The sequence below is a fragment of the Corynebacterium sp. PCR 32 genome, from assembly GCF_037464985.1.
Classification (GTDB): Bacteria; Actinomycetota; Actinomycetes; order Mycobacteriales; family Mycobacteriaceae; genus Corynebacterium; species Corynebacterium kroppenstedtii_D.
The window spans coordinates 1-57,671 of the sequence record NZ_JBAHVL010000004.1 but is presented as its reverse complement, the minus strand read 5'-3'; the positions used below and the strand labels follow the sequence as shown (position 1 = coordinate 57,671).

The 57,671-nt window shown below is 57.8% G+C and carries 57 protein-coding genes and 1 tRNA gene (1 of these 58 running past the window's edge); 37 read left to right on the top strand and 21 right to left on the bottom strand.

The features are described from left to right. From V5S80_RS06480 to V5S80_RS06440, 9 genes are all read left to right on the top strand, one after another. Positions 1 to 400, top strand: partial view of a glycosyltransferase family 87 protein gene (locus V5S80_RS06480; RefSeq protein ID WP_395169950.1) — the 3' portion only. The gene continues 1,100 nt to the left of window position 1, outside the view; 400 of the gene's 1,500 nt are visible here — the last part of the coding sequence; its start codon lies beyond the left edge, outside the window; it ends in the stop codon at positions 398 to 400. Then, a complete protein-coding gene (locus V5S80_RS06475; RefSeq protein ID WP_395169949.1) occupies positions 397 to 588 on the top strand; it encodes a hypothetical protein in 192 nt (63 codons plus the stop codon). Before V5S80_RS06480 ends, V5S80_RS06475 begins: the two co-directional genes overlap by 4 nt. Positions 589 to 734: 146 nt before the next feature. Beyond that, positions 735 to 1,022, top strand: coding sequence for a 30S ribosomal protein S6 (gene rpsF, locus V5S80_RS06470; RefSeq protein ID WP_395170076.1), 288 nt, complete (start codon positions 735 to 737; stop codon positions 1,020 to 1,022). An 82-nt stretch (positions 1,023 to 1,104) separates the two neighbouring features. Continuing rightward, positions 1,105 to 1,680 (top strand): single-stranded DNA-binding protein, encoded by a 576-nt coding sequence (locus V5S80_RS06465; RefSeq protein WP_395169948.1) that lies wholly within the window; start codon positions 1,105 to 1,107, stop codon positions 1,678 to 1,680. Positions 1,681 to 1,708: 28 nt separating this feature from the next. Then, complete coding sequence (rplI, locus tag V5S80_RS06460) at positions 1,709 to 2,161, top strand: 50S ribosomal protein L9 (protein WP_395169947.1); 453 nt, start codon at positions 1,709 to 1,711, stop codon at positions 2,159 to 2,161. A gap of 546 nt (positions 2,162 to 2,707) precedes the next feature. After that, positions 2,708 to 4,198 (top strand): replicative DNA helicase, encoded by a 1,491-nt coding sequence (gene dnaB / locus V5S80_RS06455; RefSeq protein ID WP_395169946.1) that lies wholly within the window; start codon positions 2,708 to 2,710, stop codon positions 4,196 to 4,198. A gap of 175 nt (positions 4,199 to 4,373) precedes the next feature. Next, positions 4,374 to 5,963 carry a cation:proton antiporter gene (locus V5S80_RS06450; protein WP_395169945.1) on the top strand — a complete coding sequence of 530 codons (1,590 nt, stop codon included), beginning with the start codon at positions 4,374 to 4,376 and terminating at the stop codon, positions 5,961 to 5,963. A gap of 34 nt (positions 5,964 to 5,997) precedes the next feature. Further along, positions 5,998 to 6,501, top strand: coding sequence for a fluoride efflux transporter FluC (locus V5S80_RS06445; protein ID WP_395169944.1), 504 nt, complete (start codon positions 5,998 to 6,000; stop codon positions 6,499 to 6,501). After that, positions 6,501 to 6,839 carry a fluoride efflux transporter FluC gene (locus V5S80_RS06440; RefSeq protein WP_395170075.1) on the top strand — a complete coding sequence of 113 codons (339 nt, stop codon included), beginning with the start codon at positions 6,501 to 6,503 and terminating at the stop codon, positions 6,837 to 6,839. Before V5S80_RS06445 ends, V5S80_RS06440 begins: the two co-directional genes overlap by 1 nt. A gap of 22 nt (positions 6,840 to 6,861) precedes the next feature. Here V5S80_RS06440 and V5S80_RS06435 read toward each other — a convergent pair whose 3' ends face one another. Then, entirely contained in the window at positions 6,862 to 7,146 is a 285-nt protein-coding gene (locus V5S80_RS06435; RefSeq protein WP_395169943.1) for a heavy-metal-associated domain-containing protein, read from the bottom strand. Between the two features lie 169 nt (positions 7,147 to 7,315). On the opposite strand from V5S80_RS06435, the gene trxA reads away from it, so the two are divergent. The 3 genes from trxA to V5S80_RS06420 all read left to right on the top strand — a co-directional run bounded on the left by trxA (position 7,316) and on the right by V5S80_RS06420 (position 10,456). Further along, positions 7,316 to 7,690, top strand: a complete 375-nt coding sequence (trxA, locus tag V5S80_RS06430) for a thioredoxin (protein WP_395169942.1) — start codon at positions 7,316 to 7,318, stop codon at positions 7,688 to 7,690. Between the two features lie 135 nt (positions 7,691 to 7,825). Continuing rightward, the gene (locus V5S80_RS06425) at positions 7,826 to 8,698 is read left to right on the top strand and encodes a PspA/IM30 family protein (RefSeq protein WP_395169941.1); all 873 of its coding nucleotides are present in this window, start codon (positions 7,826 to 7,828) and stop codon (positions 8,696 to 8,698) included. Positions 8,699 to 8,800: 102 nt separating this feature from the next. Further along, on the top strand, positions 8,801 to 10,456 hold the full coding sequence (locus V5S80_RS06420; protein ID WP_395169940.1) for an alpha-keto acid decarboxylase family protein: 1,656 nt from the start codon (positions 8,801 to 8,803) through the stop codon (positions 10,454 to 10,456). 56 nt (positions 10,457 to 10,512) lie between these two features. Here V5S80_RS06420 and V5S80_RS06415 read toward each other — a convergent pair whose 3' ends face one another. The 3 genes from V5S80_RS06415 to V5S80_RS06405 form a co-directional block, all read right to left on the bottom strand. Beyond that, on the bottom strand, positions 10,513 to 11,274 hold the full coding sequence (locus V5S80_RS06415; protein WP_395169939.1) for a decaprenylphospho-beta-D-erythro-pentofuranosid-2-ulose 2-reductase: 762 nt from the start codon (positions 11,272 to 11,274) through the stop codon (positions 10,513 to 10,515). A gap of 74 nt (positions 11,275 to 11,348) precedes the next feature. After that, complete coding sequence (locus V5S80_RS06410) at positions 11,349 to 12,782, bottom strand: FAD-binding protein (RefSeq protein WP_395169938.1); 1,434 nt, start codon at positions 12,780 to 12,782, stop codon at positions 11,349 to 11,351. Positions 12,783 to 12,886: 104 nt separating this feature from the next. After that, positions 12,887 to 13,123, bottom strand: a complete 237-nt coding sequence (locus tag V5S80_RS06405; protein WP_395169937.1) for a hypothetical protein — start codon at positions 13,121 to 13,123, stop codon at positions 12,887 to 12,889. A gap of 389 nt (positions 13,124 to 13,512) precedes the next feature. Here V5S80_RS06405 and V5S80_RS06400 point away from each other — a divergent pair, with 389 nt between their 5' ends. From V5S80_RS06400 to V5S80_RS06365, 8 genes are all read left to right on the top strand, one after another. Beyond that, positions 13,513 to 14,289, top strand: coding sequence for a hypothetical protein (locus V5S80_RS06400; RefSeq protein WP_395169936.1), 777 nt, complete (start codon positions 13,513 to 13,515; stop codon positions 14,287 to 14,289). 73 nt (positions 14,290 to 14,362) lie between these two features. Continuing rightward, a complete protein-coding gene (locus tag V5S80_RS06395; protein WP_395169935.1) occupies positions 14,363 to 15,382 on the top strand; it encodes a hypothetical protein in 1,020 nt (339 codons plus the stop codon). A gap of 11 nt (positions 15,383 to 15,393) precedes the next feature. Then, on the top strand, positions 15,394 to 16,044 hold the full coding sequence (locus tag V5S80_RS06390; protein ID WP_395169934.1) for a GtrA family protein: 651 nt from the start codon (positions 15,394 to 15,396) through the stop codon (positions 16,042 to 16,044). Between the two features lie 82 nt (positions 16,045 to 16,126). Next, positions 16,127 to 16,495, top strand: coding sequence for a VOC family protein (locus V5S80_RS06385; protein WP_395169933.1), 369 nt, complete (start codon positions 16,127 to 16,129; stop codon positions 16,493 to 16,495). A 171-nt stretch (positions 16,496 to 16,666) separates the two neighbouring features. After that, positions 16,667 to 17,281, top strand: a complete 615-nt coding sequence (locus V5S80_RS06380) for a hypothetical protein (protein WP_395169932.1) — start codon at positions 16,667 to 16,669, stop codon at positions 17,279 to 17,281. A gap of 339 nt (positions 17,282 to 17,620) precedes the next feature. Next, complete coding sequence (locus tag V5S80_RS06375) at positions 17,621 to 17,911, top strand: heavy-metal-associated domain-containing protein (RefSeq protein WP_395169931.1); 291 nt, start codon at positions 17,621 to 17,623, stop codon at positions 17,909 to 17,911. Then, positions 17,912 to 20,218 (top strand): heavy metal translocating P-type ATPase, encoded by a 2,307-nt coding sequence (locus V5S80_RS06370; protein WP_395169930.1) that lies wholly within the window; start codon positions 17,912 to 17,914, stop codon positions 20,216 to 20,218. A 170-nt stretch (positions 20,219 to 20,388) separates the two neighbouring features. After that, complete coding sequence (locus tag V5S80_RS06365) at positions 20,389 to 20,658, top strand: metal-sensitive transcriptional regulator (RefSeq protein ID WP_395170074.1); 270 nt, start codon at positions 20,389 to 20,391, stop codon at positions 20,656 to 20,658. Positions 20,659 to 20,730: 72 nt separating this feature from the next. Here the strand turns inward: V5S80_RS06365 and V5S80_RS06360 are convergent, their stop codons facing one another. The 3 genes from V5S80_RS06360 to V5S80_RS06350 all read right to left on the bottom strand — a co-directional run bounded on the left by V5S80_RS06360 (position 20,731) and on the right by V5S80_RS06350 (position 23,463). Next, positions 20,731 to 21,663: a glycosyltransferase gene (locus tag V5S80_RS06360; RefSeq protein WP_395169929.1), complete on the bottom strand. Its 933-nt coding sequence runs from the start codon at positions 21,661 to 21,663 to the stop codon at positions 20,731 to 20,733. Positions 21,664 to 21,732: 69 nt separating this feature from the next. Beyond that, the gene (locus V5S80_RS06355) at positions 21,733 to 22,557 is read right to left on the bottom strand and encodes an ABC transporter ATP-binding protein (RefSeq protein WP_395169928.1); all 825 of its coding nucleotides are present in this window, start codon (positions 22,555 to 22,557) and stop codon (positions 21,733 to 21,735) included. A 57-nt stretch (positions 22,558 to 22,614) separates the two neighbouring features. Next, on the bottom strand, positions 22,615 to 23,463 hold the full coding sequence (locus V5S80_RS06350) for an ABC transporter permease (protein WP_395170073.1): 849 nt from the start codon (positions 23,461 to 23,463) through the stop codon (positions 22,615 to 22,617). A 335-nt stretch (positions 23,464 to 23,798) separates the two neighbouring features. Between V5S80_RS06350 and V5S80_RS06345 the strand changes: the two genes are divergently transcribed. Continuing rightward, positions 23,799 to 25,046, top strand: coding sequence for an aminotransferase class V-fold PLP-dependent enzyme (locus V5S80_RS06345; RefSeq protein WP_395169927.1), 1,248 nt, complete (start codon positions 23,799 to 23,801; stop codon positions 25,044 to 25,046). Between the two features lie 100 nt (positions 25,047 to 25,146). Here V5S80_RS06345 and V5S80_RS06340 read toward each other — a convergent pair whose 3' ends face one another. Next, positions 25,147 to 26,142, bottom strand: a complete 996-nt coding sequence (locus tag V5S80_RS06340) for an NAD(P)H-quinone oxidoreductase (RefSeq protein WP_395169926.1) — start codon at positions 26,140 to 26,142, stop codon at positions 25,147 to 25,149. Positions 26,143 to 26,320: 178 nt separating this feature from the next. Between V5S80_RS06340 and V5S80_RS06335 the strand changes: the two genes are divergently transcribed. After that, the gene (locus V5S80_RS06335; RefSeq protein WP_395169925.1) at positions 26,321 to 27,133 is read left to right on the top strand and encodes a hypothetical protein; all 813 of its coding nucleotides are present in this window, start codon (positions 26,321 to 26,323) and stop codon (positions 27,131 to 27,133) included. 11 nt (positions 27,134 to 27,144) lie between these two features. Here V5S80_RS06335 and V5S80_RS06330 read toward each other — a convergent pair whose 3' ends face one another. After that, positions 27,145 to 27,360, bottom strand: a complete 216-nt coding sequence (locus V5S80_RS06330; protein WP_395169924.1) for a hypothetical protein — start codon at positions 27,358 to 27,360, stop codon at positions 27,145 to 27,147. Between the two features lie 3 nt (positions 27,361 to 27,363). Between V5S80_RS06330 and V5S80_RS06325 the strand changes: the two genes are divergently transcribed. Together V5S80_RS06325 and V5S80_RS06320 are read left to right on the top strand one after the other, a co-directional pair. Continuing rightward, positions 27,364 to 28,356 carry a hypothetical protein gene (locus V5S80_RS06325; RefSeq protein ID WP_395169923.1) on the top strand — a complete coding sequence of 331 codons (993 nt, stop codon included), beginning with the start codon at positions 27,364 to 27,366 and terminating at the stop codon, positions 28,354 to 28,356. A 105-nt stretch (positions 28,357 to 28,461) separates the two neighbouring features. Then, positions 28,462 to 28,547 (top strand) — tRNA-Ser (locus V5S80_RS06320). Between the two features lie 99 nt (positions 28,548 to 28,646). On the opposite strand, the gene V5S80_RS06315 is transcribed toward V5S80_RS06320, so the two are convergent. The 9 genes from V5S80_RS06315 to V5S80_RS06275 all read right to left on the bottom strand — a co-directional run bounded on the left by V5S80_RS06315 (position 28,647) and on the right by V5S80_RS06275 (position 37,230). After that, positions 28,647 to 29,633, bottom strand: a complete 987-nt coding sequence (locus tag V5S80_RS06315; protein WP_395169922.1) for a hypothetical protein — start codon at positions 29,631 to 29,633, stop codon at positions 28,647 to 28,649. 49 nt (positions 29,634 to 29,682) lie between these two features. After that, positions 29,683 to 30,306: an ATP-binding cassette domain-containing protein gene (locus V5S80_RS06310; RefSeq protein ID WP_395169921.1), complete on the bottom strand. Its 624-nt coding sequence runs from the start codon at positions 30,304 to 30,306 to the stop codon at positions 29,683 to 29,685. Between the two features lie 19 nt (positions 30,307 to 30,325). Next, positions 30,326 to 30,691, bottom strand: a complete 366-nt coding sequence (locus V5S80_RS06305; RefSeq protein WP_395169920.1) for a hypothetical protein — start codon at positions 30,689 to 30,691, stop codon at positions 30,326 to 30,328. Between the two features lie 123 nt (positions 30,692 to 30,814). Then, entirely contained in the window at positions 30,815 to 31,237 is a 423-nt protein-coding gene (locus V5S80_RS06300; protein ID WP_395169919.1) for a monovalent cation/H(+) antiporter subunit G, read from the bottom strand. Then, the gene (locus V5S80_RS06295) at positions 31,234 to 31,491 is read right to left on the bottom strand and encodes a cation:proton antiporter (protein WP_395169918.1); all 258 of its coding nucleotides are present in this window, start codon (positions 31,489 to 31,491) and stop codon (positions 31,234 to 31,236) included. Before V5S80_RS06295 ends, V5S80_RS06300 begins: the two co-directional genes overlap by 4 nt. After that, positions 31,491 to 32,096, bottom strand: coding sequence for a Na+/H+ antiporter subunit E (locus V5S80_RS06290; protein ID WP_395169917.1), 606 nt, complete (start codon positions 32,094 to 32,096; stop codon positions 31,491 to 31,493). Before V5S80_RS06290 ends, V5S80_RS06295 begins: the two co-directional genes overlap by 1 nt. Then, the gene (locus V5S80_RS06285) at positions 32,093 to 33,775 is read right to left on the bottom strand and encodes a monovalent cation/H+ antiporter subunit D family protein (protein WP_395169916.1); all 1,683 of its coding nucleotides are present in this window, start codon (positions 33,773 to 33,775) and stop codon (positions 32,093 to 32,095) included. Before V5S80_RS06285 ends, V5S80_RS06290 begins: the two co-directional genes overlap by 4 nt. Next, positions 33,776 to 34,234 carry a cation:proton antiporter subunit C gene (locus tag V5S80_RS06280; RefSeq protein ID WP_395169915.1) on the bottom strand — a complete coding sequence of 153 codons (459 nt, stop codon included), beginning with the start codon at positions 34,232 to 34,234 and terminating at the stop codon, positions 33,776 to 33,778. It abuts the gene before it with no gap. After that, positions 34,231 to 37,230: a DUF4040 family protein gene (locus tag V5S80_RS06275; protein WP_395169914.1), complete on the bottom strand. Its 3,000-nt coding sequence runs from the start codon at positions 37,228 to 37,230 to the stop codon at positions 34,231 to 34,233. The genes V5S80_RS06280 and V5S80_RS06275 overlap by 4 nt, the downstream gene beginning before the upstream one ends. Before the next feature lie 258 nt (positions 37,231 to 37,488). Here V5S80_RS06275 and V5S80_RS06270 point away from each other — a divergent pair, with 258 nt between their 5' ends. Further along, on the top strand, positions 37,489 to 38,442 hold the full coding sequence (locus tag V5S80_RS06270; RefSeq protein ID WP_395169913.1) for a cation diffusion facilitator family transporter: 954 nt from the start codon (positions 37,489 to 37,491) through the stop codon (positions 38,440 to 38,442). A gap of 34 nt (positions 38,443 to 38,476) precedes the next feature. Here V5S80_RS06270 and V5S80_RS06265 read toward each other — a convergent pair whose 3' ends face one another. Together V5S80_RS06265 and V5S80_RS06260 are read right to left on the bottom strand one after the other, a co-directional pair. After that, the gene (locus V5S80_RS06265; RefSeq protein ID WP_395169912.1) at positions 38,477 to 38,794 is read right to left on the bottom strand and encodes a hypothetical protein; all 318 of its coding nucleotides are present in this window, start codon (positions 38,792 to 38,794) and stop codon (positions 38,477 to 38,479) included. Between the two features lie 394 nt (positions 38,795 to 39,188). After that, positions 39,189 to 39,371, bottom strand: coding sequence for a hypothetical protein (locus tag V5S80_RS06260; RefSeq protein WP_395169911.1), 183 nt, complete (start codon positions 39,369 to 39,371; stop codon positions 39,189 to 39,191). A gap of 177 nt (positions 39,372 to 39,548) precedes the next feature. Here V5S80_RS06260 and V5S80_RS06255 point away from each other — a divergent pair, with 177 nt between their 5' ends. From V5S80_RS06255 to V5S80_RS06205, 11 genes are all read left to right on the top strand, one after another. Next, the gene (locus tag V5S80_RS06255) at positions 39,549 to 41,852 is read left to right on the top strand and encodes a heavy metal translocating P-type ATPase (RefSeq protein ID WP_395169910.1); all 2,304 of its coding nucleotides are present in this window, start codon (positions 39,549 to 39,551) and stop codon (positions 41,850 to 41,852) included. A gap of 6 nt (positions 41,853 to 41,858) precedes the next feature. Beyond that, the gene (locus tag V5S80_RS06250) at positions 41,859 to 43,913 is read left to right on the top strand and encodes a cytochrome c oxidase assembly protein (RefSeq protein WP_395169909.1); all 2,055 of its coding nucleotides are present in this window, start codon (positions 41,859 to 41,861) and stop codon (positions 43,911 to 43,913) included. Then, the gene (locus V5S80_RS06245; RefSeq protein WP_395169908.1) at positions 43,897 to 44,778 is read left to right on the top strand and encodes a TauD/TfdA dioxygenase family protein; all 882 of its coding nucleotides are present in this window, start codon (positions 43,897 to 43,899) and stop codon (positions 44,776 to 44,778) included. Before V5S80_RS06250 ends, V5S80_RS06245 begins: the two co-directional genes overlap by 17 nt. Further along, on the top strand, positions 44,775 to 45,338 hold the full coding sequence (locus V5S80_RS06240; RefSeq protein WP_395169907.1) for an FcoT family thioesterase: 564 nt from the start codon (positions 44,775 to 44,777) through the stop codon (positions 45,336 to 45,338). Before V5S80_RS06245 ends, V5S80_RS06240 begins: the two co-directional genes overlap by 4 nt. Beyond that, the gene (locus V5S80_RS06235) at positions 45,335 to 46,879 is read left to right on the top strand and encodes an AMP-binding protein (RefSeq protein WP_395169906.1); all 1,545 of its coding nucleotides are present in this window, start codon (positions 45,335 to 45,337) and stop codon (positions 46,877 to 46,879) included. Before V5S80_RS06240 ends, V5S80_RS06235 begins: the two co-directional genes overlap by 4 nt. Positions 46,880 to 46,919: 40 nt before the next feature. After that, entirely contained in the window at positions 46,920 to 47,195 is a 276-nt protein-coding gene (locus V5S80_RS06230; RefSeq protein ID WP_395169905.1) for an acyl carrier protein, read from the top strand. Then, on the top strand, positions 47,188 to 51,357 hold the full coding sequence (locus V5S80_RS06225) for an AMP-binding protein (RefSeq protein WP_395169904.1): 4,170 nt from the start codon (positions 47,188 to 47,190) through the stop codon (positions 51,355 to 51,357). The genes V5S80_RS06230 and V5S80_RS06225 overlap by 8 nt, the downstream gene beginning before the upstream one ends. A gap of 5 nt (positions 51,358 to 51,362) precedes the next feature. After that, entirely contained in the window at positions 51,363 to 52,640 is a 1,278-nt protein-coding gene (locus V5S80_RS06220; RefSeq protein WP_395169903.1) for an MFS transporter, read from the top strand. A gap of 147 nt (positions 52,641 to 52,787) precedes the next feature. Then, positions 52,788 to 53,996, top strand: a complete 1,209-nt coding sequence (locus V5S80_RS06215; protein WP_395169902.1) for an ABC transporter substrate-binding protein — start codon at positions 52,788 to 52,790, stop codon at positions 53,994 to 53,996. After that, on the top strand, positions 53,989 to 55,122 hold the full coding sequence (locus V5S80_RS06210; RefSeq protein ID WP_395169901.1) for a FecCD family ABC transporter permease: 1,134 nt from the start codon (positions 53,989 to 53,991) through the stop codon (positions 55,120 to 55,122). Before V5S80_RS06215 ends, V5S80_RS06210 begins: the two co-directional genes overlap by 8 nt. Next, complete coding sequence (locus tag V5S80_RS06205) at positions 55,119 to 55,955, top strand: ABC transporter ATP-binding protein (protein ID WP_395169900.1); 837 nt, start codon at positions 55,119 to 55,121, stop codon at positions 55,953 to 55,955. Before V5S80_RS06210 ends, V5S80_RS06205 begins: the two co-directional genes overlap by 4 nt. A 29-nt stretch (positions 55,956 to 55,984) precedes the next feature. Here V5S80_RS06205 and V5S80_RS06200 read toward each other — a convergent pair whose 3' ends face one another. Beyond that, on the bottom strand, positions 55,985 to 56,776 hold the full coding sequence (locus tag V5S80_RS06200) for a PaaI family thioesterase (protein ID WP_395169899.1): 792 nt from the start codon (positions 56,774 to 56,776) through the stop codon (positions 55,985 to 55,987). 215 nt (positions 56,777 to 56,991) lie between these two features. On the opposite strand from V5S80_RS06200, the gene V5S80_RS06195 reads away from it, so the two are divergent. Then, the gene (locus tag V5S80_RS06195) at positions 56,992 to 57,354 is read left to right on the top strand and encodes an antibiotic biosynthesis monooxygenase family protein (protein WP_395169898.1); all 363 of its coding nucleotides are present in this window, start codon (positions 56,992 to 56,994) and stop codon (positions 57,352 to 57,354) included. The last annotated feature ends 317 nt before the right edge of the window (positions 57,355 to 57,671 follow it).

Below are 57,671 nucleotides of genomic sequence, written 5' to 3'. Positions count from 1 at the left end.
TGCGTTGTTAATTATTGCTGCGTTTGTGCTGACCAGTAAGGTGTGGAGCCCGCAGTATTCGTTGTGGTTGGTTCCCCTTGTTGCGTTGGCTTTGCCTCGTTGGCGTTTGGTTTTTGCGTGGATGTGGGTGGAGGCGGTGTATTGGTTTGTTCGTATGTGGTGGTTCCTTGGGCCGGAGAATAAGGGTGCGCCTGATTGGCTTTTTAACTTGTTTGTGATCGCGAGGGATGGGTTGGTCGTGGCGATCGTTGTTCTTGTGGTTCAGCAGTTACGTGGTCGTATCCCTGTGGCTCCGATGACGATGGGTCAGGCGGTGACGGGTGGGCGTTCGATGATGGTTGATGCGGCTGCGGCTGGGGCTGTGACGACGTCGGCGACGCGGGAGGAGGCTTCCGTATGACTCCGCAGGTGATTGTCACGATTGTCAGTGTTTTTGTAGGGTTTTTCCTGTTTACTGCGTCTTTTGCGAGCTTCATGTATAAGAAGCCGGCGGTGTTGACGTGGGGCTTGTTTGTTGTTGCCGTGTTTTTTATCACCGTTGTTCCGGTGACGGTCGCTATATTTTGGGCAACTCTCATGAATGAGTGAGGTGTGCGACGCGGAGAAGGCGTCGTTTTTATCTCTGGCCAGGGGTTTGGTAGTCTCGTGGGGTTGCTTGACGCAACGAACCCTCCTGCCGTGCTTACGAATGGTGCGGCCGAAAAACGACTAGACCATAGGAGGTGATGAGGTCCGTGCGTCACTACGAAATCATGATCATTCTCGATCCTACTCAGGATGAGCGCACTGTAGCCCCGTCCCTGGATAAGTATCTCGATGTTGTCCGCAAGGACAAGGGCAGCGTTGACAAGGTTGATATTTGGGGCAAGCGCCGCTTGGCTTACCCCATTCAGAAGAAAGACGAAGGCATCTACGTTGTTGTGGACGTCACGTGTGAGTCCGCCACAGTGCTGGAAGTTGATCGTCTGCTCAACCTGAATGATTCGGTGTTGCGTACGAAAGTTCTGCGGGCCGACGCCTAACAAGGCACACTGGTAAGAAAAACACCAGTGTCAGGTTATATCTGACTATCAACCCGGCTGTCCTGCAGAGAGAGGATCCATCATGGCACAGGGAGATACGCCCATCACGGTGGTTGGCAATCTTGTTGCTGACCCAGAACTTCGCTTTACCCCTTCGGGGGCTGCTGTGGCTAACTTCCGTATTGCGTCGACGCCGCGTCGTTTCGACTCTCAGTCGAACCAGTGGGTTGACGGGGATGCCATGTTCCTTACCTGTAATGTGTGGCGCCAGGCGGCTGAGAATGTTGCGGAATCCCTGAAAAAAGGGATGCGCGTTATTGTTAATGGCCGTTTGCGTCAGCGTAGTTTTGAGACTCGCGAGGGCGAACAGCGTCGTGTTTTTGAGATTGAGGTCGATGAGGTTGGCCCGTCGTTGAGGTATGCCACGGCACACGTCGAGAAGGCGAGTGGTGGTAACGGGTTCAACCAGGGCGGCGGTAACTTCGGTGGAAACCGGGGTGGAGGTTTTAGCTCCAATCGTGGCCAGCAGTCTCAGGGCAATCAGGGATTTGGGGGTTCCGGAGGGAATGTGGCCGCGGATCAGGATCCGTGGAATTCCGCTCCCAGCCAGGGCTCCAGCCAAGGGTTTGGTGGGGCAGATGATGAGCCACCCTTCTAACTAATCAACGTAAGAAAGGCTAGGGATCATGAAGCTGATCCTCACCGCCGTCGTTGACAATCTCGGTGTTCCTGGTGACATCGTTGAGGTCAAGGCCGGCTATGGACGAAATTACTTGCTTCCGCGTGGCTACGCGGTGCCCGCTACTCGTGGTGCCGAGAAGCAGGTTCAGGATTTGAAGCGTGCTCAGGAAGCACGTGCTATTCGAGATGCCGATCAGGCTCGTGAGATCAAAGAGCAGTTGGCAAACCTTAGCGGTGTGTCTATTGCTGTTCGTACCGCCAAGAACGGCAAACTGTTCGGCTCTGTGAAAGCCGATGATGTTGCTAAGGCTGTTGTTGCTGCCGGTGGACCGGAGCTGGATAAGCACAGCATTGATATGACTAAGGGATTCGTCAAGAGCACGGGTACGTATTCGGTGGAGGTTAAGCTCCATGAGGATATCCGTGGGACCATTACATTTGAGGTCGTTTCCCAGTAGTTTTCTGGTTACCACGTAATTTTTGAATTCTTTCCGGGGCTTCGACACCCCCGGGTCGACAACAGCGTGTATGCACGAGGTGCGCTTCGACACCGCATCTGGTGCGCATTTATGACGGGTCTGGCTGTGGTGCCAGGCCCGTTGTTGGTGTCTTTACCGGTAGTGCGTTGGGGTTGGGGATAACCTACTCAGGTTCCACAGAAAGCAGCAAATTTTATGCACAATGTGTGATGTTATTTCCCCAGTTCGCGATATAAACAGCCTGCATAGAGGTAGTTTTCCACTGGTTGCGTGAATGTAACCAATCCACAATTTCACAGGGTTGACCTGCGAAAATGATAGTTTTCCCAGGTGGTTACAGGAAGTTGTCCACACAAAATTCCACAACCCACCATGGGAAATGATAAATTCTCCACATTTTCTCCACAAGCAACCCCCATGCCCTGTGGATAACTTTGCCAGTGTGTCGTCGTGAGATTTGCATCCCAGCTTCCCGCACTCTATGAAAAGCAGTGACACATCAGCAGCAGACGATAGGGTATTGTCATGACATCAGGTTCAGCGGTTTCACCGTCATTTGACCACTCGTATGACTCGTCGTATGAGCCGGGGTTTAACTCCGGCGGGAGTTACGATGACGTACCGTTTGAACACTCTGATGGGCCCGAGACCCGCGGGTATGAGGAATTCGGACGGAAATCCCCGCAAGATATTGACGCTGAACAGGCCGTGTTGGGCGGCATGCTGCAATCTCAAGATGCGATTACCGACGTGGTCGAAGTCCTCCGGGCTGAAGACTTCTACGATCCTCGCCACCAGACCGTCTTCAACGCCATCCTCGACCTTTATAGCGAAGCTGCCGATGCCCAACTCCAGATTGACCCGGTACTCGTAAGTAACCGCCTTCATCGCGACGGCGACCTGGAGCGAGTGGGCGGGGCGCCCTATATCCACACCCTGATGACAAAAGTGCCCACAGCAGCGAATGCCGGGTACTATGCGCGGATCGTCGCGGAAAAAGCCGTTCTTCGTGGACTCGTCTCAGTCGGTACCGAGATTGTGAAACTGGGCTACAACGGCATTGACGGCCAGGATGTGGACAAGGTTGTTGACTACGCCCAATCCCAGGTCTTTGGCGTGGGACGCAGAAATGCCAGCACCGACTACGTTGTGCTGGCAGATACGTTCGAAGACGTCAACGACCTCCTCAATGAGTACGAAGCACACGGCGGTATCGCCAGTGGTGTTCCCACCGGATTTTTCGAGCTCGACAAAACCATTAACGGCCTTCACCCCGGGCAGATGATTATCATCGCTGCTCGTCCTGGTGTGGGTAAATCAACACTGGCAATGGACTTTATGAGGTCGGTGTCGGTGAAAAATGACACCCCATCGGCACTTTTTAGCCTTGAAATGTCCAAGACCGAGATCGTGTTAAGGCTGCTCTCCGCTGAAGCGGAAGTCAACCTTGGGCAAATGCGCAGTGGAAAAATGGACGAGGCAGAGTGGACTCGTCTGGCTCAAACAATGGGAAAGTTGGAGAAAGCACCAATTTTCATCGACGATTCACCCAACCTAACGATGATGGAAATTCGGACGAAGGCCCGCCAGATGAAACAGAAGCATGGCTTGGGCCTCATCGTTGTCGACTATCTTCAGTTGATGACATCGGGTCGAAAGGTGGAGTCCCGCCAGCAGGAAGTATCGGAGTTTTCACGCCAATTGAAGTTGTTGGCCAAGGAAGTGGACGTTCCATTGATTGCGATTTCCCAGCTGAACCGTGGACCCGAGTCGCGTACAGATAAACGACCACAACTTGCTGATCTGCGCGAATCTGGCTCTTTGGAGCAAGACGCCGATATGGTCATGTTGTTGTACCGGCCAAATTCGCAACCAGACGCGCTGGATAATCCCCGCGAAGGCGAGGCCGACATCATTCTGGCGAAGCACCGTGGCGGGCCTGTGGGGACGTTCGCTATTGCTGAGCAGCTGCATTATTCGAGATTCGCGAATTTGGCTACCGAGCACTTCGCGTGATCGGCGCCACGACGCCATTTTTCCTCTATCGTGGAGAGGGAGTACTTCCCTCCGATCACAGCTCATCACGACGTGATGTGGCGCGGGCGGGAATCAGAGAATGTGGTACACCTGTGCGCCTGTGTGTGGCGAGGCGACTGGGTGGTGGTGAGTCGGTAACGAAAGGTGGCGGGGCATGGAGACCCTCATTGTGATTGTGGGTCTGATGCTAGCGACAGTCGTCGTCGTATCTGTGGGTGAGCGGACAAACCTGCCCTGGCCTGTTCTTTTGACCTTGTTAACGACAGCGACAATGGTGTTTCCGGCCATCCCCGACGTATCACTACCGCCAGATCTAATTTTGCCTCTATTCCTTCCGCCGTTGATTTGGGCCATGGCTCGGCGGTTGTCGTGGCCTCTGATTCGTTCCCAGTGGCGAACGCTGTTGTCACTATCCGTGCTCCTGGTCGTCGTGACAATTCTCGTTGTCGCCGGCGCATCGATGCTGCTCATTCCTGGCTTATCGGTGGCAGGGGCGATCGCATTGGGCGCTGCGGTGGCACCGTCGGACCCCGTGGCAGTGGAGGCGGTTGCAGAACCCGCGGGAATTCCCCGGCGAGTCATCGGGACGTTGCAAACTGAGGGGTTGTTTAACGACGCGGTGGCGTTGGTGGCGTTCCAATTGGCGCTGAGTTCCTTATATAACGATGACCGGATTCATGTGGGGTCAGCCCTCCTGCGGTTTGGATATACGGCCATAGCGTCGATCGTGGTGGGGTGGTTGATCGGCCACACTGCTGGCCGAGCATTGGAGTACACCGCGGGGTCGAATACTGTGAATGCGCTGAGCTGGGTGGTGCCTTTTGCGGTGTATATCGCGGCCGAGGAAATTCATGCGTCGGGTGTGATTGCGGTGGTGGTTGCTGCGGTGGAGATGACATCGCGTGTGTCGGCGACGGCATCGGAGGACCGTTTGACGGGTTCGGCGTTTTGGGAGACCGCGGAGCTGTTGGTGACGGGGTTGGCGTTCGGCCTGATTGGCTTGTCGGTGCGTAACGCGGTGGAGCAGACATCGACGCGTATTGGTCAGGGCATTATGTGGGGGTTGGTGATCTCCGGTGTGCTTTTTGTTGTGCGTTTCGTGTGGATGTATGACCAGTATTTGATCAATAAGCGGGACACGAAGAAGAATGTGTCACCCCTGCGTTTGCAGGAAGTGTTGGTGTTGACGTGGGCGGGGATGCGTGGACTGGTGACGTTGGCCTTGGTGCTGTCGATGCCAGCGGGGTATATCAACGTGTATAACGAAATGCCGTTGATTGCGCTCACGGTGTTGTTCTGCACGATGGTGGTGCCGGGGTTGACGTTGCCGTGGATCATGCAGAAGTTGAATATGGGTGAGGGCACTGATGCGATAACTGATGCGACGATGGATCGTCTGTTGCGTCGTGCGCACAGTGCGGCGATGGATGTGTTGCAGTCGAAAGGTGAGGATCTTCCCCCGGAGGCAATTCAGGCGATTGCGCGGCGTTTTCGTGATATGACGGGTGTACCGAAGGACGGCGAGCCGGAGAATTACGAGGATGCTGTGCGTCGGTTGCGTGACGTACGTCGGAAGGTGACGGCGGTGCGTCTGGAGGCAATTGAGGCTGCCCAGGTGGAAGTAATGTCGGCTCGGTTCGAGCCAGGCGCGGATCCTTTTATTATCGACGAGGTGCTAGCACAGTTGGATCGTATGACGTTGGCGAGCGGTGAAAATTCAGTGATGGGGCTTCGAGAGAGGTAGGCGAATGGTTGTGTCGCGTCTGAGGAGACCTGTAGTGCGGGGCGTGAGTGGCGCCTCTGTGGCGTTGGTGTGTGGTGGTGGCGCGGTGGGAACACTGGTGCGTGATGTGTTGACGTCAGCGCCGGTGGTGCGTGGGGTTGTTCCCACGATGTGGTGGGTTTTTGTGGTCAATGTGGTGGGGGCTGCGCTGCTTGGTTATGCAGGTGCGCGGTGTGTTCGCCATGACCTGCCGAATGCGAAATTGCTGGTGTGTACTGGTTTTTGTGGTGGGGTGACGACGTATTCGACGTTTGCTGTGGATATTGCTCGGTGGTTTCCGGGTGTGGGGGGCGCTGGTGTTCAGGGGTCTGGGACGCTGATGGGGATGAGTTTCGCGGTGTACTACGCGCTGTTCATGGTGGTGTGCGGTGCGATTGCGGCGGGATGCGGCATGTGGTGGGAGCGCCGTGTGGAGCACAGGGTGACAGCCCAGGATAAGGCTCGGCAGCCGCAGGGGTCTGAGCCGGGCTGGGGGCGCCGGGACGAGGTGGGCCGGTGATGACGCTGGTTCTCGCACTTGGTGGTGGTCTTGGCGCGTGTATGCGTTATGTGGTGGACGCGTGGATTCGACAACAGTGGCGCGGTGGGTTCCCGTGGGCCACTTTTGTCATTAATGTGACGGGGTCGTTCGTGTGTGGTTTGTGTGTGGCGGGTCTTCCCCCTGGTGCTGTTGTGGACTTTGTGGGTACCGGGGTGATGGGTGGCTATACCACGTTGTCAGCGGCGTCGGTGGAGGCTGTGACGCAAGGTAGTGCGCGCCGGGGCGCCGCCTATGCTGTGGTGTCTCTTGTGGCTGCGGTGTGTGCAGCGTGGTGTGGGTTGGTTGTGGCGGGATAGTAAGGGGTGGTGGGGCTGGCCCCTAGTTGTCTTCGAGAGTGTGGCCGGTGGCGGAGACGGCAGTGGTGATGTCGGCGTCGCCGAAGTCTTCACCTTCGACGGTCATGTGGCCGTCATCGTAGATGGTGACGTTTTGGACCCCGCGTGCTTGGGACACAGCATTTTTGATGGTGGCAGCTGTTGTGGCGGAGCTCATGCCGGCGATGGTGTAGTTCTTCATCATGAGGGTTATCTCCTTGCGAGGGTACTGTTGGATGTCGGCGGCCGTGGCGGTGAGCTGGCCAGTTTTGTTGTGTCCCTGGGGCATCGTGGTGTGCTCCTGGGTTGATGGCCGGGGTCAGGGTCACTGTCCGGTCTGGAACAAAATGTTAGTTATCGTTGTTGATTTTCACTAGTGAGTGTTTTCCTCCTGCACATATTTAGGGGTGGTTAAGTGGATCCACACCAGTACATGCAGGGGTGACTGAAAGGAATATATGGCTACGGTTACGGTGACGAAAGATAATTTCACAGAGACAGTGACAGACGGCATCGTCGCCTTGGATTTCTGGGCCCAGTGGTGCGGGCCGTGCCGCATGTTCGGCCCAATTTTTGAGGACGTGTCAGAGCAGTTCCCCGATGTCACGTTCGGCACCGTAGACACAGAGGACAATCAGGAGATTGCAGCGTCACTGGGTATCCAATCAATCCCTACACTGATGATCTTCCGTGAGAACGTCGTCGTGTACCGGCATTCAGGCGTGCATTCTGCCGCCCAAGTGAAGGACATAATTGAGCAGGTGAAAAACCTGGACATGGATGATGTCCGCCAGAAGATCGCCGACCGGGAAGCCACAGAGTCCGAGAAGTAAAAAGCCTATGATGGGGCACCGACGAGTAGGGGCAGCCCCCCTAAGCTTGGCGCGCATCGTTGATGCTGGCCCTAGCTCACCATGCACGCCGTCCTAGGTCACTGATGCCCCGCGACGGACACGAAGGAGATTCTGATGGCTAATCCCTTTTCTAAAGGGTGGAAATATGCGATGGCCAAGCTGGATGCCACCATCGACGACAACGCAGATCCGATGGTGCAGATTCAGCAGGCCACTGACGCGGCGAAGAAACAACACCAGGCTATCGTGGACCAAGCTTCGGCAGTACTGGGAAATCAGCGGCAGATCGAAATGAAGCTCAACCGCTTAATCAAGGATCAGGAGAAACTTCAATCACAGGCCCAACAAGCACTGCACCTTGCTGATACGGCAACGCAGTCGGGCGACTCGACACAAGCTCGCGAATGGACCAGCGCGGCTGAAGTTGTGGCGTCACAGTTAGTGAGCGTCGAGCAGCAGATTGAGGATATGAAACAGCTTCATCGCAACAATGCCCAGGCGGTAGAACAGGCTACACACCAGGTTCACACCTCTGAGGCGCGACTCACAGAACAATTGGGCCAGATAGATCAACTACGTGCGCAGGTGAACCACACGAAGATGCACGAAGAGTCTGCCAAGGCCACAGAATCGATGAACGCACTCACAGCGGGTGATGATTCCGTGCCCAGCCTGGACGCGGTGCGTGACAAGATCGAGCGTCGATATGCAGATGCCCTGGGCGCACAGGAATTGACGAAAAATTCGATCGACAGTCGCCTCGCGGAGATCGAGACTGCAGGACGCGACCTCAAGGCCTCCGCCCGCTTGGAAGAGATCAGGGCACACATGGGTGCGGGCAACTCCCTGAGCCCATCAGACACGCCACCAGAACTGGGCACGGCAACACACCACGACGCGGCAGCAACACACGCAGCGACCACAGAGCACACCGCCACCGAAGCGGATACCACCACCAGTGAGGAAGAAAAGGATCATCACCGATGATCACAGGCGCAGGTGACGCCGTGACGACCTCACCTGTCACCAATCCTCGTGGCAGCTCTCGCCACATGATGCTGGCATCATTGAGCCAGACAAAGGAGATATATGTATACGGTCGCTGACTACATTGCCGATCGCCTTGCCGACGGAGGAATCAAGCATGTTTTTGGTGTTCCCGGCGATTTCAATTTGGAATTCTTGGACCACATTGCCGGGCATGACAAGCTGCAGTGGATCGGCAACGCAAACGAATTGAACGCGGGTTACGCGGCTGATGGTTACGCACGGATGAACGGTATCGGCGCCGTGGTAACAACATTTGGTGTAGGAGAACTGTCAATCATCAACGCTATTGCCGGCTCCTATGCAGAACACGTCCCGGTGGTGCACATCGTCGGTGCCCCACCAACAGACGCGCAAGCAGCTCGGTGTTTGTTGCACCACACCCTTGGCGATGGTGATTTTTCACATTTCCGACGCATGGCGGAGGAAGTGACCTGCGCCACCGCTGACCTCACCCCTGCCGATGCGATCGACGAGATTGACCGCGTACTCCGCGCCGTCCAGGTGCACCGCCGCCCGGGATACATCCTCGTCCCGACAGACGTCGCCCGTATCGATGTAACCCCACCCTCGTCCCCCCTGGGAGAAACCCCGTCGTCCACATCGCCGCATGCGTTAGAGGAGTTCCGCTCGGCAGCCACCACGTTTCTTGAGGGGCGCACAGTTGCTGTACTCGCAGATCTTCTCGTCCACCGCATGGGCGCCACGCCCAACCTGGTCAACCTCCTCAACCATGGTCTTCCTCACGCCACATTGACGTGGGGAAAAACACTCGTCAACGAGGACAACCCCTACTTCGCGGGCGTATATGTGGGAGCGGCCTCAGAGCCAGATGTTCGTACCACCGTAGAAAATTCAGACCGCCTGATCATGGCTGGTGTCCAATTCACCGACATAACGACGGCTGGTTTTAGCCACACCATCGATCCGACCCGCTGCGTGAATATCGCCGCCGACTACGCGAAAATCGGCGAACAGACGTTTGCGCCCCTACACATGGCTGATGCTCTGGATGTTCTGGCAGACCTCGCCCCATCCTGTGCGGACCATGCGCCGGACGCACTCCCGGCCCCGCCACCACACCACTGGATTGCACACGCTGATGAACCATTAGTACAAGATGACGTGTGGCCAACCCTCGCCGGGGCACTCACCGAGGGCAACATTGTTGTGGCTGATCAGGGCACGAGTTTCTTTGGTCTCGCAAAGATGCGATTCCCCGCCAACACAACCTTCATTGGGCAGCCGCTGTGGGGATCAATCGGCTACACTCTCCCGGCTGCGATGGGCGCTGGTTTAGCCTGCCCGGATCGCCGCCCGGTGCTCGTCATCGGTGATGGTTCTGCGCAGCTGACAGTCCAAGAGCTAGGCACTTGGATGAGGGAAGGCGTCCATGGTGTCGTCATCGTGGTGAACAATGCCGGCTACACCGTGGAGCGGATCATTCATGGTGAGAATGCTGAATACAACAACATTACGGCGTGGAAGTGGCGGGAGATTCCGCACGCACTGGGCGGTACGGATGATACGGTCCTGACAGTGAAAGCGACGACTCGGGCAGAACTTGAGGAAGCGTGTGAACTCGCGCAGAATAATCAGGACCGGTTGGTGCTCATCGAAGTATGCACGGCGCCACACGACTACCCCGCCTTGCTCACAACGATGAGCCACGTCGCCGCCGACGCCACCACCACGTAAGCCACGACGACGGACCACACGGTGCGCCTAGGCCCGTCCCATCACGTGCTGTGATGTTAGATCGGCAATTTCCGCAGAATAGTGGCGGGGATGTGGCTTAGGATCATCATCACGTAGCGGAACAGCGGGTGGACCCAGATCACGGACTTGTTGTTATCAACAGCCTTCGCAACGGCAGCACCGACATCTTCCTTGTTGACCGTCAGTGGGGCATCGTCCAAGCCTTCGGTCATCTGCGTGCGCACCTGACCCGGGCGAACAACGAGAACACGGACACCACTGTCGCGCAATGCTTCACCCAGCTGACGGTAGAACCCGTCGAACCCGGCCTTGGTGGAACCGTAAACAAAGTTGGAACGGCGAACCAGTTCACCTGCCACCGACGACATCGCCACAATCTGCCCGTGGCCTTGTTTCTTCATAGCCTGGCCCAAGAGCACCCCGACAGAGACCCCACCGGTGTAGTTGATGTGCGCAGTCTGAACAGCCTTTTCCTGATTCTGCCACAGTTCTTCTTGGTCGCCCAACACACCAAAAGCAACAATGGCGAGATCAACATCACCCTTACTGAAAGCATCGTCAATAACAGACTTGTGTGACGCGGTATCGAGGGCGTCGAAGTCAATGGTGCGGACGTCGGCGGCACCTGCCTTCTTCACACGGTCGATCGCCGCGGGAAGATCCTTGCTGTTCTTCCGGGCAGCGAGTGTGACAACGGCAGGCCCACGGGACAGGAATTCCTCGACAATAGCGAGGCCAATATCGGACGTTCCCCCAAGAAGAAGGATAGATTGCGCGTGCCCGACGGCATTAAGCATGGAGACAAGACCCTTTCTGTGAACTGAACCCTAGAGGCTCAGCGATCATATGCGGTGGATGCGGACTACTGCGATTAGTGCAGTTCGAGACGGCGGGACATGTCGGAGGCGAACACGCCGCTCGGATCGATAGCGTTGCGGGTTTTCAGCCAGCCTTCCATACCGGGGTACATCGCATGGAAGTTTTCTGCGGAGACCCGTGACTCCTTAGCCAGGTAGAGCCGGCCCCCGAATTCCATAACTCGTTTATCCAGTTCATCAAGGAACGCGCCGAGCCCAGGCTTGATGGGGAAATCCACGCAGACGTTCCACCCGGGCATCGGATACGACAGTGGCGCGCGGTTACCATCCCCGAACAGTTTGAACACGTTCAGTGCAGAATAATGCCCGGAGCCTTGGATATCCCGGACGATCTCCTTGAACGGTTCCACCGCTTCGCGGGGCACGACGAACTGGTACTGCAGGAAGCCCTTGGAACCGTAGCCACGGTTCCACTCACCGATCAAGTCAAGCGGCTGGTAGAACTGCGTCAAATTCTGCACCTTGTTACGGTACGTGCCGGATTTCAGCCACCACAGTTCACCAATGGACATCATCGTCAGCTTATTCATGGTGAAATTCGGGAAAATATCCGGAACAGTCATCAACTGGGGCGCGTTGAACTTAAGAGGTGTCTTCGCCAGCTTCGGCGCATACTCTTTCAACTGGTCCAGCGTGGCAAGCGAGCCGCGGGAGATTGCCGCGCGGCCAAGTTTCGGTGCCGGGGAGATGGCATCAAACCATGCCGAGGAATAGGTGTAGTTCTTCTCTGAACCATCAGAGTGGAAGTCAATCGTTTCATCCAGCGAGGCGGTCATGTCTCCATCGGCAAGGAAGTACGCCGTTTCCGTGCGCGTCATCGCGATGCGCGCGCGAACAATGATGCCGGTCAAACCCATTCCGCCCACGGTGGCCCAGAACAGTTCACCCGATGGGTCGTCAGGGCTGCCCTCCGGCTCGAGATGCAGGATACGGCCATCGGCAACCAAGAGTTCCATCGATGCGACATGGTTACCGAATGAACCTGCCGAGTGGTGGTTCTTACCATGAATATCCGGCCCAATCGCGCCACCAATAGTGACCTGGCGTGTACCGGGCAGTACCGGTACCCACAAACCGTAGGGCAGAGCTGCCTTCATCAACTGATCAAGGGTGACACCACCGTCAACATCGGCAATGGCGGTATCCGGGTCAATGGAATGGATCTCATTGAGCGCAGACATGTCAATGACAAGACCACCACTGTTCTGAGCTGGGTCGCCGTAGGAGCGGCCCAGACCGCGAGCAATGACACCGCGTTTCAGGTAGCTGGGCTTATCCTCATTCTGCTCAGCGACGGCACGCACCGCGCGGGCAATCAGGTCCAGGTCCGGTGTGGACAAGACTTCGCTAGACGCCGGCTGAGTACGGCCCCACCCCGTGAGACGACGGCGCTCCAGCGGTAGATGATCTGGCGTGGTTGAGCTCACTACTAACTCTTTCTCCTCGGTTCATCAGATTCGATTCGCGCGATCACAAGCGCAGACACTGTGAGGACACCAAGGTCCTCCCCTGAATGACAGAATCGTGCCCACTAATACAGATCCATGATGTCGCGTATCTCGTCGGGCAACATGTCCACACTGGTAATGAGCGGCCCATCATACTCCCGGAGAAGATCGTTAACCCGTTGCCGGGAGGCACTATCTAGAATCGGTAACTCTTGGGCCATCATGCGCGTCATGGGCACGTCCAGCGGGACCGTGGTGCGTTCCGCAGCTTCATATGTTGCGTCCGCAGCCTTATTCGCCGCTGATTTTCGTCCGAACATGCCTACTAGTGTACGGGGTGCAGCCACAAATTCAGTGTTGCTGTGACCGGGATTCCACTCTCGACACCACACGTGCCCATCAACAGTGCTGGGTGAGGCATTGATGACCCCGGCGTTATGCTAGACACATGGATAAGGACACAGATACACACGCGTTGGCTGGTCCTACCGCACACATGAGGACACGAGCGACACGACCACCCCAGACACAGAACAAACGACGCTCCACATCACTACCGGGACGACACCATCACCACGGACGCTAGGCCTCATACTCGGCGGCATGACGGCATACATGGTGAGCTCCTACTGCTTCTCACGATTCATGGAGAGAATCCTTATCAAGGCCATCCGTACTCATATCACGGCTACACGACCGTGGATAGTCTATGGCACCCTCACTGGGGTGGTCAGCTTCGTTATGGTTCGTGACACCACAACCCACACCAACGGCCACTGACACACAGGCCTACAACCACACCACAGGCACACGGAGAAAAGAGGAAACCATGGCGCCCCCCAACCCTGAGGGAAACTACCCCGTCATTGCCGTCGTTACTGGCGACGGGCCCACCGCAGTCTGGCACGTTGATACCGACCCATTGGCGAAAACAGGCCAGCTTGTTGGTGCGTGGCTCGTCGGCGTCGGCGATACACATATCCACTCACACGACACGGATGGCTTATCCTGGGCTGGGGCTGCACTCGACCAGTCTGTCCTCCCCATGCTCATCGACGGACACCCTGTCGTCGCGACAGACAGCGGCCACCGTGCGCTCGACGCCATCGATCCCCACTCCGCGGCCTGGACTGTTGTCAACATCGACGAGACTGTGAGCGCAATGAAAAACGCTGTCGCCTCCTACAAAGACGCACTGAAAGCGGAAAATGCACGCCGACAAGCAGAGGGCAGAGGAACACTGAAAGGGCAAACGTACCCTGACATTCCCGCCGTCTCGCCCGCCCGTGACGCGGCAGACACGCTCGGTGTGGATGATCCCGTAGCCAAGGACGGCTGGGCTTGGGCGGAAGGAATCCGCCGCCTTGTTGACACATGGAACAGCATCGATGCCCAACGCCGCGCAAAAGCAACCGATTATTTGCACCAATTTGGAGGCAAAGAGCCACACTCTATTCCCCTGGTCACAGGTGAGACATCCACTTAGCAAACAGCACCGCCCCCACCGGGGGAGAAACAGCGCCGCGCTTGACAGTGCATTTGTGTCTACCCTGGGTTTCATGACTACTGGTACCGCCCACGATGATGACAATGTCATCGCACTGCGTGATTACGTCAATCGCGCGCGTGGCGGCACCGTACGCCGCCCTTCGCGAGTCGATGGGCAGTCCCCCACACCGACATCATCCACCACCGCTGATCCCGTCGCCCGGGAACCCGCCACCCTTGTTCTCTCGGTGTATCAAAGCGGCGCTGATGACGCGCAGTATCGAATCATCGGAATCAACGACGCCCTCCCCATCACCACTCTGTACACCGTGCTGGACACCTGTTTCGAGTGCAACGGTGACGCCAACTGGGCCCTCCACCCCACCCCAGCGGCCCACGCGACAACCACCACACCGACCAATACCACGGACACCACCGGTCAGCGGTTCCTCCATGAACTCCTTGCGGCACCACCGGACGCCGTCGACCTCACCCGCCACCAGCAGGGCACCCCACCCGGCGATACCCTGCACTTCCACCTCGAGGTCGCCGAGTGTTTCCTCCGCGACCACGGAACCCCTGACGCCCTCTGCGTCGGTGGCGACGAGCACGTCGACCTGGACAGCATCAACGCCGCGCTCACCGGTGCCGCCACAACACAGCACATCCTCGCTGCAACACGACCCGTTATCCGCTCCGCCATCGAACGCAGCGGAATATTTGACTTCGTCCCCCTCCTCCAAGCGCTCGACCTCGACCGAGACACCCATGTTGACCCAGACACATGGGTACTGTGCCGTTCACTACCCGCAGAAAAAGACCCCGCTGCTCGTGACGCCGCTGTTGCCGAAATCTTGGCCCAAGCAGCCCTCGTTGATGGGCCACTACGGGCGGATATCGTCGAAACGATGATGGCCGCCATCGGATGGGTTGCCGACGACGGAACAGAACTGACACTCGCCGACATCGACGACCTTGCACACGATACCCTCCACATCCTCGACACGCTCGGCATCACTGGGGACAATCAATTGTCATCACTCGAACGCCTAGAACTGTGCCGCGCCATCATTCGCGCAGACGGGGAGTAAGCTCCCAGGGCGTGAGTGAAACCAAGCCCGACCACCAACCTGATGACCACGCCGAGCCCGCGCCCCTCACCCCCAACCTCTCTGGCGCCCTGGCCGCCGATCGGGCCGCAGCCGATCATGGAGCACCACCTGCGGACACCACCATGCAGAGTGCCCCCGCAGTAGAAAACGCCTCGGGGGGCACATCCCCCACAGGCAGCGGAGAACACGCCCCCGCAGCAGATGGTGGTCACGCCTATGAGGATGCCACACCGGGGCAGCAGGCGAGTCTGTTCACTCATCTCTATAAGTTTGTCATCGCAGGTGGAATTTCCGCCGTCGTCGACTACGGGCTGACCATGATCATCCAGCACGCGTGTGGCCAGTCGTATCCCCTGGCAAAAGCAATTGGCTTCGTGTTCGGCACTCTCACGGCCTATATCATCAACCGACGCTGGACGTTTGAGGCCGAAGCCTCGGCAAAGAAATTCTTCCAAACGATGGCGCTCTACGCCCTCATGTTCGCCGTCCAATGGGGCCTCGCAGTATCGGCACATCGGCTCCTTCTCGACGCCGGCACCAGCGACGTCATCGCCGGCACTGTTGGTTACGTCATTGGCCAAGGAGTAGCCACCGCCGTGAACTTCGTGGTCCAACGCTGGATCATCTTTAAGGCGGAGTAACTAGCATCGGTCAACATCGTTGGCCATGCAGGACGCGATGACAAGATAGCAGTCAGCTATGAAAATCGGAAAGGAACTTGCCATGAGTGATCGTGACCTTGTGTTCATTATCTATGTCTCAGATATGAACACATCGATAGAATTTTACACCACCCTATTGGGGTTGGAAACCAGTTTTGAATCGCCACGTTACGTGACGATGGACCTTGCACCCGGTGTTTCCCTCGCACTCTGGACGGGAGAGAGTAGCGCCTTGACAAAGGCAGGGGCGCGGACCACTGAGGTGTGCGTGAACTTACACGGCGGTAGAGATAAGATCCTTGCTACCTACGATGAATGGACTCACCACGGCGTGACTGTAGTGAAAGAACCATACGATGAGGTCTTTGGCACAACATTCGTCGTGGCTGACCCAGACGGCAACCTCATTCGAGTCGCCCCAGTCGACTAGAAAACGAGCATTGTCTTGGCGGGGGCATTAAAAAGAAATTTTTCAGTATGTGATAATCGTAGAGGTATCGATCTATAGATCGAGTTGGCTACAGTGAGTTGCCAGGTTAAGTATTGAGCGGTAATAAATTAGGTTAGATATAAATTGATCCACTGAGGGGTTTGTTAAAGTATGGTAATCGGCGCTGGAGAGCTTAGTGAATCTGCTGAACTTGCCAGCAAATCCAAATATGTAACATATTGCTATGATGCTCTTGCATTTTTCCTCTCTTGGATTCCACTGTTTATGCTGCGGGGGCCATATTCAGATCCTCTCGCTGCTGTTGATCGACTATTGACGCTTTACGGAATTGAAAATGGGTGGATTCATAATGTGAGAGACTATTTGGAAGGTAACAGCGTCCGACCGTGTTCGCTAACCATAATATTTATAATCATCGGCCTTGCAGCAAGTTTGAATCTTGCGCCGAACCATAAAGAGATGGATGAAGATAATTCATCCTTTCGCTCATTCCCATCCTTGCAAAGTTCAACTTGGTGGATAAGTGTTGTAATTTTACTTCAAGTTGGACGGTGCTGGGTGTGGTTTGTCCTGACTATCCCTTTGTTAAAGATTATAGTTTTTTTCATTTCTCTATTTCTTGAACGTTTTGTGCAAATAAATATTCCATTTTATCAGACTAATCAGAAGAGATTGCTTGCCGGACTTATTAATTTTATTTTTGTTCCCCTTTTTCCATTGGTTGCAATTTATAGACTGATGCGATACGATAGAAAGCGTACATAGTTTCAGGCCTTCGCAGTGATATTCCTCCTTGCGTCACTAACAAGTCTGCTTCTCTCCTTGTGTGGTCGCCCGTGGCAACCGTATGTCCTCATAGCTGGGCGTGTTCTCGTTATGTTCGGAGTCTGGTGTGTGGCCTCACCAAGCATCACGGCACCGCCATCGTCACCCCAGCGCCCAGTGGGTACCCTGGCGCGGCAGTTACGGTGGCCTCGATACTCAATATTCCCCCAGCTAAAACCGCTCGAGCGCACGCCAACAACAAGGCGGTCTGCTAGGCCAGTGCGGAATATACGCCGCAACCCCTTGAAGAATACCCCTCAGGGGTATAGCGTTGGCTGTGTGAAACCCCCGAAGGGGCCCGGCACGTCACCCGTCGTCGACCAACAGCGTAGAAAACACACCACCATGAAGGAGAACACCATGGCCACCCACACCTACACCATCACCGGCATGTCCTGCAGCCACTGCGAAAACGCCGTCCGTGAAGAAATCCACACCATCCCAGGCCTCCACGTCGACACCATCAGCTCAGACACAGGCACACTGACCATCAGCTCAGACGGCGACATCGACGACACCGCAGTCCTCGACGCCATCGCCGAAGCAGGCTACACAGGAAACCGCCTGTAAATGCCCACGTCAGTGGAACCCCCCACCACAGTCATCGAACTCACCATCGGCGGTATGACCTGCGCATCATGCGCCAACCGCGTTGAACGCACACTCAACACCATGACCGGAGTCACCGCCACCGTCAACCTGGCCACCGAAAAAGCCACCGTCACCACCACGCCCACGGTCACCGCCGACGACCTCATCCGCACCATCGAACACGCCGGCTACACCGCCACCTGCACAGACACCGAGACCCCAGCACCCAGCCACCCCGCCGCCTCATCACCAGACGACACACAACACCTCCGGCAACGCCTCATCATCTCCGCATGGCTAGCCATCCCCGTGATCGTCATAGCAATGATCCCCGCGTTGCAATTCCGCAACTGGCAATGGCTATCCCTAGCCTTAGCCTCGCCAGTGATCATCTGGGGCGCACTCCCCTTCCACAAAGCCGCGTGGACGAACCTCACACACGGCACGACCACAATGGACACACTCATATCGATGGGCACCCTCGTGTCCTTCGCGTGGTCACTCTATGCCCTCTTCTTCGGCGCCGCCGGACAACCAGGCCTCACACACACATTCAGCATGACCACCACGCACCATGACGCGTCGGCCAATATTTACCTCGAAGTCGCCACCGGCGTCACCCTATTCATCCTCGCCGGCCGCTACTGTGAGAAAAAAACCAAACGCGAAGCAGGCGCAGCCCTCCGCGCCCTCCTGGACATGGGGGCACACGACGCCACCCTCCTCCGCGACGGTGAGGAAACACGCATCCCCACAGACCAACTCACCGTCGGTGACACCTTCATCACCCGACCCGGCGAAAAAATCGCCACCGACGGTGAAGTGATCAGCGGAACATCAACCATCGACCAATCCATGCTGACCGGCGAATCCACACCCACAGACGTCGGCCCCGGCGACCACGTCACCGGCGCCACCGTCAACACCAGCGGCCGGCTCGTCGTGCGAGCAACCCGCGTCGGCGCAGAGACACAACTCGCACACATGGCCCGCCTCGTCGAGGACGCCCAAACAGGAAAAGCACAAGCCCAACGCCTCGCAGACCGCGTATCCGGGATCTTCGTGCCAGCCGTCCTCACTATCGCAGTGGCAACACTCACCACATGGCTCACACTCGGACACGGCATCACCGCGGCAATGACAGCCGCCGTCGCGGTCCTCGTCGTCGCCTGCCCCTGCGCCCTCGGCCTCGCAACACCAACAGCATTACTAGTAGGCACCACCCGCGGCGCCCAGATGGGCATACTCATCAAAGGACCCGAGGTGCTGGAATCCACTCGCACCATCGACACCATCGTCCTCGATAAAACCGGCACCGTCACCACGGGCATCATGGCAGTAGACAGCGTGTACACAGCAGAAGGCACCACCCAGGCAGACCTCCTCGCCCTCGCCGGCGCACTCGAAGCCTCATCAGAACACCCCATCGCGCGCGCCATCACACACACCGCACGCAACAACACAGCACACACCACCACCGCCGCCCTGCACGAACCCACCGAATTCACCAACCTCGACGGCCGCGGCGTGCGTGGCATCGTCAACGGACACGACGTAGTCGTCGGCACGAAAACACTCCTCGACGCCACCGCCATCCCCGTGAGCAGCGACCTCCACCGCGCCCACACAGACGCCGAACACGCTGGAAAAACCGCGGTGTTCGTCGCCTGGGACGGTGAAGCCCGCGGAATCATCACAGTCGCTGACACCGTAAAACCAACGAGCGCCACGGCAGTGGAACACCTGAAAGCCCTCGGCCTTACCCCCATCCTCCTCACGGGCGATAACGAAGTCGTCGCACAGCGGGTCGCACAAGAAGTAGGCATTGACACCGTCACCGCAGGCGTTCTTCCCGCCGACAAAGCAGCCGTGATTCGCAGCCTCCACGCCGACGGAAAGACCGTAGCCATGGTCGGCGACGGCATCAACGACGCCCCCGCCCTCGCCCAGGCACACCTCGGCCTCGCCATGGGAACGGGCACCGACGTCGCCATCGCAGCGGCAGACATCACCGTCGTCCGCGGCGACCTGACCAGCATCGTTGATGCAATCCACCTCTCCCGAGCAACACTAACAACGATTAGGACCAACCTATTCTGGGCCTTCGCATACAACGCCGCCGCGATCCCAATAGCAGCCCTAGGACTACTCAACCCAATGATTGCAGGCGCAGCGATGGCCCTATCCAGCCTGTTCGTGGTGGGCAACAGCCTTCGATTGCGCCGTATCACCAGCCTCGATGCACACACCAGCAACGACACCACCAAGGAGACAACAACGCCATGACAACAAACCCCGCACCCCACAACAACACCGGAACACCAACGGCGAATAACCCCACAACCAGCACCAGCGCATCCGCGGCCGACACGACCACAACCGGCACCGATGAGCAGTGCACCTACCCCGGCCACACCGACGACGATCACGACAACGAACACCCTGGCCACGGCTACATGTCGGAGAAAGAACGCTACATCCGCCGCATGAAACGAATTGAAGGACAAGCCCGCGGCATCACCAAGATGATTGAAAATGAAAAATACTGCGTGGACATCCTCACGCAGATCAGCGCCCTCACGAAAGCACTACAAGCCGTTGGCCTGGGACTCCTAGACGACCACCTGAACCACTGCGTGGTAAACGCCGCCACAGCAGGGGGCGAGGAAGCTCACCAAAAAATCCAGGAGGCCTCCCAAGCCATCGCACGCCTGGTCAAGTCATAAAAAATAAACACCACAGACGCCACACGGGGTGAGGAGACACCACACACAGGGTGTCTCCTCACTCCACCACCCTTACGGGCGGGTAAAACGCTCTTGCCGACCCTGGCGGTGAAGCTTCAACCACGAGACAAAAGCCTTCGGATCACGCTTCTGAATGAGGAAGAACCAGGCAAAACGCGCGTACTCCTGCGGGATAAGCTTCCTCATACCTGGCTGGTTCATAAGATAGCCACGGTTACGGTACGTGAAATACCGCTTATTCTCATTATCGGGATACTGCGTGTGCATCTTCCCAAAGAAAATCGGCTTGAATTCGTCGGCACCCTCGGGGTGCAGATAGGCAGCCTCAAGGGTGGTGCCATAGGCCAAACCCGAACGGTTGAGACGCCGGTTATATTCCACCTCATCACCACGGATAAACAGCCGAAGATCAGGCACACCCAGCTGATCAATCGCATCCGCACTAAACAGAGCACCATTAAACAACGATGCAATGCCCGGGATGAACGTACCATTCTCAGTACCTTCGAGATCACTGCGGTTCCGCTTCCACTCCAGCGTTCCAGGAAGGCGCACAGGGAAGGCCAACTTATCAGGGTTATTCGTCCCCGCAACGATGGGGCTTACTTCGTCCAAGCCATGCTGCTCCGCCACACGCATCAGTGTGGCGAGAACCTCAGTATTTTCCGGACGGCCATCATCATCAGCGCAGAAGACAGCATCGGCACCGCGAGCGAGCGCAGTGAGAAACCCATAGGCGAACCCACCTGCTCCACCAAGGTTGTGCTCCGAGGGCACATACACCGGAGACGGCGAACCCGGGCTCTCCGCACAGACTTTCTCCAGGAGATCTTTCACTTCGGGCTCATTGCCATTGTCTACCACCACAACCCACTCGGGCGCGAGAGACTGGCCAGCAACAATATGGAGAGATTGAGCAAGCAACTCACGACGCTTATGCGTCACGATCACAGCGGCAATGCGATCCGTCGAAGAAAGAGGCATGCCGTCAGTATCGCACATGCCTACGTTCACATAAAACGGAAGTGCCCCACAGTGCGCCGCGAATCCGGCCTACACCGGGGCGTGCGTGCCCGCCATTTTCTTCGCGTGATCGACAGCCACATCATGCATCACGTGGCGGACCTGAGCAGCCGCCTCGGGGCCCTCATAATGTTCAACGATGTCATCGACATGACCAGCCTCGCGTATCTGCCCATGATCCACCCACACCGCTGACGTACACAGCTGCGCGAGAAATTCGTTGGAATGAGACGCAAACACCAAAATGCCAGAGCGCTCAACCATGTCGCGGAGCCGGTCACGCGCTTTCGCCATGAAAGCAGCATCAACAGCGCCGATACCTTCATCGAGAAGGAGAATCTCGGGCTCGATGGACGTGACCACGCCGAGCGCAAGACGAACCCGCATACCCGTGGAGTACGTGCGCAACGGCATGTCCAAATAGTCGCCGAGTTCGGTAAATTCGGCAATTTCGTCGATCTTAGACTGCATTTGTTTCCGCGTCTGCCCCAGGAACAGGCCACGAATAATAATGTTTTCGTAGCCGGATATCTCCGGATCCATGCCAACACCCAGATCAAAAACCGGGGCGACACGTCCGCGTACTTCAGCCGAGCCACGTGTGGGTTCGTAAATCCCCGACAACAGGCGCAAGAGTGTGGACTTGCCCGCACCATTGTGGCCAACGAGCCCGACACGATCCCCATCCTTGAGGTGAAGATTGACATTTTTTAGTGCCTCAACAACAACGACATTGTTGTCATTGCGGCCGATGGCACCACCAGCCGCCCCGAGGAATGCCTTCTTTACTGAGCGTGATTTCGCGTCGAAAATAGGGAAATCAACGCACGCATTATAGGTATCAATACTGACCATGATGGTTGTGGATTCTCCTGTCCCCGTGCTCTCTTATCCGTGTATCTGACAACGCGTTTACACCCAGTAGCTCACGCGGCCACGCCATTGGCGCATAGCAATCGTCGTAATGAACAACCCCACGAGAGTGAACGCCCCAACGACAGCCCAGCTATACCACATCACAGGGACACCAATGAGCGGCCCACGAACGATCTCAAGGTAATGCATCAGCGGGTTGAGCTCCGCAATATGAGCACGACCCGCAGCACCACCCCCGCGGGTACGCAGCGTTTCCGTGGTCCACACAATCGGTGTGACATAAAACGCCAGCTGAATAAGGGATTCCAACAGAGGAGCGATATCCCGAAAACGGGTCGCGACGATCCCGAAAAGCATCCCGACCCACACACCATTAATGACGATCAAGGCAAAGGCCGGAATAGAAAGGAACCAATCCCACCCCAAGGGCCGCGGAAAAATAACCATGAGAAGAATGTAAATCACCAGGTTGTGCAGCAAGAACAGAACTTGCCGCCACACCAGTCGGTAGACGTGAACCGAGAGGGACGCCGGCAACTGCTTGATGAGCCCTTCATTCATGATGAATGTTTGAGCACCCTCCGTGACACAACCGGAGATAAAACCCCAAATGATAAAACCAACAGCCACGTGAGGAAGGAAATCATGCAACGGAATGCCAAACAGCAACGAGTACAGCAAACCGAGAGATAGCGCCATGACACCGGTGGCAATGGTGATCCACAGTGGGCCAAGGACAGAACGACGGTAACGCTGTTTGATGTCCTGCATACCCAGTGACAACCACAGTTCGTAGGACTGGAAACCACGAACAAGATCGACCCATGCTGCGCGGAGGGTCTGCGATTGTGAGGGCGGGATAGAGCTAGTGGGCTCCTGAATCATCCGATCAATGTCGGCCTGAGCGGCCCGGTGAAGCGCAATCCCTCCGGCTTCATCTGAGCCCGCGCCGGCATGGTTGGCGGCAACGCCCTCAGTTGGTTCTATGTCAGACATAACCCGTACCCTACCTGTGTGATGGAATAAAGAGATAGTAGTCCTTATGTCATTGTGGTTACTGATGCTCATCGTGGCGGGGGGAACAGGTAGATTACCCCTTGAGCCACTACACCGTTATCGTTCACGTTGTGCCGACGACGATGAAGCTTCGCGAAACCATATAAATAGCGGGTGGGACCTGTACGCACAGTGTTTCACACCCGTCTAAGGAAAGGTGTGCCATGTTCGACGTTGCCCACGCGCGTGGACTCTATGTTTGGTTAGGCGAGGGCTGGGTGTATCTCAACGCGCACGAACAGGCCCAGATACCAGAACGTGTGAATACGGCAGCGACGTATTCATTCCGAAACGCCCATTTGCGGACAGCCGTGGAAGCGACGTCAGGTAGCCATTCGCGCAGCCAGCGATCGGGTGCGCCAATTGGTGAAAGCTATGTGGCATCAGCGCGCCGGGCTGTGGCGGATTTAGTGGGGGCCCGGGCTGGGCAGGTGGTGTTAGGCCCATCGCGTGCAGCACTATTGCGGAATTTGGCAGATTGTTTGAGACACCGTGTGGGAATCGGCACTGAGGTCGTCTTAGCCCGCAGTAATGCGGACTCGGCGATTGATCCCTGGGTGAGATCAGCCCATCTATACGGGGCGTCCGTGAAGTGGGCCGAGGCTGATCTGGGTACAGGCGCGCTTCCTGCCTGGCAATTTACATCACTGGTGTCGTCATCGACAGCGATTGTAGCCCTGCCTGCTGCTCATGCGTTGGTGGGCGCGGTGACCGATGTGGAGGCGATTTCAAGCTCCGTGCATCGTATTTCTCCCCGCGCGTGGACCATTGTCGACGCAACGGATGTCCTGCCCTACCAGCATGTGGAGATTCAATCGTGGGGCGCAGATGTTCTCGCCCTGGATTTAGCCCCGTTGGGTGGGTCTGACCTGGGTGCGTTGGTGTTCCGAGATGAGGCAATGTTTGGCCGTCTTCGCCCACCACGACGCCGAAAGGATGGAGCATCGGCAGGGGCACGTGTAGTGGAGTGGGATTCTCCGCAATTGGCGTTATGTGGGTCAGTGTCAGCATTAGTTGATCATTGGGCTGGGCTTGATGATTCCGCAACAGGGACGCGGCGTCGTCGTTTAGAGTGCACAATGCCCAAAGTCTCCACCTACCTCACGGCCTTAGCAGCGCACTTGGTGTATGGCCTGAAAGATTTGGGAGTGTACGTTATCGGTTCCGACGATGACTCATCGGATGTTGAACGCATCCCACGCGTGAGCTTCATGATCCCGGGGATCTCTGCAGAAGCTGCCCGTGCTCGCTTGGCCGATAACGGTGTGATTGTTGGCCATGCGGCCAGTGATTCACTCTTTGATGCGATGGGAGTAACGGAATCAGGTGGGGCCTTGACCGTCGGACTAGCCCCGTACAACACCGCGCACGACGTTGATCATTTGTTGCGGTCCGTGTCTGTCCTCCGCTGAACAGAGCGTGCGTGGCACACACGGCGACACCGACCGACGCCACCGTGCATAGCCCGGAGGCCCCTCACCGCACACCACCGTGCACTGAGCACCGGCCAGTTCAGTTCACCGTCAACACAATTTTCCCAGTGACCTCCCGAGCCTTCAGCAGCCGATGAGCCGTGACAGCGTCGGCAATGGGAAGCGTGTGCCTCACCTGAGGAGACACCTCACCACTCTCAAGAAGTGGCCACACATTCCTTATCGTGTCCGCCACCACAGCAGCTTTGTCATTCAGAGTCCGACTGCGCACCGCAGTCGCCGTGATCGATCCCCGCCGTGCCAGTAACCTGCCAATATTCAGCTCCCCGGTCACCCCACCCTGCATGCCAATGATAACCAGATGGCCTTTCTCGCCGAGCGCCTGAACATTCCGATCCAGGTATTTCGCACCCATAACATCCACAATGACGTCGGCCCCACCACGATCTTTCATCACCTCGACGAAGTCATCCTCCCTGTAATTAATGAGAATATCTGCACCCAACGAGCGGCATAACTCCAAATTCTCTGCACTGCCCGCAGTCGTCGCCACGGTCGCCCCCATCGCATGAGCCAATTGAATAGCAAAAGTGCCAATCCCCCCAGAACCACCATGAATGAGAACAGTGTGACCTCGCTTCACCTGCGCAACCATCCCCAGATTCGACCACACCGTTGTCGCTGCCTCAATAACACCCGCCGTATCAACCAGCGACAATCCACGAGGAACAGGAAAAACCTGAGTGATCGGCACAGCAACAAACTCCGCGTAGCCCCCACCAGCAAGAAGAACCCCACACTCATCGCCAACGCTCCACCCCACGTCCGGCACCCCACCAGTGGTCACCGCAGGAGGACCAAAGGACACAATGGTCCCCGCCGCCTCAAGCCCAATGATGTCAGACGCGCCGGGTGGGGGCGGGTAATGGCCGGCGGCTTGAAGGAGGTCACCGCGGTTCACACCGGCAGCGTGGATGCGCACAAGGACCTCACCCGGCCCTGGCGTGGGATCGTCGGTGTCTGCCCATACCAACGAGGTGGGATCTGACGTGTCTTTCTGAATAATCGCCTTCATACCCTTGAGTGTAGAGACGCAGCCATCAGTGCACGGTGCCTCATGCCGAGAACATATTCGATGCGTGTAGGGGCATCATGCTAAACCTTAGATGTACTGCTTCCCGGCAGGAATACTGTAATCAGCTGCGGCGTGGACCTGCAGTGGTCGCGAACTGCGATAGTCAAGAAGGACAACGATGACCCGCTCCTCGGATAACGTCACCAACGACGGTGAGAATATAGATCACGATAATCAGCCAACCGAGAAAATTCCGAGGGTTGTTGAGACACCCGCGCGGGGAACACACACCCATTCACGTCGCGAAGTGGCTGACACCTCCGAATTTTGCGCCGTGGGCGGAGGCCACCCGCAGCAAGGGCACTATGCCAGCCCCTATAGACACCCCGACGAGGCATCACAAGCCCCAGAACCTAAGCCGGAGGAACCTCCATCACCAGCACAGGAGAAAACAGAACCATCCACGCCTCCAGTGCGCACACTCGTAAGGCTCGGCGTTGCTCTTTTCGCCCTCATCACTGTGGCCAGTGTGTTCTTTCTCGGAGTAGCGCGGGGCTGGTTTGGCTCTGACCATGACACGGACAACACCCCCACCTTCCAACCCAACGACCACGATCAGAATGACTCTGACCACCATGGAAAGAACCACACTCATCATGGTTCACACGGCCACAGCGAGGAAGCATCCAGCCGCCCCGAACACCCCGAATTACCGGCGGGAACCGTTCCGGCGAACGATTCAGCCAGGAACAACGAGGCAGCCGGAAACCTGAACAACGTGTACGTCGTTGGTGGACGCACGACGGAATCATTTGCGCGGAATGTCCGCGACGCGTTTGCCAAGAATTACGTCGCGACAGGGGAGTTATCTACCACGCTGAGAGATGTTCACAGCCCAGAAACGCATCGCCATTACGATATGGAATGCACTGATAACGGCCAGTATGTGAGATGCGTCGGGGGTAATAACGCGGTCGTTATTATCGACTAAATTTTCCCGAGTTAACACCAGGGCGGCACCACTATGGTATGGCCTGCACTGCCATATAACGTCACCCACGCGGTAGACTCAACGAGGTACAAAGCCCCCGACAGGTCACCCGCTGCCCTGGCAGCGGAAACCCACAGCGCCGACATCTCGCACGACGCGACGACGCTGACAACAACCATGACAGTCACCGTTGTTCCATCCCAGTGAACCGAAACATTGCGCGGCAAACTGTGAACGATAACAGTGACAACGTCACCTGCCCGGGGCCAGACATTGAAAGGGTAAATATTCCAATGATCGGCAATGCACCCACCGTGCACAACCCTCGCCCCCATCGTCGACGCCACTACCGCGCACTCATCGCCGGCATCGTCGCATCGGGTTTACTCGTCTCACTATCCACGCTCGGCAAAGCAGAACACCCTGACATCACGCCGACAGCGCTGGAGACCAACCAACAACCACAACCCTCCGACACGCCCCGGCAACACTCCACCACTGAGAACTCGGATGAATCCCTCCACACAGCTATCGACCAGATTATTCAGAAGTACGGCGGAACCGCAGAACTAGCCACCTCCGACGGGCACCAGGTTCACAATTTCGGACATGTTGACCCATACCCGGCATGGTCATCCATCAAAGTACCCATCTCGATCGCCGCACTGCGGAAAGACAACTCCGATGAGATCCGAGAAAACATTCAAAAAGCAATCCGCGCCTCTGACAACAAAGCCGCAGCAGCCCTGTGGAAATCCCTTGGCAGTGCTGAAGAAGCCGGAGAGGCGGTCCACCAGGTTTTAGCTGAAGGGGGCAGCCCGAACACGAAAGTACAGATCCACACGATTCGCCCACCCTTCTCCCCCTTCGGCCAAACACAATGGTCAGTGTCAGACTCGGCAACATTCGCAGCGAACCTGCCCTGTATTCCGAACGCAGACTTCGTCATTGAAAACATGGGGCACATTCAAGCCGACCAACGATGGGGACTAGGCACCCTCCCCGGTGCTCGATTCAAAGGAGGCTGGGGCCCTGATGAAGGCAACGCCTACCTAGTGCGTCAACTCGGATATTTCGACGGCCCGACAGGACGAATCGCCATTGCCATGGCAGCCCACCCCGCAGACGGAAAATTTGAGACCGCACAATCCGAACTGACCGACATCGCCCGAGCAATCGAGAAACACCAGACCGAATTCTCACCAGCAACATGCGGCGAATAAACCCAACCCTATCGGTGAGCCTGCACGCACCGTTTCCTGGAGGTTGGTTTTGCCGATAGGTATGGGCTAGCATATTCACGTTGTACTGCTCGGTCAGTACACCGTGGAGGTATGGCAGAGCGGCCGAATGCACTCGCCTTGAAAGCGAGCGTCCCTAACCCGGACCGGGGGTTCAAATCCCTCTACCTCCGCACACATCCCCAGCGGGGAGCTCACCATCAGCTCCCCGCTGGGGATACTGCTACCTCGGAGTGCATAATCGCTCTATTCCTGGCCGTGAGGGAAATAATCTACCGGAGCACCCACGGAGCGAACCGAGAATCCTTCATGGGTGTTGTCGTAAAGGCTGCGAAACAAAGAACACAGAACAAGAACATAACCCCCGCGACCACCATAAACTGAGGCCCATCGGCGACTGGCCATTCTGCGGCACCCTTGTGGATGAAAGAAGTGATAATTGACAGAAAAAGACCTTGGATAACGAGCGTGAAAGAGAAAATTTTTATCCAACTTTTTCCACAGCACACCCACCACCACATCACACTCGTACCACCGACCGCTGCGCATAAAGAAAGAGACTCCAGCCACGAATAGCGGCACAGGAGGAACCCGGCCGCTGTCCCAACCATGCCCAGTAGCGTTGCCTGGATAGCAGTCTTTTTGTACATACGTGCTGATAAATGTGGGATGCTCAGCAGGAATGCGAGCGCACGGTTGCTAAATCCATAGCAGAGGCCGAACAGGCTCAAAATCAGTGCAAGTGTGATGACATTGGGCGCTACTTCAATGGGAAGGGACGATAGCGTAATCCCAAAAAACAATGGCGATGCGCACGCACCAACGACAGGTGGAAGCACGCGGAGATAGTCGTCGTACGCGGCGTGGACGACACCAGTGATCCCGAGCGCAACAAAAGCTATGCATGGTGGCCACCATGTGCGCAGATAGACACTGAGGATGAGGAAAGGGATTGCTTCGATAATCCTCCACCCGAACACGGCGCCAACCACTCGCGCTAATGGCCGAATCGGCAGAAGGTTATGCCTGATACTGATACAGCTGGTGCTCGGGCGCATGATGATCATCATGCATGTCCACGCTATAGCAAGCCGTAGTAGCTGACAGGCGATGACGGATGTGGTGGGCCCGGTAGTTTTTGCACTTAATGAGTAGACAATACCCAGGCCGATAGAGATACGGAGACACGTCTGGATTTTTCCTAGCGTGCTACCCTCGAGCCAATGTGAATGGCGGAGGCGGTTAACGTGCGTGAGCATACAGCCTTCCAAGAGGATTGACGCGTGAGGAAAACACTCGTGAACGACACTATTCCTGCGGGCTGAGTGTCCCATTGCTAATGATATAGGTGCCTGTGACAGGGCCACATTCACTGTGAGAAATGATGATAATTCTGGCCCCTGCTCGTGCCTGCTCCTCAATCATATGTCGAAGTATTGATCGGCTTTCAGAATCTAGCTCTTCGAATGGTTCATCGAGAATGAGAACCTCTCTGGGAATGGCAAAGGCGTTCACGGCGCATGCTTTTCGAAGATTTCCGCTGGAGAGAGTCTCGAGAGTACTGTTCGGCAGTGCACTACCGCCGAGCCGGTTCCACAGATGTTGAGAAGCCCCCGCATGCACAGTAAAACCGGAATCGATCGCCTGGAACCATTGGTTGATAGTAAGTGACGGTAGAGGGCGGACAGAGGCTGGCATGTACCCAAAGAAGCGTTGGTGCTCGGACGAGCCTACATTCGGTAAACGGTGTCCTCGACGCCCTGACAGAGGCGGTAGCGTGCCGAGGATAGTGGACGCAAGAGTGGATTTTCCAGTTCCATTAGCCCCTGTTATCCGAATGATATCCCCGTGTTCTAATGAAAGAGAGACACCCTGTACCAGGATGCTATTTTTACGACCAATATCTGCATTATCCAATAGGACACATGACATGGGTGACAATGCCTCATCGTTAGGTTGTATTCGACGCGGAGAGGAGTGATTCAATCTCACGGAAAGTCCTCTGATAAAACTGATTGACCCGGTCTTGAGCAAAAATATTTGTACCTGGTGCTCCTGTAAGACGAATATCCGCACCTCCAGTGTTTTTTTGAATCTCGACGTCGACTGGTGCGGTGTACTTGTTGTATACACCTGCACCGATCATACGAAGAAGAAATCGGCTACCTACTCGCGCCCGTGCATGCGTTCCGTCAGCAGAAGAAGAGCTGAGTCTATAGCGCCACATTGTTGAAAGTCGACCGGCAAGTTCAGTAGCGCTGGACTGTGTAATTAGCGAAAAAGAATATTCAATATTCATGATAAAACCTGAATACATCCTAGAGAATGAAAACGCACGCAAAAGCCTCGGTGACGCTGTAAGCGAGTGACCAGTACGGTCGTCGCTCGGCAACCTGTGTGATGAGAAACGACAAGAGACTATATGGCAGATCCCGGCTGCCTAACCCTCATCTACTCGCCCCGCAGAATCACGACCCACCGGCTGGCCATCCACTGACGTCCCTGCCGTTGTCTCAGCTTTACCCGTGTAACCAGCACCTTTACCCATAGTGGCACTCTGGCCCCGTCGAATCTGCTCCGCATGAATCGAACGACCCATCACATACGACCCCACCGATGACACCATCAAACACGCAAAAATAGCGATCACTGACTTCACCGCAACGACATACCACACGTCACCATCGGCAATGGAACGAACCAGGTTCGCAATGATCAACAACGGAATACCCACGCCCGTGATAGGACCAGTCAAATTCACACGCGTAAGAGCATCGGGGGCGCGCCACATTTCGATAACCTCATCGATAAAAGCCACCGCCGCGAGCACAACCAACACCGCAATAATAATATTCACCATCATCGCTGGCCTCCCACCATGATCCGCGAGTTCGCTACCGAACTCAACACACTGAGAACCCCCGCAAACACAGCAACTTCATAAGTAATCGTTGTCCGATTATCCAACGAATACACCAGGAACACCCCGACGGCCGAAAAGAAAATAACATCCGAGAGAACCGTACGAGACATATCATCGCACCGCGCCATCAACAGCAACGCCCCGAGCAACGCCGCAATAATCATCCCATTCGCAATAACAAAAACGACTGCCATCACTTACCTCCCTCGCCATGCCCACCATCATCACCAGCACCACCGCTTAGCTCACCATCCACTCCACCAGCATGACCAGGAGGAATACTGGGCCCACCGGGCTGGGCGAACGCCTCCGGCCCCGGACCACCATTAGGAGCACCATCAGAATAAAACAGCTTCGCCACGTACCCATCGGGCTGCCGAGGAACAGTGCGCTCACACACCACCGGGGCAAGACGCTGCTCCATGTCGGCCAACTCACCCATCAGCGCCTCGGGATCACTACCAAACGCGGCATGCACGAGAAGAACACGACCATCAGGGGCATCCTCCGCAGGCATCGGCTCATGCGGCCCAGGATAATCCGACACATCCTGCGGCAGAGCATCACCCACCTCAAGCAAACCCAGAGACAACGTTCCCGGCGTCATCGTGATCGACGTCGTAAACAACCCCACCTCCCGATCAGTCTGCACACGCAACGGATACGCCACAATGATCGGATCAATCGCCGAGCGCAGCTTATTCGCATCCACAATGATCGACCACGTCGCCACCAGCACCTGCCACAGCAGCCACACACCATAACGCACACTATGAGCAACCACACGCACCGTCATCATTCCCGCCCTCCTGTCGTCTCACCCGAACCCGACCCATGGCCCCCACTCCCACCGTCATGCTCACCTCCACCATGGCGCTCACCCTCACCGTGGTGGACGACCATATGGTCAGGAACTCTCGCCGGATCATGCGACCCACCAGACAAGCCAGCACCACCCGTCGCCGCGACACCTACCGCCTCATCCCCAAGAACTGCACGCTGATATTCCTCAACGTTAACCAAGGAATCCGCCGCATGATTCGTCGCCGACACCACGGGACCCGCCCCAACGAGCAGACCAGCAGACATCAGCGCCATCACCGCCGACGGCAGAATGAACCGCACAGGAACAGCCAAACGACGATCCACAAACTCCGGGTTCATCGGCTTACCCCAAAACACCTCACGCCAAAGGCGCAACATCGAAAGCAACGCACCCAACCCAGCAATGACAACAGCAGCCAGAACAATCCACGACTTCACCGAATAACCACTGGCCACAGCCATAATCACGCCCAACTTAGCGATCACACCAGAAAACGGCGGCAACCCAACAATCGACAACGCCCCAGCAACAAACACCACAGCCACCAACGGATCACGCCGCATCAAACCAGACAGCCGCTGCAAACGCCCCGTCCCATACGTCTCCTCAATCGACCCGATCGACAGAACCAGCGACGCCACCACCGTCATGTGATGAACAGCGTAAAAAAGGCCAGCAGCAAGCATCCGCTGAGGATCATGCCCCACGAACGCCAACCCCACCAGCATAAACGGCATACCATTCACCATCTGATAGGCCACCACCGAACGCATCGTGCGCTCACCCATACCAGCCCACGACCCAACAAGCATCCCCGCCACACACATGACAAGGATCAACCACGACCAACGATCATCCAGGCCAAACATGACAGCGTAAATACGGACAATGCCATAAAACGCCACCTTGGTATGCAACCCAGAAAACAGTGCCATCACCGCAGGCGACGTCGTCGGATACGTCCGCGGCAACCACGTGTGAACAGGGAAAACACCCGCCTTAATCACCAGAGCCAACAGCACCACACCACCAGTGACCACCACCGGCCCATGACCACGCGCCGCACCAGCCAGCGCCGGCAGATTCGACGTCCCCGCCGTCGCATATGTCAACGTCACACCCACCACCAAGACAGCAGACGTAATCAAGTTGACCAGCACAAACAAACGCCCAGAACGCAATCGCTGCAATGTCCCAGTCATCGCCAGCAACGCATAAGACGGCAGCAACATCACCTCAATACAGACAAACAAGTTAAACAAATCCGCCGTACTCAGAGCCCCATACACACCACCCATCAACATGCACACCAGCGCCGGATAGAACCGCGCATTCATCTCCCCAACAGCCGTGGCAAACCACACCGCCACCACACACACCACCGACGTCATCGCGATCATCAACGACGACAACGAATCTGAGGCAAACGGAATAGCAACCCCCGCAGCGTAACCGCCGACATTGTCGGCGATCGCAGGATGGCTCCAGTGGTACACCATGAGACCCAGCCCAGCACCAAGCCCGACAAGGGGAACCATAAAAGACATAGCAATACGCAGCACTTTCCACGGCGACATGGCCGCAACCGCGGCGCTGGCCAGTGGCCCGGCAAGAAAGAGTGGCAGCAACGCTGCAATAGTTGATGTCGACATCTAGTCGATGCCCTCCTCGCGCTGTTGGCGTCGCTGATATTGGTTCGAGTCGGTAGAAATCCGCCGCGCGCTACGACCCATCGTCTGCAATGCGGCCACATCCTCAGTGACACCTGCAGGCAGGCCCTCGGAACTGTCGTGGTTCTCCTTAACAGGGTCCGCCAGAGTATCATCCGAGCGGCCTAGCGCAGCCAGAGCCAGCATAAACGCCGTGGTAGCCATCGAAATCACAATCGCTGTCAACACGAACGCCTGGGGTAGCGGATCCGCCGCGTCGTGCGGGGTCGTACCGCTCATGATTGGCTCGGAGCGCCACGCACCAATACCTGCGGCAAGGAGGATCAGGTTAGTGGCATGCCCGATGAGTGTCATACCCAAAATCAGACGGACCATCCCACGCTGAAGGACAAGGTAGACACCGCCAGCCGTCAGCACACCAATCGTGATTGCGATAATCATTCTTCCACCTCCACGGTGTCCACAGGCCTGCGCCCGGACGAGTCTCCACCACTGTCCGATGCCGAGTCAGTCAGTGATTCGCGATTAGTGCCCGTCGTGGACGGCGCATAATCCGACTCGTGTGCCTGAACAGGGGAGAACCCACCATCCGCACGCGGGGGGCCCAATGGTGTCTCCGCGCCCGGCCGGATCGAGCCACCGAGCTGGAGCAACGCAATAGCAACAAGGCCAAGCACAGCAAGGTACACGCCAGCATCAAAAATCTGTGCGGTGGTGACGAGTTCGCTTCCAATATGGCCGTTTAATGGCTGGAGGAAGGAACCACGGGAGCCATGGCCACCCTCCTCGCCCGAGCTATGACCTAGGTAGCCGAGGAGGCCAGCGAAAAAAGCCAGCGAAATACCGGATCCGACCAGGATGTACGGGAGGCGGTGAGTCGTCGGGGCTGTGTCGTTCGGACGTGACAGGTAGTAGAACATGAGTGCACCACCGCCGATGAGAGCTGCGATAAACCCGCCACCGGGATGGTTGTGGCCTCGCCAGAACACCGCCGCACTGACCATAATGAGAACGGGGATGAGAAGTTTCGCCATCCACCGCATGGGCAGGGAGTTTAACTCGGGCCGAGGGATGGCAGCCAGAGAGCCGCGAATATCATCCCGGACGCGGGGAACAGAGAGCACCACAGCAGCGATGGCCACACCACACATGCCCAACACGGAAAGCTCACCCATGGTATCGAATGCGCGGAACTCCACCAGGATGGTATTGACAACGTTATTGCCGTGCGAAACGGTGGGCCCATTGATGAGATACCACTGTGCCAATACAGGCTTGCCATGGTAGCCGACGAGTGCGATGACACCGGTTGTCGTCGTGACGCCCATGAGGATGGCAATCACCGCTGCCCAGCGGTCGCGGCGGGGTGACCGGGCTGTGAAGTCGCGGGGCTGGAGGCGGATGACGAGCATGAGCACGACGGTGGTGAGCAGTTCGACGAGAATTTGTGTGAGGGCCACGTCGGGGCTGCCGAGTGTGAGTATTTGTAGGGTGACGCCTACGCCGGCGACACTGACGGCGATGACGGCGGAGAGGCGCCGTTGCGCGAGGACGGTGGCAGCGACACCGATGATGACTGTGGCGAGTGCGACATAGTCGAGTGGGCGGTCGATGCCGCTGACGCGTGGGCCCATCGTGACCCCGTCGATGGTGCCGTTGTGAAGCAGTGCTCCAAAGGCGACGGCTACAGCCATGGTGATGACTGCGAGGAATGGCATGGCCAGGTGGCGTGTCGGGGACACAGAGTCTGCCATGGAGCCGCTCACCTTGCCCCACGTGGAGCCGCGGGTCACAATGCCTTGAAGAGCGTGTGCGCCGGTCACGGGGGCTAATTCTTTACCGACGATGGTTCGCGCGATGGCATGTCGGAATACGACGCACGTGACGCCTCCGATGATGACGATGATGCTGATGATGAGCGGTAGGTTGATGCCGTGGACGAGGGCGAGGTGTGTGGGCTCTGTGTGATGGGTGGGTAGTGCGGCGTGTGCGGCGGCGTCGACGAAGGAGTCGAGGATGCCGGGGATGAAGCCCAGTGGGAGGGAGAGGAAGCCGGGGAGGGCGGCGGGAATCCATAGGGATGCTGGGGCTTCGTGGACGGTGCTGACGTCGCGTGTGCCGTCGATGAATCCGCCGAAGATGTAACGGTAGGAGTAGGCGAAAGTGAGGATGGCGCCGATAGCTGCACAGGTGAGCAGGAGTGCGGTTGCGGGGGTGGCGAGTTCACCCTCGAGCATGGCGTCCAGCATGCCTTCTTTGGAGATGAAGCCGAATAGTGGTGGTACGGCGGCCATGGATGTTGCGGCGATGGTGGCCATGGTGAAGGTGATGGGCATCTTCCGCCATATGGGGCCGAGGCGTTGGATGTGGCGTGTGCCGGTGTGGTGGTCGATGACGCCGATGAGCATGAACAAGCTGGATTTGAAGAGGGCGTGTGCCAGGGTGTGCACGATGGCGGCTGTCATGGCGAGGGGGGTGCCGATGCCGATGGTGCAGACGATCCACCCGAGTTGGGAGACGGTGGAGTAGGCGGTGAGTTTCTTGAGGTCGTCTTTTTGTAGGGCGAATAGTGCTGCCATGATCGCTGTGACCATGCCGACGATGATGAGGATGCCGCGCCACCATGCGTTGTCGTGGAAGAGTGCAGAGAAACGCAGAAGGAGATAAATGCCAGCCTTGACGACGGCTGCTGCGTGGAGGAAGGCGGAAACGGGTGTGTCTGCTGCCATGGCTTCTGGCAGCCAGAAGTGGAAGGGAAACTGTGCAGACTTCGTGCAGGCTGATATAGCGATCAGGAGGGCGACAACGGATAACACGGCAGGGTGACTGCTCCACTCCGGCGAGTGAATGATCCCAGATAAGCTGGTTGTTCCGGTGACTCCTGCGCTGATGCCCATGCTGATCAGTAACGTGAGCCCGCCGAAGAATGTCAGGATGATTGTGCGTACGGAGCCCACTTCACCGCCTGGGCCGGACCTGGCGATGAGGAAGAATGATGCCAGTGACACGAGCTCCCATGAGACGAACAGGATAATAATGTCGTCGGCAAGAACAAGGGTGATGATAGCTGCCATGAACGCCGTCATGAGGAGGTAAAAACTCATCACGCCACGGCCGGTGTGGAGATAGCGCGTCGAGTAGATAAACACCGCCGCGCCAATGCCCAATGCGAGGAGCGCAAAGAACGTGGATAAGGCATCGGCGCGGAGGGAGAAGGCCACGTCAGCGCCGTTGGGCAGGAAACCCCGGATCCATATGACCTTCCACGTCCACGGGTTGCCGTTAATAATGCGTGGCAATCTCCGGAGCAGCGGTACTGCGGCCGCGATAAAGACAAGGGCTAGAGGCCACCCTGCGTGACGGTCGAGCAACCGCACAAACAGGGGAACCAGGATGAGGGCGAGCACCACGATTAAAGGGATCGCGACAAGCTCCACGAAGCATCATCACCTGTGGTTTAAGGGGGGAACGGAAAGGTAGTAAACAGTGTCCCAGGTTATCATCTGTGGGCCACAACGCCATGGTGGCCGCCGGTGCCTGGCACCGGGGGTAGTGGATGTGTGGGTGGTGGTGCCACAGCCTTCGTTATTGAAAAAATTCAGTCTATTATTGAAAATATGCCTGCTAGGGACAACACTTAGCAACCACTATTCACCACCATTTCACCACACCAACTAACCCTCTGGGAGACGGCCATGGCTCACCACGCCCCCGCACACCACCACACCGACGGGCACCACCATGGCCACCACCATGACCACGGCACCTCATCACGAGGACGATTAATCGCCGTTCTCGGCATCACCGCAACAATCTTGATCGCTGAATTAATCGGCGCCTGGCTATCAGGATCGCTAGCCCTCGCAGCCGATGCAGGCCACATGCTGGTCGACTCATCTGGCCTTGTCATCGCACTCATCGCCGCACAGCTGGCCCGACGCCCACGCACCGACCGCTTCACCTGGGGCTGGTCGCGCGCCGAAGTACTTGCCGCGGGGCTTCAGGCTGGAATGCTGATCATCATCTGCGGAATCGTTGCCGTGGAAGGGATATCCCACCTCATTAGCCAACCCGATGTAGATCCAACAACCATGCTGATCATCGGGACCATCGGCCTTGCCGCCAACACGGTGGCGATCCTCATCTTGGCCGGAGGTAAGGAAAACTCCCTCAATATGAGGGCCGCGTTCCTTGAAGTTGTCAACGACGCTTTGGGCTCCCTCGCTGTCATTATCGCAGCAATTATCGGGCTAGCAACTGGGTGGGTTCGCGCAGACTCGATTGCGTCGCTTGTCATTGTGGTACTCATGGTGCCACGTGCATATGCACTGCTCCGAATGGTCACGAGAGTCCTCATGGAGGCGACACCAGAAGAAATAGACCTCGATGACGTTTGCCAACATATTTGTAGTGTCGACGGAGTTGACGGCTGCCATGACCTCCACATCAACACAATTAGCACCGGCACAGTGGCGCTCACAGCACACGTCGCAGTACGTGACGGCCTCTCCGCGGACGACTATCACCGAATTCTCCGAGCATTGGAAGAATGTACCGCGAAACACTTCCCCCTGGAGATCAAACACACCACATTCCAACTGGAAGAACACCACCACAGTCACCACGAACTGCATCACGGCGGGGTATGACCCGCCCCGGGGACAGGGAAGGCATACTCCGCCATCATTCAGGTGGTTGTTGATCGGTGCGTGCGGGTTGTTTGTTGTGTACCGGCACTAAACAGTGACCCACGCCTAAAAGGAGGACAACTATTCTTCCCATGGTGCTCACCCACAACACTGCAATGAGTGTGATCCCTAAATAGAACAACGCTGTTCGCGTCAATTGAACCCGAATGTTGGTTGACCGCACAGCATTACGAATAGACAGCGCGATACAGATCACGAGTATGAGCGCTTGCCCAACCATATACACGTTGTCATCGGTGAGGGACGCTAACCCGCCGCCGTCCTCAATCATCTGCGAAGCAAAGATTGACATGAAAGTCCAGCAGAATTCAGGTTTTGTCAAAAAATGTTGTTGTGTCGCAGAGGGTGAAATAGTGAAGCCCCTTCGTATTATCACTCAATGTTGAGCGGCCAGTATGGCGGAACCATTGCCAGAACAGAAAGATCCCCATGAGGACGACCATATGCAGCCCCGCCTACGGCGGAGTTGAGCTATGTGCACACGACGCGATCACGCGTCGGTGTCCTCATTAGTGATCACCACCTCGGTGGGGAACTGACATCATTCTGCCGGATGGAGCGCAGGCTGTGCGGGCCGCAGTGTTCACACCCCCATTAATGTTAGCCGAGCTTATTAAATATGGGTATATCACGTCCACCATTATCTGGACGCCACCCTGGGACATCCCCGGGGTGCCGCAGAGGTATTAACGATGAAGAACCAGTTTAAGAAGAAAAGCCACCACAACTGTTGACCCGGCAGCCCACAACATGGATACTGCGATCGCCATCAACGGTTCAGACGGATAGAGCTTCCTCCCCGTAATGAGACAGGTCACAATCAGCCCAGCAGTGAGCAACAACGAGGCCCCACCGAGGTGGAACCACAATTTAACGCAGATACCTAGCGAATACTGAGCACCACCAACCCCCCTCAGGGGGACGGCAACGACGCCTTATTGAACTCGCCGGGAACTTTAGAGCGGCATTGACCGACAGCCTATCGGAACAATTTTGCGCTCGTCGAGGGTTCCTCCTGACAGAGCACCAGCACAGACAGGAACAACATGGTTGAAATAGACGGCGGAGGAACAGCCCCCAGTTCCACACCACCCCAGCGGATCACCCTCACCGTCAGCGGGATGAGCTGCGCCGCATGCGCAGCACGAATAGAACGTCGCCTCAACAAACTCGACGGAACCACCGCATCCGTAAACTACGCCACCCGCACCGCCATCATCGACGCTGCCCACCCCATCACCACCGAACAACTATGCGAAGACATCAGCCGCGCCGGCTACTCCGCCCAACCCAAAGACCCCGCCATCCCAGACAACAACGATGAAGACGCCACCACCGCACGAAAACTCTTCGCCCGCCTCATCGTCTCCCTCATCCTCTTCATCCCAGTAGCGGACCTCTCCATTCTGTTCAGCATCATGCCCGACACCCGATTCCCCGGATGGCAATGGGTCCTCATCGCCCTCGTCACCCCCGTCGTCCTCTGGTGCGCCTACCCCATGCACACCAACGCATTCACCGGACTAAGACACGGCTCCACCAGCATGGACACCCTCGTCTCCACCGGCATCATCACCGCCACCGCATGGTCCCTCTACTCCATGTTCCACCTCGACGACACCCGCCACCCCCACGGCATCTGGAACGCCATCATCAGCGTCGACAACGTCTACTTCGAAGTCGCCTGCGGAGTCACCGTCTTCATCCTCGCCGGCCGCTACTTCGAAGCCAGAGCAAAATCCACCGCCGGACGAGCCATACGCTCCCTCACAGGAATGATGCCCGCCGACGTCGAAATCATCACCCCCACCGGCACCATGATGCTCCCCACCCGAGAACTCAAACTCGGCCACCACTTCATCGTCCGCCCCGGCCAACGCATCGCCGCCGACGGCACCGTCATCAAAGGCACCGCCAGCATCGACGCCAGCGCCATGACCGGCGAATCACGCCCCATCGCCACCACCCCAGGACACGACGTCACCGGCGGCACCATCTCCCTCGACGGATACCTCGTCATCGAAGCCACCAAAGTCGGATCAGACACCCGCCTAGCAGGAATGATCCGCCTCGTCGAACAAGCACAACAAGAAAAAGCACGAGCACAACGACTCGCCGACCGCATCGCCGGCATCTTCGTCCCCACCGTCGCCACACTCGCCCTCACCACCAGCCTCATCTGGCTCCTCTGCGGCGCCACCACCGCCAACGCCATCAACAACGGCATCGCCGTCCTCATCATCGCCTGCCCCTGCGCCCTCGGACTCGCCACCCCCATGGCCCTCATGGTCGCCACCGGACGCGGCGCCGAACTCGGCGTCTTCATCAAAGGCCACACCGCCTTCGACATCTCAGGACACATCGACACCGTCGTCTTCGACAAAACCGGCACACTCACCACAGGACAACACAGCGTCACCCTCTTCCACACCATCGGCAACCACAACCAACACGACACACTCGCCACCATCACCGCAGTAGAAACCGCATCCAACCACCCCATCGCCACAGCACTCGTCGCCTACGCACACACCACCCTCGACACCACCGACAACGCCCCCACCATCCCCGACGCCGACAACTTCCACCTCCACCACGGCCGCGGCGTCAGCGCCACCGTCAACAACCACACCATCAAAATCGGCGAACCCACCTGGGCCTGCCACCCCACACCCCTCCCACCAGACATCACCACCACAACCACCAACATCCGCCACCACGGCGGCACCGCCATCGCCGTCACCATCGACGGCACCCTCGCCGCCATCGCCGGCCTCACCGACACCCCACGCCCCTCCGCCACCACCACCGTCACCCAACTCCACCACGCCGGAATACGCTGCATCATGCTCACCGGCGACGACCCCACCACCGCCCACGCCATCGCGAAACACATAGGCATCACCGACGTCATCGCCGGCGTCCTCCCCGAAGACAAAGTCCACACACTCCGCCACCTCCGCGACACCGGCAACACCGTCGCCATGGTCGGCGACGGCGTCAACGACGCCCCCGCCCTCGCCGCCGCCGACCTCGGCATCGCCATCGGCAGCGGCACCGACATCGCCCAAGACGCCGCCGACCTCATCATCGTCCGCGACAACCTCACCACCGTCGTCGACGCCCTACACCTCGCACAAGCCACCAACCGAACCATCCGCGGAAACCTCCTCTGGGCATTCGGCTACAACGTCGCCGCCATCCCCCTCGCCATGTCCGGACTCCTCAACCCCCTCATCGCCAGCCTCGCCATGGCCCTATCCTCCCTATTCGTCGTCGCCAACAGCCTTCGCCTCCGCACATTCGGGCACACTGGGCACACCCCAGACAACCACCTGAGGAGCAAGTAACACACCATGTGGACAAAAATTCTCACCACCCTCTCCCTCTTCCTCGCACCCCTAGCAGCCATCACCGCCGCAGCAGTACCCATACTCGGACAACACCCCTTCACCGAATCAGGCGACCCCTACCCCGGCACACCCACCGCCATCGCCTACTCCACCACCTCCGCAGTGACATGGACCACCGGCGCACTCATCCTCGGCGGCATCATCCTCGTCGCCATCACCTCCTCACCCATGCGCAACGGATGGCTCACCGCCTCCACCTACCTCGTCCAACGAGCCATCGCCAGCCTCGCAGCACTCTGGCTCATCGGCTCACTACTCATGCTGCCACTCTCCGTCGCCACAGCCTCCGGCATCCCCGCCACCCGCCTCCTCCACACCAACGCACTCGGCGACATCCTCTCCGCCGTTGAAGAATCCTACGGCTGGCTCGTCAGCGCCATCTGCGCACTCATCATCCTCATCACCAACGGCCCCCGCGCACGATGGAACCCCACCGTGATGAGCACCATCCCCGCCTTCATCGGCGTCATGGCCGTCCCCGTCACCGGAAACGTCGCCCAAGGCCCCAACCACGACATCGCCACCACACTGTCCTTCGGCGTCTACGCAACCCTCGCCGCAATACTCGGCCTCAAAGTACTCACCACCCTCCGCGAACACAGCAACGACACCGACACCACCATCGCCACCTCGCGCATCGCCCTCGCCAGCCTCATCGCCGAACTCACCTGCCTCACATTCGGCGCCATACTCATCCTGTGGTTCCTCGCACCAGGATCAATGCTGATCACCACCACCTACGGACGCATCTGCCTCGCCGCAGCCATCGCCCTCATCATCCTCGCCATCAAAGACGCCGCCACCGTGCGCACCACAACCACCGGAACCACACCCTGGTCCCGCACCATCGACCACACCGGCGCCACCATCCTCGCCCTCGCCGCAGCAGCCGCCCACTATTACACCGCCCCCGCACTCCTCGGACACCAATTCACCATCTGGGATGTCTTCCTCGGCTACCCGCTCCCACACCCACCAAACGCACTCCGCCTCATCACCACATTCCGATTCGACTTCTTCCTCGGAACCGCATCAATAGTGATCGCAGGACTCTACATCTGGGGCTTCACCCACGTACGCCGGCAAGGAATCGAATGGCCCACCAGCCGCCTCGTATGGTGGCTCACCGGCTGCGCCAGCCTCCTCATGGGCACCTCCGCCGGCCTCCAAGCCTATTCCGCAGCCATGATGAGCGTGCACATGGGCAACCACATGATGCTCAACATGTACGCCCCCGTGATGCTCGTCCTCGGCTCACCACTGACACTCATGCTCAGAGCACTACCCACCTCACCACGCGGCGTCACACTCACCAGCCCACGACAATGGACAACATCCCTCATCCACTCAGGATTCTCCCGCGTCGTCACCCACCCAGCATTCACCTTCATCATGTTCGTGGCGTCACTCTACATCGTGTACTTCACCCCACTATGGGGCGAATTCGCCAAATACCACTGGTGGCACCTCTTCATCAGCATCCACTTCACCATCAGCGGCTACCTCTTCTTCTGGACCATCATCGGCGACGACCCAGGCCCCCGACGCATGCCCCACATCGCCCGCCTAGGACTCCTCCTCGGCGCCATGCCATTCCACGCATTCTTCGGTATCGCCATGATGACCCTCGACAACGTCATCGCCGAGAAATTCTACGGACAACTCTCCATCGACTGGCTACACAACCGCCTCACCGACCAACGCCTCGCCGGCGCCGTCGCCTGGGGCCTCAGCGAAGTGCCCATCCTCATCGTCGCCATTGCCCTCGGCGTCCAGTGGTACCGCAGCGACCAAAAGGAAGCGAAACGAATGGACCGCTGGGGAGACGAAGGAAAAACCGACGAACTCGACGCCTACAACCAGATGCTCCAAAACATCCACGCACAACGCTCACCATCAGTACCAACACCCCTGGACACAGCGTCGACACCACCAACAACGAACAACAAATCCGACAACAACACAGGAGGGAAAATCTCACATGACTCTGACAACTAAAGGCCACGGACTAGGCACACAAGTATTTGGCATCGACCCCGTCCGCATCGCAGCCGGAGAAGACACACAAGAACTCCGCAACCTCGTATACACACACAAACTCATCGTCCTCAAAGACATCACCCCCACCCCAGAGGAATTCCTCAACCTCGGCCGGGCGCTCGGCACAGTCCGCCCCTACTACGAACCCATGTACCACCACCCGGAATTCCCCGACATCTTCGTCTCCTCCAATGAACAAAAAACAACAGGAACTGGTGTCCCGAAAACCGGCGCATTCTGGCACATCGACTACCAATTCATGCCCGAACCCTTCGCCCTCACCATGACCCTCCCACTCGCCGTTCCAGGCTCCGACCGCGGCACCTACTTCATCGACATGGCCGAAGCATGGCGCCGCATCCCCACACAACTCCAGGACAACGTACGCGGCACCACCGCCACCCACTCACCCCGGCGCTACGTCAAAATCCGCCCATCCGACGTCTACCGCCCCATCGGCGACGTTATCCGCGACATCGAGGAGACAACCCCACCCCAGCAATGGCCAACCGTCCTCACACACCCAGTCACCGGCGAAGAAATCCTCTACATCTGCGAAGCCTTCACCGAAAGCATCCACACCACCGACGGGGACACACTCGAACCACGTATCCTCCACGACCTACTCGAACACTCCGGACAACTCGACGACACCTTCCACAACGACCTCATCCACACCCAACATTTCGGCGTCGGTGACGCCCTCCTCTGGGACAACCGAGTCCTGGCCCACCGCGCAAAACACGGAACAGTCCAGGGCACAGTCACCACTCACCGTGTGACCATGCTCGATGGTCTGGCCACACCAGGACACCCCGCATGACACGACAGAAAAAACCACAACTTTCACCAATCCCCGACGACCTTCTCACCACCGTCATGGAGCCCTACCAGGCCAGGGAAGCACGCTACCTACAGACAGCACAAACCCATGTGACCAACACCTGCTGGCGAGCCGAGGGCCGATTCAGCATCGGCTCTTCCTCATATATTCGCAACACCGGCCACTTCAACGCCGCCGAGTTCGTCATCTGCTTCAACCAGCTCTTCTACGCACTCGTCGCCCACGGAACCGACCGCGGACTGATACCAGAACTACGCCACTGGGACCTCGACGAATTCCAACGAAACCAACTCCCCTCGATCCTGATAAGAAAACTAGAGTCGGCCTACCTCGCCCCGATCGACGGCGCCTCCTTCACAGGCACCATCGTTGTGGAAAACCCATCCATTGTTGAGCGACGACGCCGATACGTCCACGCCCCGGCCACCGTTCACTTCACAGGCGACGAATCCGACACCAGTGGAAAACCCGGCACAGCAACAGGAACAGTAGACATCGCCATCCTCCTCGACGACGAACGCGTAGGAGCCACACAATGACCAGCATGCCCACCGGTGATCTCATCGAGAGGATCATCCACACAGCCACCCGCCAGCCTCACAGCGACGCACTCTCCGCAACCGACGGCACCACCACCCTCACCTGGCAGGAACTTGCCCACGACATAACACGCACAGCGAAATACGTTGCAGAGCACGTCGGCGCCGGAGGACAAGTACTCGTCATCTCAGATAGCGGCCCACGCTCCTACCTGCACATCCTGGGATGTTTGGCCGCTGGCGCGGTGACATCCGTGCTGGAAACCTCCGCCCCCACCGCCGTCGTGGAATCCTGCCGGGACGCCGTCAACCCATCACTGACCTTGACACCCGACCACACCATCCCCCCCACCGACTCACCCGGTGCCCACACAACGGCCACCGAGATGAGCGCCCTGCCCCCAGTAGATCGATCCCAGGCTGCCATCCTCCTTTTCACCAGCGGGACCACAGGAACACCCAAAGGGGTCACCCTCCCGCTCCACTCCTTCCTCGCCATTCCCGACCTCATCCGCGAGAACGGGCTGAACTGGATCACCTGGGACGACCACGACACCACCTACACCCCCCTCCCGTCATCTCACATCGGTGGTCTCTGGTGGATCCTCAACGGCCTCGCCCACGGCTGCCACACCATCACCGGACACTCCACACAATCGCCAACCACAGTGATCAACCGCTGGGCCATCACCACCACATGCACAGTCCCAGCAATGATGAATCACCTGGCAGAAGACATCCGAGCAGGGCGCATGCCAGCAACACTTCGGCTCGTCGTCTATGGCGGATCGCGTGCCATGGTTGACGACGTCGCCACCATCGAATCCACTGGCGCGCGCACCGCCCAAATCTATGGACTCAGCGAAACCGGTTGCACCGCACTATGCCTGCCCACCGGCCCAGGATCATTGGATTTGGTGGCACGCGGAAGTGTCGGCACACCCTACCCAGGGATTGGCATCCGCATAATTGCCGACCCCACCGCCACCCCGGCCACAACGATCAACACCGACCGCACGGGCACATTGTGGATCGCAACACCCGCACGAATGCTGGGATACTATGGCCAGCCAAGAAAAACAGCAGAAACACTGGTCGACGGGTGGATCAACACCGGTGACATCGTCGAGATTGACGACGATGGGTTCGTCTATCTCCGTGGCCGAGTATCCGAACTGATCATCTGCGGTGGGGCGAACGTGTCACCAGACGACGTCGACTCCCTTGCTCGAACGATCCCAGGCGTCGCCGACGCCGCCTGTTTCGCCGTACCAGACGACGACTTCGGTGCTGTCGTCGGAGTGGCCGTCGTCGCAGATAAAGGCCATGATCCGACGGCACTGTGCCGGGATATAGCGGCGCAATTCCGCGCACACGCGAAATCGGAGGCGCGACCAGCGCTCATCGTGGTCGTTGATGATCTCCCGCGGACAGCATCCGGGAAAATACGACGCAGCGAACTCACCCGCATGTACGCTGCCACATCACCTAACCACACCACACCGCCCACCACGACAACGAGCTCGACCACACCACACTGACACGTGCGCGACAACGTCAGGACCTCAAACAAGGACAACAATGACAGCCAACCACCACCCCACCCCCGCCGACACTGCCACGGCCCGTGCGGTCGTTTTCGATTCCCTATACATAGACGACAATGACCTCACCCACGGTGACGACACAGACCTGAGAGACCTTGGCCTCGATTCAATCCGCCTCACTCGAATCCTGAGGGACCTCGGCCTGGCAACAGGCCCCCATATTCTCCCAGAGATCACCGCATGCCCGAGTATCACCACGATCGCCGCAGGCCTTGCCGCATCACGAGAAGACAATTCGACAGATGGCTGAACACACCCCCGATACCCACCGGTACCCCCTGAGCTTGTCGCAAACCAACATCCTCGCGGGAACAACACAAACACACGATCCCACCACGTACCTTCTGGCACGCCGATACCGATTCCCCCACCTATCTGTCGGCCACCTCCGCGACGCCCTGCACGCCTTATGTGCTCACCACCCGGCTCTCCTCTCCACTCTCCACATGGAGCGCGGACGAGACCCCGAAATGATCATTGACCTTGAACCAGGGCACATCGTCACCACCGTCACCGTGGACGACACCAGTGGGACTAACCCCGCCAGACGCGCCACTCTCGCGTCAACATGGTCAGATGGTGTGGAAGGCCGCCCACTTGCTCGGCTGACTATCAGCTGCTCCTCCGACGGTGTGTGCGTGGACATGGAAGCACATCACCTCATCCTCGACGGAGGAGCAGTGAACCTCCTGGAGGAGGACCTTGGTCGGATCCTCCGAGATGGCCCCGATGACCCCCCACCCCTGGCGACCAGCGTCGACAAACTACGCCACGCTCACGCAGCGGAACGGGACCACGCAGCACAAGCAGCACACCGCCATCGTGACCACGTGCGCACAGAGCTTCACAACAGCCACGGACCATGCACCACCACCGAGCCTGACACCGTCGAAGAGCAGGCCTTCCGCGCGTGGTGTACCACCACCACAGTGGTGGACGGCGACCACCTCCGCGCACTCCGCGACACCGCGGACAACCACCAGGTGAGCGTGCCCGTTCTGCTCACTGCCGGCCTGGTAGCCCACACCGCGGCACGGCTTCAGTCCACCGACGTGCGCGTTCTTCACGCTGTTGATCCACGATTTATCGATCACCGCCTCCGTGTAGCATCATGCCTGGTCAACACGATGTTTCAGCGGGTGTCATTCTCGGCTGCGGCGTCATGGTCCACGCTGATCCGAACGGTCGATAAAACGATGGTTGCTGCCCAGCGCCGAGGGATGTTCCGGGAGGAACTCCTACGACGAGAGGCTCTGCGTGCTGGCGCGCTGCCCGCCGGGAACCTCACCATCAACGTTCTTCGCCGACCCGTCGCTGATCAGCTCCGTCCTTTTATCGACGGTGTTCCAGAGACGACACACATCGGCCCCGTGGAAGGCCCAACCATTCAATGTGTGCTCGATGACTACGCCGACCGCATGATCCTCCACGTCTGGGACAAAACCCCCACTGAACCGGGGGAAAGGCAGCACCCTACGTCGATTGATATGGATGAGATCGTAAAAATTCTCGTTCAGAGCACTCCTGAGGAGCCTGTTGCACCAGCTGTCCAGGCGTGGGTACCGATACTCGGTGGGACAACCAAGGATCGGGGAGTAGAGCGGTGGACATGCCTGCCCAGTGCACACAATACTCAGGGCCGAGGCTGGTCCCCTGGTGTGACGCGATGGGTGACAACGTTGAAGGAAGCTGGGGTGAGTCCGGGTGACATTGTCGTCCTCGTTGAGGACCTGTCAGACTCGGCGACTGACCTTGCGTTGGCCACCCACCTGGTCGGAGCAGGGTATTCACCGTGTCACTCAGTGGACGACGTTGACGATCGAGTGTCCGCACTGAGGAGTGGTATGCCAGGTGCCGGGGTGTTCACCGCGCTCGTGCAGACAACCGGGCGTTACCTCGTGCGAAGAGAAGGACACGCCACCGACGACGGCGACGCAGGACAGCTGAGAGCAAGCGCACAGTCCACCGCCTACGTGATGCCCACGTCCGGGACAACAGGAACACCGAAACTCGTCTGCGTCACTCATTACAACTTGGTGGCTTTCCTTGCTTCAGCACAGGAACGATATGGCTGGCTTCCCACAGACACGGTTCTCCAATGCACACCTTTGACCTCGGATATTAGCGTTGAGGAAGTTTTTCTCAGTGCGCTCACTGGCGCCCGTCTGGTTCGCGGGAGGTGGCGGCACACCCATGAACCAGATGACCTCATCGGGGATATCCTTGCTACCGGTGCGACGATCCTTGACCTTCCCACCTCTGTGTGGAACGTCATGGCCAGGGACCCGGAGATGCGACGGCGACTAGCGAGCAGCACACTGCGTGCAATTGTCATCGGTGGAGAACCCGTCGATCCAGCAGCCGTGGCTGAGTGGTCCACTGGCAATACAGCACATATCGACCTACTATCAACCTATGGGCCGACCGAGGCCACCGTGGTTGTCTCCACGGCGCAACTCAACCCGCCCGAACCCGCCAAGCCCGACCTTCGGGTAGGAACACCACTGATCGCGAACAGCATGGCCATCGCTTTTGGCCAACTTGTTCTTATGGGGCCGTCAGTGGCAGCGGGATACCTGGGCCGCCATTCGCCCGAGTTTGGAACGCTTCGCCAGGATGGTGTCATCACCTGCTCCTTTTCCACTGGCGACCGGGTTTCCGTGTCTGAAATTGATGGTGCTCCGATCTTCGCCGGCCGCTGCGATGACGTCGTTAAAATTGCTGGCCGCCGTGTTGATGTGGCCGCCCTCAGCCGGGCCGTCCGTGCTACTGGGCTGATCTCTGATCTCCACATGGAACCGGTGGACGGGCGACTCACCGTATGGTGTTGCCCGCACGTGGGAAGTGCTCGCGCGACGAGGGGGCGGATCGGGGCTGTCATCCGCCGTCATGCCGCCGATCATGGTGCTACTGCCTGCCAGGTTGTTGTACTTGACCGCCTTCCTCGCGATGCCCGTGGCGGTGTCGACAAGGATGTTCTTCGCACACCCGTGTCCGAGCCGGTGGAGATGGGACCCTACGTTGATCGTGGGGAGGTGGATGACCTGGTTCGCGTATGGAATGCGTGCTTGGGTGTGGAGATGGGTCCGGACACATCGTTGACGGATAATGCTGTGGCGTCGCTGGATCTGATTAGATTACTGGGACCCACGCGACGCCTGCTGGGTCGTGAGGTGACCGTGAGGGACCTTATTGTAGCCGATTCTGCGAGGGGCCTTCTTGCTCATTGTGCTCGTGAGCAGGGTCGGGGTGGCATGGGGGCTGATGCGGTGGTGTCGCCCCGTGCCGAAATGTCGGGGTCGAGGGGTGGAGATAGGTCGCGTGACCATAGTGCGAGGGGTGCTGCGCTGCGCGCGCTCGCCGATATTGGAGCGCAGACATCCACGAGCGTGCTTCTCCTTGGTGGTACAGGGACGGTGGGATCTGGAATTCTGCGGCGTTGGTGCTCTCATCCTGATCTCCGGGTAGCTGGCGCCAAGTTAGTTCTCCTGTGTCGAGGTCACGGCCCAGATATTCAGGATGAGTCGGTGCATGTTGTCGGTGGTGCAGGAGATCTCGCTGAGGACAGGTCATGGTTGGTTGCTGCACTGGACGCTCTGCACCCGGCTGTGGTGGTGAACGCTGTGGGTGCGATGGATGTCACTGCTACGGAGGACGCCCTCCGTCCGTTGAATGTTGATGTTCCTGCTCAGGTGGCGGTGTGGGCGCGGGTGAATGGTGCGCGGTATGTGCACATGTCGTCAACGATGGCCAGTAGTGCGCCGGATGCTCCGCTGGTTACCGTACCTGAGAAGGCGAAACTTGCTTATGCGGGTTCGAAGTCGCGGGCGGAGATTGAGGTGTGTCGGCGGGGCGGAGGTGCCGCTACTGTGGTGCGGTTACCTCGGGTGTTGCCTGGTGGGGGCAGTGGCGCTGTGTGGAAGTGTCATGGTGCGGGTCCAGGGGTGGATATTTTGTTGGTGTTACGGCAGTTGTGCCGGGTGGTGGGAGCGTATCCGGATGTGCCTGTCAGGGAGGATGTGCTTAGTGCGGATGGTGCTGCGGGGGCTGTTCTTAGTCATATAGCTGGATTGTCTGCTGTGCCGCCTGGTGGTGGTTCGGTGATTGTGGTGCTCCGCGGTGTTGTGGCGTTTTACCCGGATGTGCTTGGTGAGGTTGCTGGTCGTTGTCTTCCTTTGCGTGAGTGGAAGGCGTTGGTGGATGCCAGTGAGTGGCCGCAGCGCAATCTTGCGGCGTGGGCTGTGGTGGATGAGTGGGTTCGTTTGGCTGAGTCGTATTTCTCGGACCCACCTACCCGGGATGATCTGGTGGAGTTGCCAGGGGCGCGGGTGGTTGTGGTGAGTCCAGGCTGTGTTGGTGGTGATGTGCGCTCCGATAGGAACTTAAGTACAGGAAATACAACGGAAGGGTAATAGGGATGTCAGAGTTAACTAGGGACGATTCTGTGTCGTCGGTGGGTCGGACTCGTGAGCGGTGGCTTGTCTGGTTGGTGGCTATGTGTTTCCTGGTCTATACAGACGACTATATTATTGCTGGTTTGCTGGGGGATATTAGTTCGAGTTTTGATGTTTCGCCGTCGAGTGTGGGGTCTTTGGTGACGGTGTATTCGGTGTCGTTGGCGGTGACCGCGCCGATCCTGAGTGTGGTGTTTAGGAAGTGGTCGCCCTATGTGATGCTTCTGTGGTGGTCGGGGTTGTTTGTGGTGGCGAATGTGTGCGCTGCGGTGTCGCCGTGGTTTTGGGCACTACAGGCGAGTCGTGTTTTAGCTGGTGCGCTTGCTGGTGGTGCAGTGGCGTGCGCGTTTGCTGTTGTTACTGGGAAGAGTGATCCGAGTCGAATGGGGCGGAATCTGGGCCTGGTTTCGTTGGGTATTGTCGGATCGGTCATGGTGGGTGTGCCGTTGGGGTCGGTATTCTCCGCGACGCTGGGATGGCGTTCTGCTTTCGTCGTGGCTGGTATTGCGGCAGGGGTGGTGTCTGTGGGCTTGTGGGTGACATCCCCGGAGCGTGGCCGGTGTGATGCGATGACTGGGTTGACGGGTGCTGATGAGGCTGGGGTTGGCATGTCTGGTGTGTTGTCGTTACGTGAGATGGCAGCGGTGGTTCTGCATCCGCGGGTGAGTGCGGTGATCATCGGATACGCAGTGTTTCTGGGTGCGTCGATACCGGTGTACACGTATTTGGAGGAGATTACCGCTCCGGTTGTTGCTGATGGTGGTGTTGTCATGTTGTTGTTCGCCGCGGGTGTGGGTGGCGTGGTGGGGTCGCTGCTGTCGGGAAAGTTGATCGATAAGTATGGTGGCGATCTGGTTGCGGTGGTTTCGCCGCTGCTTGGAGCGGTGGCTGTTGTGGTGTTGTGGGAGTGTGCGCTTGGTCATTTAGGTGGGGGTGTCGGTGGTTGTCTGGGTGGATATGTTGGTCTTGGAGTGACGGCGGGTGCTGTGTTCTTGTGGGGGTTGACTGCGTTCGCGATGGCTCCTGCGACGCAGTGGATTATTCAGCGTGGTGCTGGTCAGGGTACGGGGCAGGCGATGGCGGTTAATGTGTCTGTCACGTATGTGGCTATTGGTGTGGGGGTTGCGTTGGCAGGGTGGTTGCTGAGGACGGGCGGGCCCGGTGAGGTCGCGTCGTTGGCGTGTCTATGTTTCCCTGTTTCTGCTGTTATTTTTGGTGTTCGCCGGATGGTGGTGCGGTAGGTTGGTGCCGGTGTGAGGGTGGGGTGTGGGCAGCGATTTCCACCCTAATTTCGGGGGTAAGGGAACTCTGAGGGTTGTTGATACGACCTATTGCCATCGTCAGCTTGTCATTGTCACCGTGTACGTCAGGTGTGAGAAAGGTCTGTCATGCCCGTTTTTTGCCTCAAGAATGTCCGTTCCTCTGCGCCCTTGCGGGGGTTTTTTGATAAGGGGGCAGCTCAGTCACGAGTGGGGCGGAGGCGCGCGGTGTCGGTGGCAACAGCTCTTGTTGTTGCGTCATTAACGTTGGCAGGGTGCAATAGTCCGAAGCATGAGGAATCTGTGGAGGATTATCACACTCCGGACGCGGGGGCAACGTCGTATCCGGTGACGATTAAAAACTGTGGCATGGATGTGACTGTGAAGAGCGCGCCGCGGCGTGTGGTGGTGCTCAATGGTGCGTCTGTGGGTGAGGTGGAGTCATTGCTGGCACTTGGGCTGGGTGACAAAATTGTGGGCAATTTTCAGAATTATGGGGTGTCTGATAAGCCTGGTGTTGCCGACGAGGTGAAAAGGGTGAAGACGCTTCCGGGGGCTGATAAACCTAATAGCACTGTGTCTGCTGAGGAGATTACGGCGGCGAAGCCTGATTTGGTTGTGTCCACGTGGGCTGGTGGGTTTGATCCGGCCAATGGTTCGCCGTCGCGCGAACAGTTAGAGAAGCAGGGTATTGCAACGTACGTCAACCCTGGTCAGTGTGATGCTGGGAAGGGCCGCGACGGGGCGGGTACCCACAAGGACAGCGTGGAGGGGTCGAAGGATCAGGGGATTAATGCTTCGTTCCGGATGATCGAAGATTTCGGCACGATGTTTGATGTTCAGAGGACGGCGAAGGATGTTATCTCTGGCAGTTTGACTACGATCAAGGACACGAAGAAAGCTGTTGATGAGAAGGGGGAAGGCCGGTCGTCTGGTAAGGGGCCTTCTGCACTTATTGCGTATCCGGGAATGGCTGCCATGAATGCTCATGGCCTTCCGGCTGTCATGACAGGTGGCATCTATGACAGCATTCTGAGTGCTGCGGGGGCGCGTAACGCTGTGACTGGTGGGCACGAGGCAACGATGAATCTGACGAAGGAGAAGCTCGCCACGGCGAAGGTGGATGTGTTGGTCATTGGGCAGTATTCACCGGAGGAGAACCCTGAGGCTGAGGCGGAGAAGTTGTTCAAGGAGTATCCGCAGTGGGAGGCGTCAAAGAAGAGGCGTTGGGTGTCGGTTTCTGACAGTATTTACTACGGCCCGTATAACGATATTGCTGTGAAGCGGATCGCTGCTGTGGCCCACCCCGGGGCGGGTGTGAAGCGCGACGATGCCTGACGTGGAGGATGAATCTCGTTCTCGGGGGGTAGTGTCGACGGCGACTGTGGGTCGTGGTGGTGCTGGTTGCGTTGATGGTGAACGTGGTACCCGTGGGGGTGTGGGTGCGTGGTGGGTTGCCGTCATTGGGTTGTGTGCTCTTCCGGCGGTGTGTGTTCTTGCTGTGTGTATTGGTGCGGTGACGGTGGCGCCTGGGGTTGTTTTTCAGGTGCTTCGGGATCATGTTGTTCCGGGGTCGGCGCCGGTGAGTCCTGAGGTTATTGATGGTCAGATCATTTGGACGTATCGGGTGCCTAGGACGATGGCGGCGGTGTTAGTTGGTGCTGCGTTGGCGATGTCTGGTGCGGTGTTGCAGGTGGTGGTTGGGAATCCGTTGGCGGAGCCTGGGGTGTTGGGGGTTTCGGCTGGTGCCACGTTGGCGGCTGTTGTCACGATGACGACGGTTACGACGATGGGTGCCTCAGTGAGCACTCCGGTGGCTGGATTTCTTGGGTCGATGGTGACGTTGCTGCTGGTTATTGTGCTTTCTCGTGGGCATGGTGGGTTCACGGGTGGGCGTATTGTTTTGGCTGGTGTTGGTGTCGGGCAGGTGGCGTTGGCTGCGACGACGTTTGTGCAGTTGCAGGCGCATCCCACGGAGGTTAAGGGGATCCTGTTCTGGATGATGGGTAGTGTTGCTGGGACGGAGAGTGTGGGGGATTTAGTGATCCCGGCTGTTGGTGTTGCGGGTGCTGGGTGTGTTGCGGTGGTGCACGGGCGGCATTTGAATGCTCTTGCTTTTGGTGATGAGGATGCTATTTCTCTTGGTATTTCGCCGTCGCGTCTTCGGCTGGTGATGATTGTTGTTGTGTCTGTTCTCACTGGTGTGTCTGTTGCTCTCGCTGGTGGTGTGGCTTTTGTTGGCTTGTTTGTTCCTCATCTGGTGCGTTTCGTGGTGGGGCCGGACAATCGATGGGTGGTTCCGTTGTCGGCGTTGTGGGGTGGGGTTGTTCTTGTCCTTATTGATATTTGTTCGCGGTCGCTTTTTGATGGTCAGGAATTTCCGTTGACTGTGTTTACGGGTGCGGTGGGGGCACCGTTTTTCTTGTGGATTCTTCATCGTCATCGGTCAGGGGGTGTGTTGTGACACGAACTGGTTCGATGGGTGCCGTGGTGGGTGATGGGGATGGGTCGTATGTTGCGCCGGGTGTTGATTCTGCGTTGAGGTTGTCTGGTGTTTCTGTGACGAGGGAGGGGGTGCGGATTTTAGATGGGGTGTCGTTTTGGGCTCCGAGGGGTGGGGTGACTGCTTTGGTGGGGCCGAATGGTGCTGGGAAGTCGACGGTGTTGCGTGTTGTGGTGGGGGCGGAGCGTGCCGATGAGGGTGAGGTTGTGTTGTGTGGGCGTTCGACGTCGGGGCGGGGTCTTCGGGAGTTGTCTCGTGAGCGTGCGATGGTGACGCAGCAGCATGGTGGTGGGGTGGATTTTACGGTGGAGCAGGTGGTGGAGGTTGGGCGTACGGCGGGTCGTGGGGTGCTCAGTGGTGGCCGGTCGGGTGATGCGGCTGCGGTGTGGGGGGCGTTGGAGGCGACGGGGACGAGTCATCTTGCGGGTCGTGTTTTTTCGACGTTATCTGGTGGGGAGCAGCAGCGTGTGCTTGTGGCGCGTGCGGTGGCTCAGGGTACGCCGGTGGTGTTGTTGGATGAGCCGACGAATCATTTGGATTTGTCGTCGCAGTTTTCGTTGTTGGAGCTTGTTGCGGGGTTGTCGGTGACGGTTGTTATGGCTGTGCATGATCTTAATTTGGCGTTGAGGTATGCGAGCCATGTTGTGGTGATGGATCGTGGGGGTGTTGTGGCGGAGGGGGTGCCGGAGGTTGTGTTGACGTGTGAGTTGATTAGGTCGACGTTTGGGGTGGAGGTGGATCGGATTATTCATCCTCGGACGGGGGAGCATCATTTGTTGTTTAGCGGCCGGTAAGGCTGCTGGTGGGTTGTGTGTTGGTGGGGTTATGTGGTGGGGAGGAGGCGTGGGGGGATTCCCATTTCTAGGATTTGTTCTCGTGTGAGGGCGTTGGCGTCGAGGACTTGTTTGACGACGTAGCGTGCTCGGTCTTCTGGTGCGGGGATGCGTCGTGCGGTGCGGAGGATTGTGGTTCGTGTGTCGGTGGCGCTGGTGTGGTTGTTGGTGTTTTGTGTGGTGGTTGGTTCGGGGAATGCTCGCCATGCGAGAGCTGTCGATAGTGATAGGAGGGTGATTCCGCGTGCTTCGCGGTGGGGGGTGTTGGGTGTTGTGCTCGGGTGGGGTGGTGTGTGGTTGCGGCGTCGGCGGCAGTGAAGTTCTTGTTGTGCGATGCCGACGATGGATCCGTCGTCGTTGGTAATGACTGTGGTGTAGGGGAAGTTGCAGTAGCCTTCGGTGTCGATTTCGTGTCGGATGGTGGTGATCATCTCGTCGGTGATGTGGACGGTTGTGTGTGCGTTGTTGCGGCCGGGGGTGAGGTATTGGAAGGTGCCGGTGCGGGTCCAGGCTTCGTAGTGGTTGCCGAGTTTTTGCATGACGAGGAGTCCGAGCATGGCGTCGGTCATGGAGAAGAGGGCTCCGCCGAAAGCGGCGCCGTGGTTATTGCTGTTGAGGAAGTTTACTTTGAGTTTAAGGTGTGCTGTTGACCAGTCGTTGCTGACGGATGTGACTCGTACTCCGGAGGCGAACAATGGTGGGTAGGCGCTCATGATGAGGGGGGCGAGCCGGGTTAATCGGAATTTTTTTGACAGGTAGGCCACGGCGGTGCGGATTTTCATGTGATTGAGGTTAGTCGGGGTGGGTTTGTGAGCGGGTGGTTTTTGGGAAAGTGCGGGGTGTGTGGTTGGCCGTGTCGGTGTGGTGGTGTTGTCGGTGTGGTTTTTATGTTGGCGACAGTGTGCTCTATACGATGAGGGGTAGGTTAGGCTGGGGAAATAGAATTGCGACATAGTGTCGCTTTATTTTGTGGTTGCTCACTGCTTACGATGAATTTATGAGCATTATGGTGACGAATCAGTTGACTATCACGTCGGATCGAGCCGATGAGGTGGTTTCCCGCTTTGAACAGAACATGCAATCGCTAGACACGTTTGATGGCTTCGAGGGTTTTGAGCTGTGTAAGCCGACCGAGCCGGCGGATGACCGTTGGATTGTGGTCACACGGTGGCGCGATAGGGAAGCATTTTTGGGGTGGCGTCATTCTCGTAAGTTTCGGGATGATCACGGGTGGCGCGAGCGCGAATCGAACGATGAGGATGAGGCGAAGAGGCCTCCGCATGGAGCAATGAACTCTGAGGTCCGCAACTATGACATCATGTTAACGAAGGATGCTGCGGAAAAGCCTGCCAACAGTTAGGACGCACAGATGTTGAGTTCCATCTTCTGCATTACTGACCTGTGGCTGGGCGCGGAGAGCGGCGTCTAGGTTGTTGGTGGCGGGTGGTGACCCTTGGGGATACCAGGTGGCGAGCACTGTGGTCCGGGGGGGCTATGCGCCCCCACCTGATTCCATAGATGTGGATAGTGCTCGCCTCACGTAACAGCAGCGGATGTTCGGTCTTTCTACGCGGCCCTCGCAAGGGGCTGTGATACCCGTAAGGCAGGTGCGGGCGCGATGATTAACTCCCTAATGTAGTCAACGATACGACCGCCAATGAGTGGTGTTTTATTTGG

Bases quoted from the DNA above. Each gene is read 5' to 3' on its own strand.
- V5S80_RS06310 (WP_395169921.1), bottom strand. From the start codon at position 30,306: ATGTCATGTGTCCTATTGGATAATGCAGATATTGGTCGTAAAAATAGC.
- V5S80_RS06420 (WP_395169940.1), top strand. From the start codon at position 8,801: ATGTATACGGTCGCTGACTACATTGCCGATCGCCTTGCCGACGGAGGA.
- V5S80_RS06360 (WP_395169929.1), bottom strand. From the start codon at position 21,663: ATGCCTCTTTCTTCGACGGATCGCATTGCCGCTGTGATCGTGACGCAT.
- V5S80_RS06270 (WP_395169913.1), top strand. From the start codon at position 37,489: ATGGCTCACCACGCCCCCGCACACCACCACACCGACGGGCACCACCAT.
- V5S80_RS06365 (WP_395170074.1), top strand. From the start codon at position 20,389: ATGTCGGAGAAAGAACGCTACATCCGCCGCATGAAACGAATTGAAGGA.
- V5S80_RS06335 (WP_395169925.1), top strand. From the start codon at position 26,321: ATGACCCGCTCCTCGGATAACGTCACCAACGACGGTGAGAATATAGAT.
- V5S80_RS06475 (WP_395169949.1), top strand. From the start codon at position 397: ATGACTCCGCAGGTGATTGTCACGATTGTCAGTGTTTTTGTAGGGTTT.
- V5S80_RS06235 (WP_395169906.1), top strand. From the start codon at position 45,335: ATGACCAGCATGCCCACCGGTGATCTCATCGAGAGGATCATCCACACA.
- V5S80_RS06285 (WP_395169916.1), bottom strand. From the start codon at position 33,775: ATGTCGACATCAACTATTGCAGCGTTGCTGCCACTCTTTCTTGCCGGG.
- V5S80_RS06225 (WP_395169904.1), top strand. From the start codon at position 47,188: ATGGCTGAACACACCCCCGATACCCACCGGTACCCCCTGAGCTTGTCG.
- V5S80_RS06290 (WP_395169917.1), bottom strand. From the start codon at position 32,096: ATGATGACGGTGCGTGTGGTTGCTCATAGTGTGCGTTATGGTGTGTGG.
- V5S80_RS06380 (WP_395169932.1), top strand. From the start codon at position 16,667: ATGGTAATCGGCGCTGGAGAGCTTAGTGAATCTGCTGAACTTGCCAGC.
- V5S80_RS06345 (WP_395169927.1), top strand. From the start codon at position 23,799: ATGTTCGACGTTGCCCACGCGCGTGGACTCTATGTTTGGTTAGGCGAG.
- V5S80_RS06200 (WP_395169899.1), bottom strand. From the start codon at position 56,776: ATGAAAATCCGCACCGCCGTGGCCTACCTGTCAAAAAAATTCCGATTA.
- V5S80_RS06230 (WP_395169905.1), top strand. From the start codon at position 46,920: ATGACAGCCAACCACCACCCCACCCCCGCCGACACTGCCACGGCCCGT.
- V5S80_RS06395 (WP_395169935.1), top strand. From the start codon at position 14,363: ATGACTACTGGTACCGCCCACGATGATGACAATGTCATCGCACTGCGT.
- V5S80_RS06210 (WP_395169901.1), top strand. From the start codon at position 53,989: ATGCCTGACGTGGAGGATGAATCTCGTTCTCGGGGGGTAGTGTCGACG.
- V5S80_RS06415 (WP_395169939.1), bottom strand. From the start codon at position 11,274: ATGCTTAATGCCGTCGGGCACGCGCAATCTATCCTTCTTCTTGGGGGA.
- V5S80_RS06440 (WP_395170075.1), top strand. From the start codon at position 6,501: ATGACGCTGGTTCTCGCACTTGGTGGTGGTCTTGGCGCGTGTATGCGT.
- V5S80_RS06350 (WP_395170073.1), bottom strand. From the start codon at position 23,463: ATGATTCAGGAGCCCACTAGCTCTATCCCGCCCTCACAATCGCAGACC.
- dnaB (WP_395169946.1), top strand. From the start codon at position 2,708: ATGACATCAGGTTCAGCGGTTTCACCGTCATTTGACCACTCGTATGAC.
- V5S80_RS06280 (WP_395169915.1), bottom strand. From the start codon at position 34,234: ATGATTATCGCAATCACGATTGGTGTGCTGACGGCTGGCGGTGTCTAC.
- V5S80_RS06300 (WP_395169919.1), bottom strand. From the start codon at position 31,237: ATGATGGTGAATATTATTATTGCGGTGTTGGTTGTGCTCGCGGCGGTG.
- V5S80_RS06340 (WP_395169926.1), bottom strand. From the start codon at position 26,142: ATGAAGGCGATTATTCAGAAAGACACGTCAGATCCCACCTCGTTGGTA.
- V5S80_RS06370 (WP_395169930.1), top strand. From the start codon at position 17,912: ATGCCCACGTCAGTGGAACCCCCCACCACAGTCATCGAACTCACCATC.
- trxA (WP_395169942.1), top strand. From the start codon at position 7,316: ATGGCTACGGTTACGGTGACGAAAGATAATTTCACAGAGACAGTGACA.
- V5S80_RS06435 (WP_395169943.1), bottom strand. From the start codon at position 7,146: ATGCCCCAGGGACACAACAAAACTGGCCAGCTCACCGCCACGGCCGCC.
- V5S80_RS06425 (WP_395169941.1), top strand. From the start codon at position 7,826: ATGGCTAATCCCTTTTCTAAAGGGTGGAAATATGCGATGGCCAAGCTG.
- V5S80_RS06220 (WP_395169903.1), top strand. From the start codon at position 51,363: ATGTCAGAGTTAACTAGGGACGATTCTGTGTCGTCGGTGGGTCGGACT.
- V5S80_RS06215 (WP_395169902.1), top strand. From the start codon at position 52,788: ATGCCCGTTTTTTGCCTCAAGAATGTCCGTTCCTCTGCGCCCTTGCGG.
- V5S80_RS06240 (WP_395169907.1), top strand. From the start codon at position 44,775: ATGACACGACAGAAAAAACCACAACTTTCACCAATCCCCGACGACCTT.
- V5S80_RS06305 (WP_395169920.1), bottom strand. From the start codon at position 30,691: ATGTATTCAGGTTTTATCATGAATATTGAATATTCTTTTTCGCTAATT.
- V5S80_RS06400 (WP_395169936.1), top strand. From the start codon at position 13,513: ATGGCACCCTCACTGGGGTGGTCAGCTTCGTTATGGTTCGTGACACCA.
- V5S80_RS06450 (WP_395169945.1), top strand. From the start codon at position 4,374: ATGGAGACCCTCATTGTGATTGTGGGTCTGATGCTAGCGACAGTCGTC.
- V5S80_RS06245 (WP_395169908.1), top strand. From the start codon at position 43,897: ATGACTCTGACAACTAAAGGCCACGGACTAGGCACACAAGTATTTGGC.
- V5S80_RS06385 (WP_395169933.1), top strand. From the start codon at position 16,127: ATGAGTGATCGTGACCTTGTGTTCATTATCTATGTCTCAGATATGAAC.
- V5S80_RS06355 (WP_395169928.1), bottom strand. From the start codon at position 22,557: ATGGTCAGTATTGATACCTATAATGCGTGCGTTGATTTCCCTATTTTC.
- V5S80_RS06255 (WP_395169910.1), top strand. From the start codon at position 39,549: ATGGTTGAAATAGACGGCGGAGGAACAGCCCCCAGTTCCACACCACCC.
- V5S80_RS06195 (WP_395169898.1), top strand. From the start codon at position 56,992: ATGAGCATTATGGTGACGAATCAGTTGACTATCACGTCGGATCGAGCC.
- V5S80_RS06315 (WP_395169922.1), bottom strand. From the start codon at position 29,633: ATGCTCACGCACGTTAACCGCCTCCGCCATTCACATTGGCTCGAGGGT.
- V5S80_RS06405 (WP_395169937.1), bottom strand. From the start codon at position 13,123: ATGTTCGGACGAAAATCAGCGGCGAATAAGGCTGCGGACGCAACATAT.
- V5S80_RS06465 (WP_395169948.1), top strand. From the start codon at position 1,105: ATGGCACAGGGAGATACGCCCATCACGGTGGTTGGCAATCTTGTTGCT.
- V5S80_RS06265 (WP_395169912.1), bottom strand. From the start codon at position 38,794: ATGTCAATCTTTGCTTCGCAGATGATTGAGGACGGCGGCGGGTTAGCG.
- rplI (WP_395169947.1), top strand. From the start codon at position 1,709: ATGAAGCTGATCCTCACCGCCGTCGTTGACAATCTCGGTGTTCCTGGT.
- V5S80_RS06295 (WP_395169918.1), bottom strand. From the start codon at position 31,491: ATGGCAGTCGTTTTTGTTATTGCGAATGGGATGATTATTGCGGCGTTG.
- V5S80_RS06250 (WP_395169909.1), top strand. From the start codon at position 41,859: ATGTGGACAAAAATTCTCACCACCCTCTCCCTCTTCCTCGCACCCCTA.